The organism is Actinoplanes sandaracinus (assembly GCF_030009775.1).
In the GTDB taxonomy this organism is placed as follows: Bacteria; Actinomycetota; Actinomycetes; order Mycobacteriales; family Micromonosporaceae; genus Actinoplanes; species Actinoplanes sandaracinus.
In genome coordinates, this window is record NZ_JASCTH010000015.1 from 26,405 (window position 1) to 82,774 (window position 56,370).

Here is a 56,370-nt window from a genome sequence, read left to right on the forward strand (position 1 = left end):
GGCTGGTCCACCCCCCGCTGTTTGGTTCGGGGGGCGGCCCCCCCCCCACCCCCCCCCCCCGGCCACATCGCATTGCGCCCGCCAGAGCCCGCAAACAATGATGGTGCGCGGAAACCAAAGTCTCCGCGCACCACGAATTCATTTCAGCAACCGCGTTCGAGCGGCTGGTGACTACTCGGAAATCAGTAGCAGAGCTGCTTGCTGTCCACGTGACCGATGCTCCTGTCGGTCTGAACAACCACACGCAGGCCGTAGCACAGGCCCGGGCCGATCGAAACGGACCTCGCCCACGGACCCTTGTGGCCCGTCCCGACAGAGCAGTTGGTCTTGTTGACCTGCTGGCGGCCACCAGGCTTGTAGAAGAACGCGATCAGTTCACCGCCGGCCGGGATGGAACTCGGCTTCCGCTGAAGGTAGTAGTCAGGGTAGGCGGTGTAGCCGCGACCACTGATGCACTAGTCGATGTTGAAGCCGAGGACGGTGGCGTTGTTACAGCCGCCGGGGCTCTGCGCCATCGCGGGCGACGAAGCGCCGAAAACGGCGGCACCCATGGCGATGATGGAAGCCGCTGCGGTACTGGTGAATTTGCGCAATTGAGTTCTCCCCGCTGAAGATCAATCGGACGGGGAGGCACGTATCACGATCTTCTATATTGATCAATATTGACGGGACGGGCTCTGGTCAGGCCCCCGAGGTCACCCGGTAGGCGTCGAACACCCCATCCACCTTGCGGACCGCGGCGACCAGGTGGCCGAGGTGTTTCGGGTCGGCCATCTCGAAGGTGAACCGGCTGACCGCCACCCGGTCACGGGTGGTGGTGACCGTCGCGGAGAGGATGTTGACCCGCTCCTCCGACAGCACCCGGGTCACGTCGGCCAGCAGTTTGTGCCGGTCGAGCGCCTCCACCTGGATCGCCACCAGGAACGTGGACGCCGACGTCGGCTTCCAGCTGACCTCGACCATCCGCTCGCTCTGGTCGCGCAGGTCCTGCGCGTTGGCGCAGTCGTCCCGGTGCACACTCACACCGCCGGAGCGGGTGACGAACCCGAAGACCGCGTCACCGGGCACCGGAGTGCAACAACGGGCCAGTTTCACCCAGACGTCCGAGACGCCCTTCACCACGACACCCGGGTCCTGCGCCTGGCTGCGGTTGCGCGGCGGCCGGGTCGCGACGGCGGTCTCGGCGATGTCCTCGACCGCGCCCTCCTCGCCGCCGAACCCGGCGACCAGTTTCTGCACGACCGACTGCGCGGAGACGGCGTTCTCCCCGACCGCGGCATAGAGCGAGGCCACGTCGGCCAGGTGCAGGTCGCGGGCGATCGTCATGAGGTTTTCGCTGGTCAGCATGCGCTGCAGAGGCAGACCCTGCTTGCGCATGGCCTTGACGATCGCCTCCTTGCCGTCCTCGATCGCCTCCTCGCGGCGCTCCTTGTTGAAGTACTGCCTGATCTTCGTCCGGGCGCGAGGGCTCTTCACGAAGCCGAGCCAGTCCTGCGTGGGACCGGCCGTCGCCGACTTGGAGGTGAAGATCTCGATCACGTCGCCGTTGGAGAGCGGTGACTCCAGCGGCACCAGCTTGCCGTTGACCCGCGCGCCGATGCACTTGTGCCCGACCTCGGTGTGCACCGCGTAGGCGAAGTCCACCGGCGTCGAGCCGGTCGGCAGCGGGATCACGTCGCCCTTGGGCGTGAAGACGTAGACCTCCTGGCTGGAGAGGTCGAACCGCAACGCGTCGAGGAACTCGGACGGGTCACTCGCCTCACGCTGCCAGTCGAGGAGCTGCCGCAGCCAGGTCATCTCGTCGATGTGCGCCGGCGGGCCGACGATCGTCGCGCCCTTCTGCTCCTTGTACTTCCAGTGCGCGGCGATGCCGAACTCGGCGGTGCGGTGCATCGCGAACGTGCGGATCTGCATCTCGACCGGCTTGCCGGTCGGGCCGATGACCGTCGTGTGCAACGACTGGTACATGTTGAACTTCGGCATCGCGATGTAGTCCTTGAACCGGCCCGGCACCGGCTGCCAGTTCGCGTGGATGACGCCCAGCGCGGCATAGCAGTCGCGGACCGTGTCGACCAGGATGCGGACGCCGACCAGGTCATAGATGTCGTTGAAGTCGCGGCCCCGGACGATCATCTTCTGATAGATCGAGTAGAGGTGCTTGGGGCGGCCGGTCGTCTCAGCCTTGATCTTCGCCGACTTGAGGTCGAGGCTGACCCGGTTGGTCACCTGGCGCAGCAGCGCCTCACGCTGCGGCTGGTGCTCCCCGATCAGGCGGTTGATCTCCTCGAACCGCTTGGGGAAGAGGGTGCCGAAAGCCAGGTCCTCCAGCTCCCACTTGATCGTGTTCATACCGAGGCGGTGGGCCAGCGGGGCCAGGATCTCCAGCGTCTCCTTGGCCTTCTGCTCCTGCTTGGCGCGGGGCAGGAAGGTCAGGGTGCGCATGTTGTGCAGCCGGTCGGCCAGCTTGATGACCAGCACCCGCGGGTCCTTGGCCATGGCCACGACCATCTTGCGGATGGTCTCGGCTTTCGCCGCGTCACCGAGTTTGACCCGATCGAGTTTCGTCACGCCGTCGACCAGCAGCGCCACCTCGGCGCCGAAGTCGTTGCGCATGCTCTCCAGCGAGTAGTCGGTGTCCTCGATCGTGTCGTGCAGCAGGGCGGCCACCAGCGTCGTGGTGTCCATGCCCAGGTTGGCCAGGATCGTCGCCACCGCGAGCGGGTGCGTGATGTAGGGGTCGCCGGACTTGCGGTACTGCCCGGAGTGCCAGCGGGCCGCGACGTCGAACGCCTTCTGCAGCGCCCGCGCGTCGGCCTTGGGATGGCTGGCCCGGTGCGTGGCGATCAGCGGCTCGAGGACCTCGCTGACCTGCGTGCTCTGCCATGGGGCGTTGAAGCGGGCGAGCCGGGCCCGCACCCGGCGCCCGGTGGGCGCGCTGGCGAGGCCGAAGCTGCTGCCCGGCTCATCCGCGGGCGCGAGAGGCTGGGTGGTCTCGGGGTCGCCGGGCATATCATCGCCCGAGTTCTGGGTCGGTTGCACCGTGCCCTCCGCCGGAGGGGCGACGTCGCTGGACACCGAGCTCCTCACACCTTCGCCGGGAACTCCGGCCTGACCAGGCCGGAGTTGTCCATCTAAGTTAGGACCATCTGAGCCAGGGTTGGTCACCTTGGAACGCCCATCCTACCCGCACCGCCTCACCGAATACCCCGGCCGAACCTACGAATAAGCAGGCCCGGCCGGGCGAAGAACATCGAAGACGGATCAAACGGTCAATAGCGCGTGTACCGTGCGCGGGCCGAGCCGTTCCCGGCCCTTCAGGAAGCCCAGCTCCATCAGCACGGTGAAGCCGGACACCACGCCGCCCGCCTGCTCGACCAGATCCATCGTCGCGCCGGCGGTGCCACCGGTCGCCAGCACGTCGTCGACCACCAGGACACGCTGTCCGGGCACGAAAGCACCCTCGTGCACCTCCAGGGTGGCCTCGCCGTACTCCAGCGCGTACGTCGCGGAGAAGGCCGGTCGCGGCAGCTTGCCGGCCTTACGGACCGGGACCACGCCGACGCCGGTCGCGTACGCGATCGCGGCCGCCAGCACGAACCCGCGCGCCTCGACGCCCGCCACCACGTCGAACGAGCCCGGCCCGTAATGGGTGACGATGCCGTCGATCACCCGCTTGAACGCCGGGCCGTCACCGAAGAACGGCATCAGATCCTTGAAGACGATGCCCGGTTTCGGAAAGTCCTGCACATCGACGGTGCCTCCGGCGACCAGGGCTGCCAGTTCCGGCCCGCTGTCGCCGGTCACCGAGGGGTTCTCGCTACTCACGGCGGACAGCCTAGAGGATGCGCCCGGCCGTCCCACCGGCACCGCGACAGCGGTCCCAACGAGCGGCGGCCCGCCACCCCGATGGGGGTGGCGGGCCGCCGGTGCTCGGAGAGGACTCAGCGACGCTTGCCGCCGGGCCGGTTGCCGGCTCCGCCGCCGCGCTTGGCCACCGGGCGGGCGCCCGGCCGCGGCGTGGTGCCACCGGCGAACGCCGGCACGTCGTCCGCGGCGGTGACGTTCGCGGCGCGGTTGCGCTCGCCACGCCCCGGCGCCTCGTCCGGCCGCTGTGCCCGCCGGGCCAGCACCCGGGCGTTGTGCACCTTGATCCGCGGCTCCTGGTCCTTCAGGTAGCTCAGCACCGGCGCGGCGAAGACGATCGACGAGACCACACCGACGCCCATACCCACGAAGAGCACCAGGCCCAGGTCCTTCAGGGTGCCCGCGCCGAGCAGGCCGGCGCCGATGAAGAGCACGCCGCCGACCGGCAGCAGCGCCACCAGACCGGTGTTGAGCGAGCGCATCAGGGTCTGGTTCACCGCGAGGTTGGTCGCCTCCGCGTACGTCCGGGTGCTGCCCGCAGTGATGCCGCGGGTGTTCTCCTGCACCTTGTCGAAGACCACGACCACGTCATAGAGCGAATAGCCGAGGATCGTCAGGAAGCCGATCACCGTGTACGGCGTGAGCTCGAACTTGAGCAGCGAGTAGACGCCCGCCGTGAAGACCAGGTCGAACATGAGGGAGGCGAGTGCCGCCACCGCCATCCGCCACTCGAACCGGACCACCAGGTACGCCGTAACCAGCACCAGGAAGATCACCAGGCCGAGGATCGCCTTGTCGATGACCGCGCCGCCCCAGGCCGAGGAGACCTGCTGGTCGCTGATCTGGGTGACTTCGATGCCGAGGTCACCGGCGAGGGTCGCCTTGGCCTCCTGCATGTCCGGCGCGGACAGCGCCGCCGAGCGGACCTTGAAGTTGGCCTCCGCGCCGGAGCCGACCTGCTGGGCGGCGTTGACCTGCGCCTCCGGCTCGACCGACTGGACCGCGGCGCGCACCGCCTCCTGGACCCGGTCCTGGGTGAAGGTCTTCCCGGCGACCTGCGACGGGACGGAGAACTCACTGCCGCCGGCGAACTCGATGCCGAGGTGGAAACGGTTGATCCCGAAGCTGCCGAGGGCGATCAGCACGAGCACGGCCGCGACGGTGAACCACATCTTGCGGCGGCCGATGATGTTGATGTTCGCCTCGCCCTGGTACAGGCGGTTGACGAAACCGGATCCGGCCATGTCAGGCCTCCTTCACGCGCGAGGAGACGGACTCCTCGGTCTGGCTGCGGCGCAGAGCACGGCCGAGGCCGCTGACCCTGGGCGACAGGAACGCCTTACGGCTGGCGAGCAGCGTCATGATCGGGTGCCGGAAGAGGAACACCACGACCAGGTCGAGCACGGTCGAGAGACCGAGCGCGAAGGCGAGACCCTGCACCTGGCCGATCGACACGATGTAGAGAACCACGGCACACAAGATCGTGATGGCGTTCGCCGAGATGATCGTGCGCCGGGCCCGGTGCCACGCCCGCGGAACCGCGCTGCGCGGGCTCCGGCCCTCGTGGATCTCGTCCTTGAGCCGCTCGAAATAGATGACGAACGAGTCCGCCGCGACACCCAGTGAGACGATGAAACCGACGATGCCGGCCAGGGTCAGGGTGAAGCCGATCGAACGGCCCAGGAAGACCAGGGCGCCGAAGGTGAGCAGGGCGGACAGGCCCAGGCTCAGGAAGATCACCAGACCGAGCATGCGGTAGTAGAAGAACGAGTACACCGCCACCAGCGCGAGGCCGATCGCGGCGGCGAGCAGACCCGCTTCGAGCTGCTGGCCACCGACGGTCGCGGTGATGGTCTGGGCCGGGCCGGCCTGGAAGGTCACCGGGATGGCGCCGAAGTTGAGCTGGTCGGCGAGTTCCTTGGCGCTGGCCGCGTTGAAGTCACCGGTGATCTGCGACTGGCCGGTGAGCACGGCCTGGATCTGCGGGGCGGAGACGATCGTCTTGTCCAGGACCACGGCGACCGCGCAGTGATCGGCGTTCTGGTAGAGCGAGCTGACCGCGATGAAGCAGGGCTCGTTGGGGCCCGCCTCGAACGCCTTGCGGGTCAGCGCGGCCCACTTTGTCTGGCCCTCGCTCTTGAATTCGAGCGAGACGACCCACTGGTTCGTGGTGGTGTCGAGCTGCTGCGCGGCGTTGCTGATGTCGTCGCCGACCACCTCGGCCTTGTCCAGCAGCACCTTGGCGCCCCGCTCACAGGCGACCACCTGGCTGTCGATGGCGTCGATCGCGCCGTTCGGCCGCGCCTCCAGCTGGGCACAGCTGATCGTCGGGACGTTGAACTGCATCTTCGGGTCGAGCGCGTTCACCTCGACACCGCTCAGCGAGGCGAACGCCTTGAACGGCAGGCCGGCCTCGGGGTCCGTGGAGAGGTCCACCGGAGCGGTCAGCTTCTCGGCGGCGGCCCAGGCGGCCCCGACCTTCTTCGCGACCGCCGCGCGCTGCTCCTCGATCTTCGCCGTCACCGGGGCCGGAGCCGCGGCGGAGGCCGACGCGGACGGGGCCGGGGCTGACGCCGACGGAGCGACCGACGCGGAGACGCTGGGGCTCGGCGCGGGGGCGCCGCCACCCTGGCCACCGGTCGGCGCCGACGCGGAGGCGGCCGGAGCGGCGGGAGCGCTCGCGCCCTTCGAACCGACGACGGCCGGAGCCGCCGAACCGGACGGCGCCGCGCCGCTGGCTGAGGGGCTCGGCGCCGGGCTCTGCGGGTTCAGCGCGGCGGCCGCCACGTCGCCGGTGACTCCGACGAGCAGACGGAACCGCATGTTCGCGGCCTGCTCCAGGCCTTTCAGCTGCTCCTCGGCCTTGCCGGCCAGCGAGACGACGATGGTGTTCTGGCCCTGGATGACCACCTCGGCCTCGGAGACGCCGAGAGCGTTGACCCGGCTCTCGATGATCTCGCGGGCCCGCTCCATGGCCTCCGGGGCCGGCGGGCCGCCGAGCTGGGAGGCGATGTAGGTGGCCTGCGTGCCACCGATCAGGTCGAGGCCCAGCTTCGGTTCCAGGCGCTGCTTCCAGCCGCCCTCGGCGCCGGCGCCGAAGAAGACGAGCAGATAAAGGACGACGAAGACCAGACCGAGCACGCCGAGTTGGCGTCCAGGATGCATCTGTCCCTGTGGTGGTCGTGCCACGGCTGTTGGTCTCCCTGTGCTTTCGGCCGCGCGCCCGCGCGGCGCTATCTGTCTGTGACCGGCCGTCGACTGTCGAACGGCGGGCTGACGCACCGACCCGAATAACTCATGCGCGGGCCGGTGCGTTCGGGATTTCGAGGATCAGTCCTGCTTACGAGTCTCGGTGGCGGGGCTCTCCGGCTCCTCCGCGTCCGCGGCGGGCGCGTCCACGTCGGGCTCCGGGATGACCTCGCCGGTCTTCTGAACGACCCGGGCGATCGCGGGACGCGCGAAGCGCACCTCGACGCCGGGCGAGATCTCCAGGAGCACCTGATCGTCGGCCACGCTGACGACGGTGCCGTGGAGGCCGCCGATCGTGACGATCTCGTCGCCCGGTCCGAGTGAGTTCTGCATTTGCATCGCCTCACGACGACGCTTCTGCTGTGGGCGGATCATGAGGAAGTACATGACACCGAAGAGCAGCGCGATGATCAGGAAAAACGAGAGGTCACCGCCGCCACCGGCGGCTTGTGCGTAGCTTGCCTCAAGCACGAAAAAGGGCCTTCCGTCAGCCGCCGGCGCAACGGGTGGGCGGGCGCCGCGGCGATATGCAAATCCGGATGGAACGGCGGCGAGTCTAATGGGTCAACCTGGAGATAACGAATGCGGCACACGTCACGTTCACATCACGAGCAATATTCACGCGTCTCGGGCGAACAGGTCACCTTGGAACACGCCGCCCCGCCCGTCTGTCGGCGGTGTCCGCCCCAGATGCGCCCAGCCGGCCTCGGTCGCCACCCGGCCCCGCGGGGTCCGTGCCAGCAGACCGGCCCGCACCAGGAACGGCTCGCACACCTCCTCGACCGTGTCGGACTGCTCACCCACCGCCACGGCGAGGGTGGACAGGCCGACCGGGCCGCCCTTGAACGAGTCGATCAGGGCCCGCAGCACGGCCCGGTCCAGCCGGTCCAGGCCGAGCTCGTCCACGTCGTACACCTGGAGGGCCGCTTTGGACACCGCCTCGGTGACCACGCCGTCGGCGCGCACCTCGGCGAAGTCACGGACCCGGCGCAGCAGCCGGTTGGCGATACGCGGCGTGCCGCGGGAGCGGCGCGCGATCTCCGCGGACCCCTCCGGCGTGATCTTCACACCCAGGATCCGGGCCGACCGGTGCAGCAGCGTGTCCAGGTCGGCGTGCGAATAGAAGTCGAGGTGCGCGACGAACCCGAAACGGTCACGCATCGGCCCGGACAGCAGACCCGCCCGCGTCGTGGCACCGACCAGCGTGAAGGGTTCCACATCCAGCGGGATCGCGGTCGCGCCCGGCCCCTTGCCGACCACCACGTCGACCCGGAAGTCCTCCATGGCGCTGTAGAGCAGTTCCTCGGCCGGTTTCGCGATGCGGTGGATCTCGTCGATGAACAGCACGTCACCCGGCGCGAGGCCGGTCAGGATCGCGGCCAGATCGCCGGAACGCTCGATCACCGGGCCGCTGGTGGTCCGGATGCCGGTGCCCAGCTCCGCCGCCACGATGTTCGCCAGGGTCGTCTTGCCGAGACCGGGCGGCCCGGACAGCAGGATGTGGTCGGGCGGGGTGCCCCGGCCCATGGAGGCCTTGAGCAGCAGTTCGAGCTGGTCGCGGACCCGGTGCTGGGCGATGAAGTCGGCCAGCCGGCGAGGCCGGACGCTGGCCTCGGCGTCCAGGTCCTCGTCGAAAGCGTCCGGAGAGACGAGTTCCTCGCTCATCGGCTCTTGCCCAGCAGCCGGATCGCCTGGCGCAGCAGCACCGGAACCGGCGGCGCCTCGCCGTCGATCGTCTCGCCGACCGCAGCCACCGCCTGATCGGCCTGCGACGCCGTCCAGCCGAGCGCGAGCACGCCCTGACGGACCTGCTCCTGCCACGCCCCGGCGAGCATCCCGGCGGAGCCGGTGTCACCGAACCCGATCGGGCCGATCTTGTCCTTGAGCTCGACGATCATCTTCTCGGCGCCGCGCTTGCCGATGCCCGGCACCTTCGTCAGCGCCGCGACGTCCGCGCCGGCCAGAGCACGGCGTACCGCATCGGGTTGATGCACCGCGAGCACCGCCTGCGCGATCCGGGGGCCGACGCCGTTGGCCGTCAGCAGCAGGTCGAAGAGCTGCCGTTCGCCGTCGTCGGCGAAGCCGAAGAGGGTGAGCGAGTCCTCGCGGACGATGAGCGTGGTCGCGAGCCGGGCCTCCGCGCCGGTGCGCAGCCCGGCGAGCGTGCCGGGCGTGCAGAAGACCCGCATGCCGACGCCACCGACCTCGACCACGGCACTGTCCGGAAGGATCGCGGTGACCACACCGCGCACGCTGGCGATCATCGGCTGCTCCTGCGGGCGGCGGCGAGCGCCGCGGCTTGGATCCTCGCGCGGGTGCCCCCACGCCAGATGTGGCAGATGGCGATGGCGATCGCGTCGGCCGCGTCGGCCGGTTTCGGCGGCGCGTCGAGTTTCAGCAACTTGGTCACCATGGCGGTGACCTGTGCCTTGTCGGCGGTGCCGGAGCCGGTGACGGCCGCCTTGACCTCGCTCGGGGTGTAGGTCTGCACCGGCAGACCGGCCCGCGCCCCGGCCAGGATCGCGACCGCGCTCGCCTGTGCGGTGCCCATCACGGTCCGCGCGTTGTGCTGCGAGAAGACGCGCTCGACGGCGACGCTCTCCGGTTGGTACGCGGCGACCAGCTCGGCGAGCGAACGGTCCAGGTGCAGCAGGCGCTGCGAGATGTCCTCGTCGGGTTCGCTGCGGACCACGGTGTAGCCGATCAGCTTCCCCGGCCGCCCCGGCATTCCTTCGACGACGCCGACGCCGCATCTCGTCAGCCCCGGATCGATGCCGAGCACGCGCACCAACTGTCTCCCCTCGCGTACGTGTGTTCGACACCCTAGTACGCCCTCCGCTTGCGCCCTCCCCCGACACGCCTCGACGATGGGTCGAGGAGGTTCAGCCATGCACCTCATCCCGCCGATGGACGACGAGCCGCCACCGGACTTCATCGCCTTCGTCACCGCCCACGCCTCCTCGTTGCGCGCCGAGTCGTCACGGCTGGTCGGCGGATCGACGGTGGCCGACGAGATCTATCGCGAGATCCTCGTCGATCTGGCCGGGCACTGGCGGCGCCTGCGCTGGCGGGGTCGGGCCGGGAGTTACATGCGGCAGCGCCTCGCCGCGCGCACCGGGCAATGGCGGGAGGACCAGGTCTACGAGGTGGAGGTCCGCGTGCTGCGGCCTCCGCGACCGGTGGTCCCGCCGGTCACCGTCGGCGGAAGCCTGGCGCTGCGCAAAGCCGCGATCCTTCCGGGTACGGCCAGAGCCGACCTGGACGCGCTGGCCGACGCGGAGATCGCGTGGGTCCACGCGTACTTGCAATGGCAGTGGCGCCGGGTGGCCCGTTACGCGATCGGCAGCACCCTGCTGGTCGGCGGCATCATCCAGTACATGTCCTGGCTGAGTGGCGGCAGCCCACCGACCTAGGACCTGGCCCGGAACTCGATCTCCAGCTCGGAGAGGCGAGCCGAGCGCTCCAGCCGGTAGACGGGACCGTTGCCGGTCAACTCCAGGCGATGCAGGAGCACCCCGCCGTCGTCGTGCGAACGCTCCGGGGTCCGCTCGACGATCCAATATTCCGGGATCCGGCGTTCCGCATACCAGAGCGCCTTGTCGGTGTATTCGCCGTTCTCCGATCCTTCCGACACGATCTCGATGACCGTCTGGAAGGCCGAGCCGCGCAGATTGGAGAAGTCCGCGAGCTCGGGTGGGAGCTCCTTGACGACACCCACGTCAGGGAGGCGGAGATCTCGCGGCCGGTCCCCTCGCACCCCAGTGTCCTGGAATGCCTCAAGACCGGCCGCGCACAGCATCTGCACGAGCCGCCGCGCCATCAACTTATGCCAGAAGGTCGATGGCGTCATGATGACGAGGTTTCCCTCGTGCAGTTCGTAGCGATACTCCTTGGGCAAGAGGGCGAGATCATCGACATCCAGGTCTTCAATCCGCGGCAGGCGGAACTCCGTCATGAACGCAAGCACCCCCTCACCCTACTAGCTCCATGACATCAAGTCATGCGTCAATAGCGGCCATTACCTCGTCGGAGATGTCGGCGTTGGAGAAGATGTTCTGCACGTCGTCGCAGTCCTCGAGAGCGTCGATCAGCTTGAACACCTTGCGGGCCGCCTCCTCGTCGATCGGCACCGTCATCGTCGGCACCAGCGACGACTCCGCCGAGTCGTAGTCGATGCCGGCGCCCTGCAGCGCCGTCCGCACCGCGACCAGGTCGGTCGGCTCGCTGACCACCTCGAACGAGTCGCCCAGGTCGTTGATCTCCTCGGCGCCCGCGTCGAGCACGGCGAGCATCAGATCGTCCTCGCTGAGCCCGGCCTTCGGGACGATGATCACGCCCTTGCGGTTGAAGAGGTACGACACGGAGCCCGCGTCGGCGAACGTGCCGTGGTTGCGGGTGAGCCGGGTGCGCACCTCGGTGGCCGCCCGGTTCCGGTTGTCGGTGAGGCACTCGATCAGGATGGCGACCCCGTTGGGGCCGTAGCCCTCATACATGATCGTCTGCCAGTCGGCGCCGCCGGCTTCGAGACCGGAGCCCCGCTTGACCGCGTTGTTGATGTTGTCGTTCGGGACCGACGACTTCTTCGCCTTCTGGATGGCGTCGTAGAGCGTGGGGTTACCCGAGACGTCACCACCGCCGGTCCGGGCCGCGACCTCGATGTTCTTGATCAGCTTGGCGAACATCTTGCCGCGCTTGGCGTCGATGACGGCCTTCTTGTGCTTGGTCGTCGCCCACTTGGAGTGGCCGGACATGCGTAACCTCCGCTTAGATCAAAGAGCCTGGCGGACCATCTCGACGAAGTACCGATGGACACGAAGGTCGCCGGTGAGCTCCGGGTGGAAAGCCGTGGCGAGCAGGTTCCCCTGCCGAACGGCCACAATCCTACCGGCGGCGGCGCCTTCGGCCACGCGCCCCAGCACCCGCACGTCGCCGCCGACCTCCTCGACCCACGGCGCGCGGATGAAGACGGCGTGGAACGGGCCACCCTCGATGTCGTCGATCGCCACCTCGGCCTCGAACGAGTGGACCTGGCGGCCGAACGCGTTGCGCCGCACGGTCATGTCGATGCCCTGGAAGGACTCCTGGTCGGGCCGCCCGTCCAGGACGTTCGAGGCCAGCATGATCATGCCGGCGCAGGAGCCGTACACCGGCATGCCGTCGGCGATCCGCTTGCGGATCGGGTCGAGCAGCCCGAACGAGACCGCCAGGTTGCTGATCGCGGTCGACTCCCCGCCGGGGATCACCAGGCCGTCGACGTCGGCGAGTTCCTCGGGACGGCGGACCGGGCGGGCCAGCACGTCCGACTCGGCCAGCGCGGAAAGGTGTTCACGCACGTCGCCCTGCAGGGCCAGCACTCCGATGTTCACAACCCCAACTCTAGGGTCGGCGTGTCGCGCCGCGGAAACGGCCCGCACTTGATGACCTTCGCCACCCGGCCCGGGCATTTCTCCTGGCCCGGAGGTAAAGCAGGCCACCGGGGAGCCGATTGGCTATCGGAGCGCGTATCACCGCTTCGTAGGATCCCGTTCACCAGATAACCCGCACGAGGAGCCGAAAACCATGTCTGAGAACCAGCCCGCCGTCGGAACCGCCCGCGTCAAGCGCGGCATGGCGGAGATGCTCAAGGGCGGCGTGATCATGGACGTGGTCAACGCCGAGCAGGCGAAGATCGCCGAGGACGCGGGCGCCGTCGCGGTCATGGCACTGGAGCGCGTCCCGGCCGACATCCGGGCGCAGGGCGGCATCTCCCGGATGTCCGACCCCGACATGATCGAGAACATCATCAACACGGTCTCCATCCCGGTGATGGCCAAGGCCCGGATCGGCCACTTCGTCGAGGCCCAGGTGCTGCAGTCGCTCGGCGTCGACTACGTCGACGAGTCCGAGGTGCTGTCCCCTGCCGACTTCGCCAACCACATCGACAAGTGGCAGTTCACCGTGCCGTTCGTCTGCGGCGCCACCAACCTGGGCGAGGCGCTGCGCCGCATCACCGAGGGCGCGGCCATGATCCGCTCCAAGGGCGAGGCCGGCACCGGCGACGTCTCCAACGCCACCACTCACATGCGCAAGATCCGCGCCGAGCTCCGCCGCCTGCAGACGCTGCCCGAGGACGAGCTCTACGTCGCCGCGAAGGAGCTGCAGGCGCCGTACGAGCTGGTCAAGGAGGTCGCCGAGGCCGGCAAGCTCCCGGTGGTCCTCTTCACCGCCGGCGGCATCGCCACCCCGGCAGACGCCGCGATGATGATGCAGCTCGGCGCCGAGGGCGTCTTCGTCGGCTCCGGCATCTTCAAGTCGGGCAACCCGGCCCAGCGCGCCGCCGCGATCGTCAAGGCCACCACCTTCCACGACGACCCCGACGTGATCGCCAAGGTCTCCCGCGGTCTCGGCGAGGCCATGGTCGGCATCAACGTCGACGACGAGCCGGTCCCGCACCGTCTGTCCGAGCGCGGCTGGTGACCTGCCGGTAACGCTTTCCCGAGAAGGGCTCCGCATCGCGCGGGGCCCTTCTCCGCTTCCCGGTCCCGGTGCGCTCTCCGGGCGGACCACCCCGCGGCGGTACGGCCACACCGCCCCCGACCGCACCGGAGGAGTCCCGGGCCTCCCCCGCGAGGCCCGGCCCGCTCACGGCCGAAGCCGCGACGGCCGGGCTGCCACGCGGTGACCGGCGTGCCGTCAACCGGCCGCGAAGGTCAGACGGCCTGGGCCGGCAGGGCGCCCTCGGCCGGCGAGGCCGGGGTGGGGACCGCCCGGGCCAGGGGGAGAGCCGGCAGCGACGGCTCGACGATGTCGAAGTACTGGGGCCGGGGATAGCGCCGGGCCAGCCGGAACAGCCGGACGAAGACGCGGCGACGGGCGCTCAGGGCGTCGCGGACCAGATCGGTGTGCACCTGCCGGGCCAGGACCACCCGCCGGCTGGTCGCGGCCAGCGTGCGCACCGCCGGATCGGCCGGGTCGAGGGTCACCGCCTGCAGCTGCCGCGTGAGGTCGTTCTCGGCGGTCTCGCGTTCGCCGGGTTCGGCGTCGAGAGCCAGCCTGGCCGCGGAATAGAGCTCCACCGACTCGCGTCGCTCGGCGACGACCGCGGCGGCCGCGGCACGGCGCAGCAGATGCGCGTCCAGGGCGCGCTCGGCCGACCGCGCCCGCGTGTGCAGACGCTCCACCCTCTGGGCGGTCCAGCCGAGGTACGCCGAGAAGATCGCGGCCAGCACGACGACTCCCACCACCCACCACATGCGGGGCATCGTAGTGCCGGAATGTGTCGGAGCGCCGCATGCCCCGGCGTGGTCAGGACCACTCGTCGTCGAAGACGCGCCCGTCGGTGGCCTCGATCGCGGTCGCGTAGACCTCGAGCACCCGGTTGGCCACACTCGGCCAGTCGAACGCGCCGACGGCCGCCCGGGCGCACGATGACAGGTCGGTCCGGCGGGCCGGGTCGTCCAGCAGCTCACCTAGCAGCCGGGTCAGTGCGGCCTGGTCACCGTTGGGGAAGAGGGCTCCGGCGCGGCCGCCGTCGAGCACCCGGCGGAACGCGTCGAGGTCGCTGGCGGCGATCGCGGCGCCGGCGGCCATCGCCTCGGTGAGGATCATGCCGAAGCTCTCGCCGCCGGTGTTCGGGGCCACGTAGACGTCGACGCTGCGCAACATGCGCGCCTTGTCGGCCTCGGAGACCAGGCCCAGGAACTCCACCCGGTCGTGGAGTTCCTTCGGGATGTCGTCGTAGAGCTCGTCACGGTCTCCCGGCCCGGCGACGAGCATGCGCAGCCCGGGGCGTTCGCGAGCGAGGGACACGAACGCCGTACGCAGCAGGGGGAAGCCCTTGCGGGGCTCGGTGAAGCGGCCGAGGAAACCGATCGCGCCGCCGTCGCCGGGCCATCCGGGCAAGGGCACGGCCGAGGCGAACTTGCGGACCGCGACGCCGTTGGGGATCTCGACCGCGCCGCCGCCGAGGTGCTCGACCTGGACCTTCCGGGCGAGTTCGCTGACCGCGATCCGGGCGGTGATCTTCTCCATCGCCGGTTGCAGGAAGTTCTGTGCGGCCGACAGCGCCCGGGAGCGGGTCATCGCGGTGTGGAAGGTGGCGACCACCGGCCCACGCGCGGAGAGCACCGCCAGGAAGGTCAGGCTGGGGGTGAACGGCTCGTGCACGTGCAGCACGTCGAACTCACCCCGCCGCAGCCAACGGCGGACCCGGGCGGTGGAGACCGGGCCGAAGGAGATCCGGGCGACCGAGCCGTTGTAGGGCAACGGCACCGCCCGCCCGGCGGGCACGACGTATTCCGGCAGGCCGGCGTCGTCGTCGGCGGGCGCGAGCACGCTCACCTCGTGGCCGAGTTCGAGCAGCGCCTCCGACAGGTCCATGATGTGGTTCTGCACGCCGCCCGGGACGTCGAACGAGTAGGGCGAGACGATCCCGATCCGCACAGCGCCTCCTAGAGCCAGAGCTTCTGGAGCATGTGCCAGTCCTGCGGGTGCTCGGCGATGCCGGCCGCGTAAGCGTCGGCGAGCTGCTGCGTCGTCTTCTTGACGCGCTCGTCGAGCGGCCCGTCCACCGGCGGGATGATCCTGCGCATCCGCGCCACGGTGCGTTTCTCGTCGAACCACAGGTCGACCGCGAAGAGCGGCGCGCCGCTGCGGATGGCGAGGATCGCCGGCCCGGCGGGCATGCGGGTCTTCCCGTCGAAGAACGTCACCTCCACGCCGGAGCGGGACAGATCGCGGTCGCCGAGCAGCGGCACCACCCACCCCTTGCGCAGGTGTTCGGTGAGCACGTCGAGCGGCGGGCGCTCACCGCCGGTGAGCGGGAGGATCTTCATACCGAGCTTCTCCCGGTACGCCACGAACTGCTCGAACACGGCCTCCGGCTTGAGCCGCTCGGCCACCGTGATCAGCGGCCAGCCGTGCGCGGTCACCCAGGCGCCGGCGACATCCCAGTTCCCCGCGTGCGGCAGCGCGAGGACCACGCCGTCGCCGTCGGCGACCGCCTGCTTCAGCTGCTGGTAGCTCTCCGGAACCATGAAGAAGCCGTCCAGGAACTGCTCGCGGGTCTGCGACGGAAGCCGGAACGCCTCCATCCAGTAGCGGGCGTACGACCGGAGGCCGTCCCGCACCAGCGTGTCCGGCATGTCGTCGCCGGCGACGTGGCGCAGGTTGTCGCGCAGCCGCTGGGTGCCCCGCCCGTTGCTCCGGTACGCCCGGTCGGCCGCCGCCTGGAACAGTGCCCGGGCCACCGGCAGCGGCAGCGCGCGCACCGCCCGCCACCCGGCCGCGTAGCCGATCTCGATCAGCCGGTCCTTCACGCGGCCGGCGCCTTCGGCTCGGTCCGCCCGGCGTGGATCAGGCGCTGGAAGGCGGTGATGACGGAGAGGACGGCGAGCACCCACAGCGCCGCCGGCAGGCCCCAGTCCTGGCCGGCCGCGCCGAGCAGCCCGCCGGCCCCGACGATGAGCAGCCGTTCCAGACGCTCCGCGATGCCGACGTCGGCGTTCAGGCCGAGGCTCTCGGCGCGGGCCTTCACGTAGGACACGACCTGCCCGAAGACGAGGCTGAGCAGGGCGGCGACCACGCCGTTGTACGGGTTGCCCTCGGTCGCCATGTAATAGACGACGGCCCCGAAGACGGCGCCGTCGGCGATCCGGTCCATGGACGAGTCGAGGAGTGCCCCGAACTTGCCGGTGCCTCCGCGCATCCTGGCCATTGTGCCGTCGAGCGCATCGGTGAGCGCGAAGGCGGTTACGATCACGGTGCCCCAGAACAGGTGGCCCCGCGCACCGAAATACGACCCGATCAGCACACCGACGGTGCCGGCGACAGTGACCGCGTTGGGCGAGACGCCGATCCGGAGCAGGAAACGGGCGAGCGGGTCGATGCCGTACGCGACGACAGCACGAGCCGTTGTTTGAACGATCTTTGCCATGGCCGTCCCACCATAACGGCGCACGACCAGCGGTGGTACGGCCCGACCCCCGGCTTGGCCGTATCGTCACCATCCGGCGCCTTTCCGAGGCCGTGCCGGCCCCCGGCGGAGAACCGAAGTAAAACCGGGCCAAAGGTTCTTGCGACCACGACTGGCCCGGGTGTGGGATTCATAGAACAACAGCGGAACAAACGGGAAACGACGGGAGCGCTCGGCATGGCGCAGAAGACTTCGGAGAAGGGGCTTGCCGGCGCTGGTGCGCCGGTGGTGACCGACCCCGGCAGAGTTCGCAACGTGGTGCTGGTCGGCCACGCCGGTTCCGGGAAGACGACGTTGGCCGAGGCGCTGCTCGCGGCCACGGGCACGATCCCGCGCGCGGGCGGTGTGACGGACGGCACCACGGTGACCGACCATGATCCGGCGGCGATCCGGCAGCAGCGCTCGGTGGCCCTCGCCTGTGCCCCACTCATGCACGACGGGGTGAAGATCAACCTGTTGGACACCCCCGGCTACGCCGACTTCGTCGGGGAACTGCGGGCCGGCCTGCGCGCGGCGGACGCCGCCCTCTTCGTGGTCTCGGCGGTCGACGGGGTGGACGACTCCACCGTCGCCCTCTGGGAGGAGTGCGCCGCGGTCGGCATGCCGCGCGCCGTGGCGATCACCCGTCTGGACCATCCGCGCGCCGACTACGAGCAGGCCCTCGGCGACTGCCAGGACGCGTTCGGCGACAACGTGCTGCCGGTCTTCCAGCCGATGCTCGCCGACGACGGCCACGGGGTCGCCGGGCTGCTCGGGCTGGTCACCCTGCGCGTGCTGGACTACTCGGGCGGGTACCCGCCGGTGGCCCGCGAGGCCGAGCGGGAGCATCTCAACCCGATCGCCGACGACCGGAACACGCTCATCGAGGGGATCATCGCGGAGAGCGAGGACGAGACCCTCATGGACCGCTACATCGGCGGTGAGCTGATCAGTACCGACGCGCTCATCCCGGACCTGGAGAAGGCCGTCGCGCGGGGCAACTTCTACCCCGTCGTCCCGGTCTGCTCGCACACCGGCGTCGGCCTGGACGCGCTGCTCGAACTGATGGCCAGCGGCTTCCCGTCACCGCTGGAGCACGACCTGCCGGTGGTCACCGGCGTGGACGGCTCGCCCCGCTCCCCCATCGTCTGCGACCCGGACGGCCCACTCGTGGCCGAGGTGGTCCGCACCACGATCGATCGGCACGTCGGCCGGGTGTCCCTGGTCCGGGTCTTCTCCGGCACCCTTCGGCCGGACCAGACGCTGCACGTCTCCGGACACGGCATGTCCGATCGCGGCCACCCCGACCACGACGCCGACGAGCGGGTCGCGCACGTCTACTCCCCGCTCGGCGCCCAGTTGCGGGAGATCCCGCAGGCGATCGCCGGCGACATCTGCGCGATCACCAAGTCCGGCAGCGCGGAGACCGGCGACACACTGTCCGGTAAGGACAATCCGCTGCTGATGGCGCCGTGGACGATGCCCGAGCCGCTGCTGCCGATCGCGGTGGTGGCCAAGACGCGCTCCGACGAGGACGCCCTCGCCAAGAACCTGGGCCGGCTGGTCGCCGGCGACCCGACCCTGCGCCTGGAGCGCAACCCGGAGACCCACCAGCTGGTGCTCTGGACGATGGGCGAGTCGCACGCCGACGTGGTGCTGGACCGGCTCCGCTCCGGCGGCGTCGAGCTGGACACCGAACCGGTCAAGGTGTCGCTGCGGGAGACGTTCGGCACCGGGGCGAAGGGCCACGGCCGGCACGTCAAGCAGTCCGGCGGCCACGGCCAGTACGCCGTCTGCGACCTGGAGGTGGAGCCGCTGCCCCGCGGTGAGGGCTTCGTGTTCGTGGACAAGGTGGTCGGTGGCGCGGTGCCGCACAACTACATCCCGTCGGTGGAGAAGGGTGTCCGGGCCCAACTGGAGAAGGGTCTCGCGGCCGGGTACCCGGTGGTGGATCTCAAGGTGACCCTCTACGACGGCAAGGCGCACAGCGTCGACTCGTCGGACGCGGCCTTTCAGACCGCCGGGGCGCTGGCGCTGCGCGCCGCCGCGGAGAGCGGCCAGATCACGCTGCTGGAGCCGGTGGACGAGGTCGTGGTGCGGGTGCCGGAGGCCTATGTCGGCGCGGTCATGAGCGACCTCTCCGGCCGCCGCGGCCGCCCGCTGGGCAGCGAGTCCGGCGGTGAGGGCGAGCCCAGCCTGGTGCGCGCCGAGGTTCCCGCCGCCGAACTGGTCCGGTACGTGGTGGAGCTGCGCGCGATCACCTCGGGCACCGGCACGTTCACCCGCCGGTACGCCCGGCACGAGCCGATGCCACCGCACCTGGCCGAGACCGTCCGCAAGGAGCACACGACCGCTCGGTGACGCCCGTTCCGGGCGCCGGCCGGAGCCGGCTCAGACGGTGATCACGTCACCGCCTCGCGCATCGGCGCCCGGACCCCGCCGATCATCCGCTCCGAGGGCGGGCGGCACGCCGGGGTCCGTGCGCTAGGCGGCGGGCCAGGCCTTGACCAGCATGTCCCGGGTGTCGAAGAGCAACTGCGGCAGCACTTTCGTCATGCCGATCACGGGCATGAAGTTCGCGTCGCCACCCCACCGCGGCACGATGTGCTGGTGCAGATGGGCGGCGATGCCCGCGCCGGCCACCGAGCCCTGGTTCATGCCCAGGTTGAACCCGTGCGGGTTGCTGACCGAGCGCATCACCCGCATCGCGGTGCGGGTGAACGCCGCCACCTCGGCCGTCTCCGGCTCGGTGAGATCGGTGTAGTCGGCGACGTGCCGGTAGGGGCAGACCATCAGATGCCCGGGGTTGTAGGGGTAGAGGTTGAGCACCGCGAACACCAGCTCACCCCGCGCCACCATCAGCGACTCCGCCTCCGGCCGGCCGGGCGCCAGGCAGAACGGGCAGCCGGACGGCTTCTCGTAACCGCCCTCGGGCCGGTCCTCCCCGGAGATGTAGGTCATCCGGTGCGGCGTCCAGAGCCGCTCCAGGCCGTCCGGTTCACCCGCACCCACCCGTTCGTCCACGATCTCATCCTATGCGGAAGTGACAGCCGTCTCTTCAGAGCGTGACGGTTCCGTGCAGGTGGTAACGCCCGCCGCCACGGCGCTTGGCCGTGTACATCGCGGCGTCGGCGCAGCGCAGCACGTCATCGGGGCGGTCCCCGGGCTCGGACAGGGCGATCCCGATGCTCGCCGGAGTGTTCAGCGCGTGCCCGTTCACCAGGACCGGCTCGTTCAGGGCCGCGATGATCCGCTCCGCGATCGTCACCGCGTCCGCCGGGTCCCGCAAATCCTCGGTCACCACCACGAACTCGTCACCGCCCAGCCGGGCCACCGTGTCCTCGGTGCGCACGCACGTCTTCAGCCGCTCCGCCACCACCTTCAGCAGCTGGTCGCCGGCGTCGTGGCCGTGCGTGTCGTTGACCGTTTTGAACCCGTTGAGGTCGAGCAGCAGCACACCCACCGGCTTCGCGGTGCGCCGGGACCGCGCCAGCGCCCCGGTCAGCCGGTCCCGCAGCAGAGCCCGGTTGCCCAGCCCGGTCAGCATGTCGTGCATGGCCCGCATGGTCAGCTCGGCGGTCAGCGCCACGCTGTCCAGCGCCAGCGACACCTGGGTCCGCAGCGTGTGCAGCCCCTTCAGCACGTCGGCCGGCAGTTCCTCGTCGGTGCCCACGCTCAGCACCCCGAAGAACCGGTCGCCGTTGAGCAGCGGCAGCAGCATGATCGGCCGGCTCTCGTAGGCGTCCAGGCCGGCGACGCCCAGCCCGGTCCAGCCGGGCGCGGTGACGATCTCGCCCCGGGCCAGCCGGGAGAGCAGCGCGGCCGGCACCACCGACCCGGGCACCTCGGCGCCCAGGAGGGCCTCCGCCCCGGCGCCGGACGCGTGCACCACGGTCCAGGTCTCGCCGTCCGGCGTGGCCGTGACGATCGCCGTACGCGCGCTCGGCAGACCGGCCAGCAGGGTCACCGCGGCGTCGGCGGCGAGCCGGTGCACCTCGGCCGCCACCGTGGTACGCAGCAACGCCGTGCCCAGGTCGCTGAGCACGTGCTCACGGTCCATCGACTCACGCAGCGCCCGCATGCCCGCCTCGACGCGGGCGGCCTCGCGGACACGCGTGGCCCTGCCGCTCAGCTGCAGCACGAACCAGGTAGCGGCCAGACCGTACCCGGCCAACGCCACCGGTGGTGTGCGGAACCGCATGAAGTCCTCCCGATCCCGCCGCCCGCGGCGGCTGCTCCGCGTCCCAGTCGGGTGGCGGGATCGAGAGTTGAGGATCAGGCGGCGGAAGGCCCGGTATTGATTCGGGAGCGAACCACCTCGACGACGTGCGCGACGGCCTCGTCGATCGACACACCGTTGCGCTGCGAGCCGTCCCGGTAGCGGAACGACACGGTTGCGCCGTTGACGTCGTCGTCGCCGGCGATCGCCATGAACGGGATCTTCTGCTGCTGCGCGGTGCGGATCTTCTTCTGCATGCGCTCGGTGGAGTGGTCCACCTCGGCCCGGATGCCCTCCTTGCGAAGGCGCACCACGAACTCCTCCAGGTACGGGGCGTGGTCGTCACGGATCGGGATGCCGACCACCTGCACCGGCGCCAGCCAGGCCGGGAACGCGCCCGCGTAGTGCTCGACCAGCACGCCGAAGAACCGCTCGATCGAGCCGAACTTCGCCGAGTGGATCATCACCGGCTCCTGCCGGCTGCCGTCGGCGGCCTGGTACTCCAGGCCGAACCCGGCCGGCTGGTTGAAGTCGTACTGGATGGTCGACATCTGCCAGGTCCGGCCGATCGCGTCCTTCGCCTGAACGCTGATCTTCGGGCCGTAGAACGCCGCGCCACCCGGGTCGAGCACCAGGTCGAGACCGGACTCCCGGGCCACGTCCTCGAGGACCTTGGTGGCCTTCTCCCACTGCTCGTCCGAGCCGATGAACTTGTCGCTCTTCGGGTCGCGGGTCGACAGCTCCAGGTAGTAGTCGTCCAGGCCGAAGTCGTCCAGCAGCGAGCGAACGAAGTTCAGCAGGTGCTTGATCTCGCCCGGCGCCTGCTCCGCGGTCACGTAGGAGTGCGAGTCGTCCTGGGTCAGGCCGCGCACCCGGGTCAGGCCGTGCACCACACCGGACTTTTCGTAGCGGTAGACGGTGCCGAACTCGAACAGGCGCATCGGCAGGTCACGGTAGGACCGCCCGCGCGACCTGAAGATCAGGTTGTGCATCGGGCAGTTCATCGCCTTGAGGTAGTAGTTCGCCCCCTCCAGCTCCATCGGGGGGAACATCGTGTCCTTGTAGTACGGCAGGTGCCCGGAGGTGTGGAAGAGGCCTTCCTTGGTGATGTGCGGGCTGCTGACGTACTGGAAGCCCTCCTCGATGTGGCGGGCCCGGACGTAGTCCTCCATCTCCCGCTTGATCACGCCACCCTTCGGGTGGAAGACCACGAGACCGGATCCGATCTCGTCCGGGAAGGAGAAGAGGTCCAGCTCGGCGCCGAGCTTGCGGTGGTCCCGGCGCTCGGCCTCGGCAAGCCGGGTGAGGTACGCCTTGAGCTCGTCCCGCGACGGCCACGCCGTCCCGTAGACCCGCTGCAGCTGCGGGTTCTTCTCACTGCCCCGCCAGTAGGCGGCAGCCGATCGCATCAGCTTGAAGGCCGGGATGAGCCGGGTCGACGGCAGGTGCGGACCGCGGCACAGGTCGCCCCAGACCCGGTTGCCGTCCTTGTCGAGGTTGTCGTAGTGGGTCAGCTCGCCGGCGCCGACCGCCGCGGCCTCGGAGTCCACGTCGCCCTTGATGTCGACCAGTTCCAGCTTGAACGGCTCGTTCGCCAGCTCCGCCTTCGCCTCCTCGAGCGAGCCGTACTCGCGGCGGCGGAACGTCTGACCGGCCTTGACGATCTCCTGCATCCGCTTCTCGAGCTTCGTCAGGTCCTCCGGCTGGAACGGCTTCTCGACGTCGAAGTCGTAGTAGAAGCCGTCCCGGATCGGCGGGCCGATGCCGAGCTTCGCCTCGGGGAAGACGTCCTGCACGGCCTGCGCGAGCACGTGCGCGGCCGAGTGGCGCAGCACGTCGAGGCCGTCCGGCGAGTCGATCGCGACCGGGGTGACCTCGGCGTCGGCGGCAGGCGTCCAGTCCAGGTCACGCAGGCGGCCGTCGGCCTCGCGGACCACGACGATCGCCTTCGGCCCATGCGCGGGGAGCCCCGCGGCGGCCACCGCGTCGGCCGCCGTAGTCCCGGCCGGGACGACTAGTGGGTCGGCCACAGCGGGTATACGGGGTGCAGACACGGTGATCTCCATTCATGCGGGTGACGACCCGGGTCGTCCAGGCCGTCAACGATGCTATCCGCCGGGTTTGGGCGGTCTTCCGGCGGCGCGCGGGGTTCACTCGCCGCCCACCACGGCGGGGTTCACTCGCCGTCGCGGGCGGCGACCCAGCCGGGCAGGGGTTCCCGGGCGGCGAGCCAGCCCGGTGGGATGCCGTCGAGGCCGGTGTACGCCGCCACGACTCCCCCGGCGATCGCCGCGGTGGTGTCCACGTCCCCGCCGGCGGCCACGCACGCCGCCACGGCCGCGGGGTAGTCGTCCAGGAACCGATCGGCCACCCAGAGCGCGAACGGCACGGTGTCCTGTGCCGTCGCCTGCCCGCCCGAGCCGAGCCGCTCCGCCGCCTCGGCCACGGTGATCCGGGTCAGCCCGGCCGCCTCGATCAGGCCGTCGTGGACCACCCCGGCCGGCGTGTGCCCGGCCGTCGCCCGCAGCAGCTGCCCACGGTCCGGCCGGTGGCCGTTGAGCCGGGCGGCGGCGGCCACCGCGGCGGCCACGGTCACCGCCACCCCACCGGCGATCCCCTCCGGGTGCGCGTGGGTGACCTCGGCCGCGCGTGCCCCCGCGGAGGCCGCATGGACGAGGGAGTCGGCGTGCCAGGCGCCCAGCGGCGCGGCACGCATGGCCGCGCCGTTGCCGCAGGAGCCCTGGCCGTTGAAGGCGGCGGCCGCGGCAATCGGCCAGGGCAGGCCCTCGCGGATCTGGCGGAGCATGACGACCGCGCCGGGGCCGTAACCGCGGTAGGGCTCGAACCGCTCGGCGAGCAGCTCGGCGAACCGGTCGCGGTCGAACTGCTGGTCGGACAGGTCAGCGCTGCCGGCGAGGATGGCGACCAGGCAGCAGGCCTGCTCGGTGTCGTCGGTCCACTCCCAGGGCGGGTCGGGGACCCGGGCGTCGAGCAGGTCGGAGGGGTGGTTGCCGGGCACGAAGTACTGCGCGCCGAGGGCGTCGCCGACGCTGAGGCCGGCGAGGCTCTCGCGTGCCAGGACGAGCCGCGTACCGGGGAAAAGGGTGAATGACATCGGTACTTCGGATCGTATTCCATCACTGAGCGTCATCAAAGAGTCTCGCTCGATCACCCTTTAGGTTTTGCCTTGCCGGGGACGCTACGGTCTTCGCATGGCCACGGTATTGCTCGTCGAAGACGACCATGTCGTGCGCGGCGCCATGCTCCGTTCGCTCGCCGACCGGGGGCACGCCGTGCACGCCGTCGGCACCGCCCTGGAAGCTCTGCGGCGGGTCGCCGCCGAGACGCCCGACCTTGTCGTGCTCGACCTCGGGCTGCCCGACCTGGACGGTTCGGACGCGCTGCGGATGCTCCGCGGCATCACCGACGTGCCGATCATCATCGCCACCGCGCGTGACGACGAGCAGACCGTCGTGCGGCTGCTGCGGGCCGGCGCCGACGACTACATGGTCAAGCCGTTCACCGGCGCCCACCTCGACGCGCGAATAGCCACCGTGCTGCGCCGCGTCGGCCGGGCCAGCCGGGCCGCGCAGCCGGCCGTCCACGAGGTGGGCGAGCTCCGGGTGGACGTCGGCGAGCGCAGCGCCACCCTCGGCGACCAGCCGCTGGCGCTGACGCGCAAGGAGTTCGACCTGCTGGCCTACCTCGCCGCCCGTCCGGGCCGAGTGGTTTCCCGTCGTGAGCTGTTGGAGGAGGTATGGCGACAGCCATCGGTCGGCGAGGACCAGACCATCGACGTGCATTTGTACTGGCTTCGGCGGAAACTGGGCGAGTCCGCGGCGAAGCCCCGCTTCCTGCGCACCGTGCGGGGGGTCGGATTCCGGTTGGTGGCACCGGACTGAGGTTGCGGCTGGCGTACACCACCGCCGCCACCACCGCCGTCGCCGCGCTCGTCTTCCTCCTTCCACTCGGCTGGGAACTGCGCGCCGACCACCGCGACGCCGCGCTCGACGAGGCCGCTCAGCGCACCTCGACGGTGGCCGGCGCCATCGTGGCCGGCGCCGACGGCAAGGGCATCGCCGCCGCGGTCGCGGCAGCCGGTGGCGTCCCGGTGGTCCACACGCCGGGACTGGCGGCCACGGCCGGCGGCCGCGCGGACGCCGGGCTGATCGACCGTGCCGCGGTCGCGCCCGAGCCCACGATCGAGGACGTCGACGGTGGGGTGGTCCGGCTGCAGCCGGTCACCGCCGGTGACCGGACCCTGGTGATCGAGTCGTTCGTGCCCGACGCGGCACTGGACCGCGACACCGCCCGCGACTGGTGGCTGTTGCTCGGGCTGGCGGTGGTGCTGGTCGGCGGCGCGGTGGTGGTCGTGGACCGGCTGGCTCGCGGCGCCGTCTCGTCGGCCCGGCACCTGGTCGACGCGGCTCTCGCGGTCGGTGGTGGGGACCTGGAGGTCCGCATCACGCCGTCCGGCCCGCGTGAGCTGGCCGAGGCCGGCTACGCCTTCAACCGGATGGCCGACCGCTTGGTAACCTCCCGGACCGACGAGCGTGAGCTGGTCGCCGACCTGTCGCACCGGCTGCGGACACCGCTGACCGCGCTGCGCCTGGACGCCGAGGCGCTCGACCCCGACGACACCCAGATCCTCGACCTCTCCGCGGCCGAGGTGGACCGCCGTCGCGGGATCCGGCGCATCCGGCAGGCGATCGGGACCCTGGAGGACGAGGTCAACCATCTGATCAACACCACCCGGCAGGCCGTCGCGGACCGGGTCGCCGCCACCCCGGAGGACGGCCTCTGCGACGCCAGCGAGGTGGTCCGGGAACGGATGATGTTCTGGTCGGCGCTCGCCGGCGACCAGGACCGGCAGTACCGCGTGGTCGGCGCGCACCTGCGCATCCCCGTGCCGGTGGCCCGCGCCGAGCTGGCCGCCGCACTGGACGCGGTGCTGGGCAACGTGTTCCGGTACACCCCGCAGGGCGCCGCCTTCGAGGTCGGGCTGTCCCGGCGGGACGGGTGGGTGGCGCTGCGGGTGGACGACGCCGGCCCCGGTATCGGAGACCCGGAGCGCGCGCTGCGGCGCGGGCAGAGCCAGCAGGGCTCCACCGGCCTCGGGCTGGACATCGCCCGGCGGGTGGCGCAGGCCACCGGCGGGTCGGTCAGCATCGACCGGGCCGCGATGGGCGGGGCGAGCATCGTGATGCTGCTGGCCGACGCCGACGCGACACCGAAACAACCGAGCAGATTCGGGCTGGTCGGCCGGGGCCGGCCGGCACGCGAACGGGATCAGCCACGACGACCCTGGCAACGAGGACGGGAATGAGCAAGGGCTTCCATCGACAGGTCCCCCGGACGGCGCAGCCCAGGCTTATATCTTCTTTAGGAACATTCCTTTGGCGGGCCCGACCTGGCAGTGTTCCCTCCGATCCCATCCGGCTTCCCGGATCGCAACCCGCAGCGCGTCCCCATCGCCGCGACCCGGAAGGCCACCCCGCGGTGGGAGGCGGTCACCCCATGGACCCCTCCCACCGCCACCCAGCTCGACAAGGAGACGCCGTGTCCGCGCATCGCCGGCCGACGTTCCGCGGGTCGCCACCAGGGCGACGCCGCGCCGCGGGCACCCCAGCACCGCCACGAACACGTTCCGCCACCTTCCGGCTCCTTCCGGTAGCCCTCGGCCTGGCCCTGCTCGGGGTCGGCGGCGTGGTGGGCCCGAGCGTGATCAGCTCCGGCCCCTCCGACGATGACTTCGCCCTGACCGCGCTGCCGACCGACGCCCCCGAGAAGGGGCTGGTCTACAGCGGCCTGAAGCTGGCCGCGTCCGATTCGGTCTGCGCCGGCGCCTACCTCGTCTTCGAGGAGACCTGCACGCACGGCCCCGACCCGGCGCCGGACGGTCTGGCCGTCCGCCGTGCCGTCGCCCCGGTGACCGCGGGCGGTCCCGAGATGACCGTGGTGCGGCGGGAGACCGGAGCGGTCCCCGGCGACGCCGAGATCGCCCGCGACCAGGGTGGCAGCGCGATCACCGCGGACGCCCCCGCGCTGGTGCCGGACGCGGCCCCCGGCCAGGCCGACTTCATCCTCGGCCCGGGCAACGTGGCCTGCGCCGGCGACGGGCGGACCGGCAAGCGGGTGCAGCTTCTCTACCTGCACGAGGGTGCCGCGCCCAGCCGGTACGCCAAGTACCTGAACTCGTTCCGCACCTGGGCCGCCGGGGTGGACGCGATCTTCGACGCGAGCGCCGCCGAGACCGGGGGCTCACGCCACATCCGGTATGTGACGACGCCCGAGTGCCGTGCCGACGTGGTCGAGGTGCAACTGCCCGACGGTTCGCTGCGTTCGTTCGCGGCGACCATCGACGCGCTGCGCGGCCTGGGCTACAACCGCACCGACCGCAAGTACCTGATGTTCGCCGACACGACCCTCTACTGCGGCATCTCCACCTACGTGAACGACACCCGACCCGGCCGCGGCAACCGCAACAACGGCGGCCCGTCCTACGCCCGGGTCGACTCCGGTTGCTGGAGCGCCGCGATGGCCGCCCACCAGTTGACCCACTCGCTCGGCGCGACGCTCACCGATTCGCCGAACGCCACCGGCGCGGGTAGCTGCACCGACGAGTACGACCTGCTCTGCGGCGAGGACCGGACCGGCAAGCCGGTGAAGAACGCCTGCCCGAAGAGGAACGAGATCCGGCTCGACTGCGGGCACGACGACTACTTCAGCACCAACCCGAAACCCCTGAGCTACCTGGACAAACACTGGAACGTGGCGCTCAGCGAGTTCCTGCTACGCAGTGACGGCGGCGACGACGTTCCGGACGTGCCGGGCGCCGTGGTGCCGAGCCAGGACACGCCGGCCGGCCCGCCGCAGGCCAGCCCGTCCACACCCGCCCCGGCGGCCAGTTCGCCGTCTCCCCGTCCCAGCGGCCCGGCGACCGCCAACCCGAGCCCCAGCGTCTCGGCGAGCGCCGGCCCGGCCTCACCGGCCCCGGAGCCCACCGCCCCGGTGGAGCCGCCCGTGGTGGTCGTGACCCCGGTGGCGCACCAGTCCGGGCCGACCGCCACACCGCCGCCCGGCACCGGCGACCAGGCCGACGGCGCCGCCACCCCGCCCGGGGTCACCAACAACGGCGTGCAGGCCGTGCTGGAGATCCGCGAGGCGACCAGCGGCTCGGTCCGGCTGACCTGGAGCGCCGCCGGCCCCGACGTCGACTACGAGGTGTCGGTGGACGGTAAGCCGGTGGCCACCACGCGCGCCACCCGGGCTCGCCTGATCGGCCTGAAGCCGGACGCGAAGTATGTGGTGGAGATCCGCAACCGCAAGCTCCGCTACCACGCCAAGGGCGCCGCGGAGACCGCTCCGGCGGCCCGCCCGGCGCAGAACTCGTGGTTCGTGCTGACGAACTCGCTGACCGGCGGCGCGGCCGACCTGTACGCGGCCCGGTCCGCCGACGGCACCCCGGTCACCCTGGGCAGCGACGACGGCGGCACCCAGCAGCAGTGGCAGTTGGTGCCGGCCGGCAACGGCAGCTACTCGCTGGTCTCCAAGGCGAGCAACCGGTGCGCGGTCCCCCTCGGCGGCAACCCGGTCGCCGGGTCTCCGCTGGTGCAGGGCGACTGCCAGTCGGGGGCGGGAGCCCGGTGGACGCTGCGCGCCTCCGCCTACGGCTTCACCATCCGCGCCACCACCGGTGACCTGGTGATCGGTGTGGGCGCCCAGCGCTTCGGCACGCAGCGCGTGCTGGTACTGCAGGAGGACACCGAGCAGCGGCACCAGAGCTGGACAGCAGTGCCGGACTGACGGGAGGAAAGCTGATGCCTGATGTATTGAGAAGGCCGGAGACCGAGCCGGACGAGAATCCGGCCCGGTTCACCCGGCGCAGGCTGGTTCGCTGGCTGACGATCCTGACCATCGGCACCCTGACGATGGTGGCCTGCTGGCAGGACCCGCTCTACCCCTGAGCCGTCGCGTAGGCGTCGATCTCGGCGAGCAGCGCGGTCCGGCCGTCGGCGGGCAGGAAGCTGTGCCGGACGGCGGCGCGGGCCAGGTCGGCGACTCCGGCCGTGTCCAGGTTCAGCAGCCGGGCCGCCGCCGCGTACTCCTGCTCCAGGCTGGTGCCGAACATCGGCGGGTCGTCGGAGTTGATGCTGACCGGCACGCCGGCCGCGACCAGGGTGGCGAGCGGGTGCTCGTCGAGGCTGGCGACCGCCCGGGTGCGCAGGTTCGAGGTCGGGCAGACCTCGAGGGGGATCGCGTGCTCCGCCAGGTGCGCCATCAGCCGCTCGTCCTGGGCGGCGGCGATGCCGTGGCCGATGCGCTCGGCGCCCAGTTCACGCAGAGCGTCCCAGATCGTCTCCGGTCCGGTGGTCTCCCCCGCGTGCGGAACGCTGTGCAGCCCGGCCGCCCGGGCCTGGTCGAAGTACGGCTTGAACTGCGGCCGCGGCACCCCGATCTCCGGCCCGCCCAGACCGAAACTGACCAGTCCTTCGGGCCGTTCGCCGAGGGCGATCCGCAGCGTCTCCTCGGCCGCGGCCAGTCCGGCCTCGCCGGGGATGTCGAAGCACCAGCGCAGCTGCACCCCGAAATCGCGGGCGGCGCTCTGCCGGGCGTCCTCGATCGCCTCGCAGAACGCCTTGGCCGGGATGCCTCGCCGCACGCTGGAGTACGGCGTGACGGTCAGTTCCGCGTACCGGACGTTCTGCCGCCCGAGTTCCCGCCCGATCTCGTAGGTGAGCAGACGGACGTCCTCGTCGTCACGGATCAGGTCGACCACGCTCAGGTAGATCTCGACGAAGTGGGCGAAGTCCCGGAACTCGAAGTAGTCGGCGAGCAGCGACGGGTCGGCCGGCACCGGCGAGCTGCCCTGGTGCCGGGCGGCCAGCTCGGCGACGATCCGTGGCGACGCCGAGCCGACGTGGTGGACGTGCAGCTCGGCCTTGGGCAGGCCGGCGATGAACGACGTCAGGTCGGTCACAGGTAGTTCCCCCTAGATAGAAGCCACCACGAAGATACGGCGGAAGGGGAAGGCGACGACGCCGTGCCGCTCCGGATACTCGACGGCGATCCGTTCGGCGAGCGCGGCCCGGAAGGTGACCCACTCGGCGTCGCCCATGGCGGCGCGGACCGGGCGCAGGGCGGTGCCCTCCATCCACCGCAGCACCGGGTGCTCCTCCCCGACCGGCAGCAGGTGCAGATAGGTGGTCTCCCAGGCGTCCACGGTCGCGCCGGCCGCGGTCAGCGACTCGGCGTAGGTCGCCGCGTCGTCCACCGGGTCGTCGCGGAGACCGCCGGACGCCATCTCCCACACGGCGCGGTGGCCGGGGCTGTCGAAGTTGCCGGGCACCTGCATCGCGAGCCAGGCCCCGGCCGGCAGCTCACGCACCCACTCGGTCAGCATCCGCTGGTGCCCCGGCACCCATTGGAGCGCGGCGTTGGTGACCACGACGTCGACGTCCGGTGTGGGACGCCAGTCGGCGATGTCGCCGGTCCGGAACTCGACCGGGCCCGGCTCGGCCGTGGCCTTCTCGATCATCTCGGGTGACGAGTCGATCCCGACGACGCGGGCCTCCGGCCAGCGCTCGGCAAGGGTTCGGGTCAGCTCCCCCGGCCCGCAGCCCAGGTCGACCACAGTCCGGGGATCGTCCGCGCCGACCTGGCGGACCAGGTCGAAGAAGGGCCGGGAGCGTTCGGCGCCGAAGCGGCGGTAGACAGCGGGATCCCACATGACTTCCCCCTCAAACCGTACGTACGTTTTGTTTGACAGTACCAGCCTGACGGTAGTGTCACGGAGTGGAAAATCGAAGCTTCCCCAAGCTGGGACGGTCCGTCGGCGTGGTCGGCCTCGGCGCCTGGCAGCTCGGCGCCGACTGGGGCCAGGTCAGCGAGTCCGACGCGCACGCGACGCTGCAGGCGGCCGTCGACTCCGGCGTGACCTTCATCGACACCGCCGACGTCTACGGCGACGGCCGCAGTGAACAGATCATCGGGTCGTTCCTCAAGGACCACCCGGGCCTGACCGTCTTCACCAAGATGGGCCGCCGGCTCCCCCAGGAGCCGGGCAACTATCACCTGGACAACTTCCGCGCCTGGACCGACCGCTCCCGCGCCAACCTCGGCGTGGAGACGCTCGACCTGGTGCAGCTGCACTGCCCGCCGACCCCGGTGTTCAGCTCCGACGCCGTCTTCGACGCCCTCGACACCCTGGTGGAGGAGAAGCGGATCGGGGCGTACGGCGTGAGCGTCGAGACCGCCGAGGAGGCGCTGACGGCGATCGCCCGCCCCGGTGTGGCCAGCGTGCAGATCATCCTGAACGCGTTCCGCCACAAGCCGCTGGAGCGGGTGCTGCCGGCCGCCGCCGAGGCCGGAGTCGGCATCATCGCCCGGGTCCCGCTGGCGAGTGGCCTGCTCTCCGGGCGCTATGACGCGAACACCACGTTCGCCGCCGACGACCACCGCAACTACAACCGCCACGGCGAGTCGTTCGACGTCGGCGAGACGTTCTCCGGAGTGGACTTCCAGGTCGGCCTGGAAGCGGTCGGCCGGCTGCGCCCGCTGGTGCCGGCCGGCGCCACGATGGCGCAGTTCGCCCTCCGCTGGATCATCGACCAGCACGGCCTCACCGTGGTGATCCCGGGTGCGCGCAACCCGGAACAGGCTCGGGCGAACGCGGCCTCGGCAGACCTTGCGCCGCTATCGCCGGAAACCCAGGAAATGATCACCGCGGTCTACGATGAGTTGATTCGCCCACAGGTGCACGGCAAATGGTGAACAATGAAACAGAGCCGCCGCGGTTGAAGGGCTGGCTCACCATGTCCCTCGGTCTTCTGGCGATCGTTCTCGGTGGGGTGTGGACGCTGCAGGGTCTCGACTACCTCGGCGACGGTCTGATGAGCGGGCAGACCGTCTGGGTCGTGGTCGGCGGTGTCCTGATAGCCGTCGGGCTGGTCCTGGTGATCCTCGGCATGCGCCGGCGGTCCAGCGGCCAGCACTGACCGCACCCGTCCGGCAACGGGCACAGGGCTGGGTGATGGGCACGAAAGAGGCCCCGCAACCTCGATGAGGGTGCGGGGCCACGGTCGGGCCGGCCTCCGCCAGGCGGCCGGCGAACCGGTCTCACGACCGGCAGGTTTGAGATCTGCTCACGACTCACATGGAGCGGGACTCCCCGTGCAGGTGAAGGACAAGGTCTCCACCGTCGTGAACGAGTCTCACTAGTCTCAGAGCGGGCGAACCTGCTCCGCCTGCGGGCCCTTCTGGCCCTGGGCGATCTCGAACTCCACCCGCTGGTTCTCCTCCAGAGTGCGGTAACCGCTCGTCTGGATGGCCGAGAAGTGGACGAACACGTCAGCACCCCCGCCGTCGACGGTGATGAAGCCGAAGCCCTTGTCTGCGTTGAACCACTTCACGGTGCCTTGCGCCATGCTGAACTCTCCTTCTGAAAATGCCGGCCCGCCCAACCGCGGCAGCGCGGGGCCGATGACCGTTTTCGAGCAGCGGCGCCGTGAGGCGGCCTTTCAGAGGACACCCCATCCACCGGGCTCACAGGACACCTGCCGCCCTCCCGGGGTGGGGCCGGCGTCACGCGAGTCAAGCGGAAGCAGCTACCACGTACGCAAAAACTGGCCACACTGTACCCGAAAATCGGGCCGTAAAGCTGCCCTTCGCAGGAATCCAATAATGGGTGACCGATATGGAAAAGGTCCCCCACTTCGCCGGTTCGAACACCGGAACGAAGCGGGGGACCGCCAAGACCCTCGTCTATGCGCAGGTTGATCTAGTCGGGCCAGGTGCCCGTCAGTTTCTTGGTGGTGATGGCGCCACCACGATGGACGGCAGCCTTCACGAGCGCGAAGATCGCGCCCTGCAACGCTGCGGCGGCGAGGATCTCGCCCCAGCCCCGGTCCGGGTCGCCGGCGTCGGGGGCGTCGTCGTCCCCCGCGACCAACTTCCACGCCTCCTTGAAGAGGAGACCCGCGACCGCACCGGCGGCGAACCCCAGCGCCACATTCACCGGCTTCAGGGTCAGTTTCGCCAACTTGCCCGCCATCAACGCCTCCCTCGGATGATCAGAATGACGCCGGCCACGGCCACCAGACCCGCGACGACCAGCACGGCCGGCAACGGATTGGCTCGTACCCGGGAACCGGCCTGATATGCCAGCTCACGCGGCGGAGTCTCACGGACCCGCCCGCCAGCGCCCAGCGCCGCCTCACGCACCCGCCCGGTCATCGCCGCGGCCCGCGTCAGCACCCGCTGCTTGGTCTCCTCGACCTGCTCGCGGGCGCGCGCCTTCACGTCGGCCCGGGAGGCCAGCACCTGCACCGTCTCACCCAGATCGGCGCGGGTCTGCCGGATCTCCTCCCGCAGTGTCACCAGGTCCGGTTTCGCGGCGTTCCCGTTCTTGTCACTCATGCCCGGCTACGCTCCTTGACCGCGTGCTTCACTTCATCGACATCGGCCTTGACGCTCGCGATCGCGGCCGAGGGCTCCGGCGGGACGGCCCGGGTCACCTGCTTCTTGCCGAGCAGCGCCAGCACACCGGCGATCGCGAAGAGCACGACGGTGACGATCAGAGCGGCCAGCCAGAGTGGGAGGACCAGATCCAGTGCGATGACCCCTGTCGCGATCGCGGCGCCCACCCCGTACATCGCCAGCACGCCCGCGCCGCCGAACAGGCCCGCGCCGATGCCGGCACGCTTGCCCTTCTCGGCGAGTTCGGCCTTGGCGAGCGTGAGTTCGTCACGCACGAGGCGGCTGAGCTGCTCGCTGGCACGCTGCACCAGTTCGGCTGTCGACTTCTCGGCGAGTGGCCGGGCGGGAACGCCGTTCAAGACATCGGCCATCGTGTCCCCCTTTCCGTGTGACCGGTGTATGCCCTGATCACACCCGGCTCAATCCTCGCCGTCGCCCTCGCTGCCGAACGGAACCGCCCCGCCCGCCGGCGAGCGGCCTCTCACGGCCTGGCGGCGCTGTCCGGGCTGTCGGCCGGGGCCGGAACCGGCCCGCCGAACACCACCCCGCGGGCGTCGCCGTCGGTGCCCCCGCTGAACACACGGGCCGCGTCGGACGACGGGCCGGGGCCGATGTGGCCGTCCGCAAGGACCGGTCCTGACGCCACCGACTCCACCTCGGCCCGCATCCGCGGCACCGCGGCCCGCTGGTGCTGCCAGATCCAGGCGACCAGCCGCTCCCGGACGAGACACCGCAGGTCCCAGAGCGCCGCCGCGTCGTCGGCGCTGACCAGGGCCCGCAGCCGGATCTGGCCGTCGGTCGCCCCGGTCACCTGGAGCACGCAGACCCGCTCGTTCCACAGGTCGGAGCTCTCGCAGACGCGTTGCAGCTCGGCCCGCAACGGCTCGACCGGCGTCGACCAGTCCACGTCGATGTCGGCCGTGCCCAGCACCGCCGAGCCGGTCCGGGTCCAGTTCTGGAACGGCTTGGTGGTGAAGTAGGACGTCGGCAGGATCAGCCGCCGGTCGTCCCAGATCTGCACCACCACATAGGTGAGGGTGATCTCCTCGATCCGGCCCCACTCCTGCTCCACGACGACCACGTCGTCGACCCGGATCGCGTCGCTGAAGGCGAGCTGGAGGCCGGCGAACACGTTGCCCAGGGTGCTCTGCGCGGCCAGGGCCGCGACCACGCTGATCACGCCGGCCGAGGCGAGCACGCTGGCGCCGAGGGCGCGGATGTCCGGGAAGGTCATCAGCATGACGCCGATGGTGAGCACCACGATGGCGGCGACCGTGACCCGGCGAAGCATCACCACCTGGGTCTTGATGCGCCGGGTCTTCAGGTTGTCCGGCATGTCGGTGCGCCACTTGGCCAGTGCCATGTCCTCCAGCACCAGCAGCGTCGCGCCGACCAGCCAGGCGGCCGCCGCGATGCAGAGCAGGACCAGCACGTGCACCACGCCGGGGCGGCCGGGGAAGTCACCGGCCCAGATCCGGACCGCCTGCTGCACGGCGAGGAGGATGACGGTGGCCTGGAACGGCCGGTGCATGGTCCTCGCCAGATCGGCGGCGAGCGTCGATCTTCGCCCGAGCCGTTTGACGAGCCAGTGCACGATCTCGACGAACACGATCGCCACGCCCGCCGCGCCGGCTACGGCGAGGAGGGCGGTCACAACGCTGGACACTTGGATTCCTTCCCACGAGCGGTGTCACGGCCGGCGTCCAGCTTTGCCCGCGCGAAGGGGAGGAACACCGGCAGCGGCGGATGTCGGAGATAGCTCACATCCGCCGCCGGGGGCCGGTCCAGTGTCAGATCTTGCGGTACTTGGCCTGGGCGAAGCAGTAGACGCCGAACGCGGCGATGCCGGCGGCGATCAGCGCCAGCAGCCACACGCCCCAGGAGGAGGCGGCCAGGGTCTTCAGCGCGGAGTCGAGGCCACGGGCCTTGCTCGCGTCGTAGTTGACGGCGGCGACCACGACCAGGGCGCCGGCGATCGCGTAGGCGACACCCTTGGCGGTGTAACCGGCCCGGCCGAGCCGGATGATCGTCTGGCTGGTGCCGGCCGGCATCTGCTGGGTGTTGAGGTGCCGCACGAACTTCTTCTGGTAACCGTAGTAGGCCATGCCGACGCCGATGCCGAGCACCACGAGGCCGATCAGGCCGACCAGCGAACGGCCGCCGCTAGAGGCCAGCAGGCCGGAGGCGCCGCTGGCGTTGCTGTCGCCCATCGAGGCGCCGGCGTCCTTGACCACCTTGATCGCGTTCCACGCGAGGTAGCCGTACAGCAGGGTGCGGGCGACGGAGAGGGCCCGCTCGGCCATGGCCCGGCGGTCCCGCGGCCCGCTCTCGCCGATCGCCGCCTCGAACGCCTGCCAGATCGCCATGGCGATGAGGCCGACCGCGATGATGATCAGCAGCGTCTTGCCGAACGGCTGCTTGGCGATGGTCTGGAGGGCGCCGGACTGGTCGCTGTCCTGCCCGGACCCGCTGAAGGCGACCTGCAGCGCGATCCAGGCGAAGAGCAGGTGGATGATGCCGTACCCGATGAAGCCGCCCCGGGCCAGAAGCTCCAGGGGCTTGCTCTCGGCGGCCCGTGACGCGGTGTTCTTGACGTTCGAGGCTGCTGTCATGCCCTCAATGTGACCGGGGGCCTCGATCGCCAAACGTGCCTGGTTATCGGGACACTTCGACCTGCACGGCCTCCGGCGTCACGCTGGTCAGGGTGACCATCAGACCACCGACGTCGACTGCCTGCTGGCCCTTGGTCAGCGCGATCTTCTCGCCGGCGATGTCGAGGGTGACGGTGTTCTCGTCGGCGGAGACGAACTTCGCCTCCACACCGAGCACCTCCACGCTCGCGTTGGTCTCACGCTGGATGGTCACGGTGCACTGGTCGAGCCCGCAGCTCACGTCGTCACCACACCCGGTGAGCAGCGCGAGGCCGAGGACGGCCGAGGCGAGAACGGCGGCGATGCGGCGGCGCGGCATAGAGATCAACACCCTTTCACGGTACGGGGTACGAGCAACCCCCGGCGCCCCGCCCTCATCGGATCTCGTGGTGCGCGGGCCGCGGGCGGATCAGGCGGCGACCGGCTGCGGCGCCGGCTCGGAGACCTTCACGCCGGCGATGAGCTCGGCGGCGGCCCGGCCCAGCGCGCGGGTGGCCCCGTGGGTGGCGATGTGCACGCCGCCGACCACGGTGACCGGGATGCCCATCTCGACCACGATCGCGTCCGGGCGCACGTCCAGCACGCGGTGCAGGGTCCGCTCGATCCACGGGTGGCGGTGCACGTCGCGGACCACCAGCACGAGCGGCCGGTCCCCGGCTCCGGCCAGCACCGGCGCGGCCGGGTCGGCCAGCGGCTCCAGGTCGCCGGCGGTGAACCGGACCGCGGTGGTGCCGGGCAGCAGCCCGGCGAGCGGCTCGCCGACACCCCACGGGGTCTCGCTGCCGATCGCGATGTTGCGCGGCGGCGCGAACTCGACCACGTGCGGCGCCCCGGTCACCGGGAGGACCGGGCCACTGCCGGTGACGGTCACCTTCACCGCCCGGCGGGCGGCCGCGAACCCGACCGTCGAGCCGAGGACCGCGAGCTCGTTGCCGGCCGCGGCGTCGGCGACGGCCCGGGCGCCGGTGGCGATCTGCGCCCGGGTGGTCCACGAGGCCAGTCGCCGGACCCGCTGGACGGCGTCGCGCAGCCGCTGTTCGGGCAGCTCGCCGGAGCGGACGGCGGCGACGATCGCGTCCCGCAGGCGGATCGCCGTCCGCTCGTCGGCGTGGTCGCCGCCCACGCAGATCGCGTCCACCCCGGCGGCGAGCGCCCGGACGGTCGCGCCCTCCAGGCCGTACCGGCGGCGGACACCCTGCATCTCGATGCCGTCGGTGACGATCAGGCCGTCGAAGCCCAGCTCCTCGCGGAGCAGGCCGGTCAGGATGCGCGGGCTGAGGGTGGCCGGAAGCTCCGGGTCGTACGCCGGGACGAGCAGGTGACCGGTCATCACCGACTTGGCGCCGGCCGCGATGGCCGCCCGGAACGGGACCAGCTCTGTCTCCGCCAGCTCCGCCCGGGTCCGGTCGATCACCGGCACGTCGTGGTGCGAGTCGACGTTGGTGTCGCCGTGACCCGGGAAGTGCTTGGCGCAGGCGGCCACCCCGGACTCCTGGAGCCCGCGGATGAAGGCTGAGGTGTGCCGGGCGACCAGCCGGGGCTCGGCGCCGAAGGCCCGTACCCCGATGACCGGGTTTGCGGCGTTGCTGTTGACGTCCGCGTCCGGGGCGTAGTCCAGGGTGATGCCGGCGTCGGCCAGCTCCCGGCCCAGATCGCGGGCGACCGTCTCGGTGAGTTCCGGGTCGTCGATCGCTCCCAGGGCCAGGTTGCCCGGCCGGGAGCTGCCGTGCCGCGACTCGAACCGGGTGACGTCACCGGCCTCCTCGTCGATGGCCACGATCACATCGGGGTTCTCGGCGCGCAGCTGTGCGGTGAGTGCGGCCACCTGCGAGGGCGACTCCACATTGCGGGCGAAGAGCGCGACGCCCCCCAGGCCGGAACCGAGCCACCGGCGGACCCAGTCCGGTGCGGTGGTGCCGACGAAGCCCGGTTGCAGCACCGCAGCAGCCAGTTCCGGCAATTCGCCGTGAATGGACATGAGCCCCCGTACCTCCGATGCGTTCGTCTCCCCGTACGGGGACCTATGTTCACACCACTCGCAGAGTTTAGTCAACAAACCTTTCTATTAGCAGTGGTCGTCACGCCGATAGGATGTGCACGTGCTCACTCCACTCGCCGCGACCGGGGTCGACTGGTCCGAGGTGCACGCCGTCCGCCTGCTCGGCATAGCCCTCGCCGTTCTGTTCCTGCTCTGGGCGATCCGCCGCATGTTCGGAGGCAAATAGGGGTACCGGGCGGGCCATGCGAATCGGATACTTCCTGTCGAGCGAGGAGTACTCGCCTGCCGAGCTCATCGAGCAGGCGAAAGGCGCGGAGCGAGCCGGTTTCCGCGGCCTCTGGATCTCCGACCACTACCACCCGTGGGTCGACGCCCAGGGCCAGAGCGCTTTCGTCTGGTCCATGATCGGCGCGCTCAGCCAGGCCACCGGCCTGGACATCACGACGGCGGTGACCTGCCCGACCGTGCGCATCCATCCGGCCGTGATCGCCCAGGCCGCCGCTACCAGCGCGGTGCTCACCGGCGGCCGCTTCCGGCTCGGCGTCGGCACCGGCGAGGCCCTCAACGAGCACATCTTCGGCGACGCCTGGCCCGAGGAGGAGGTGCGCCTGGAGATGCTCGAGGAGGCCGTCGCGATCATGCGCGGCCTCTGGACCGGCGACAACTACTCGCACCACGGCAAGCACTACACCGTCGAGAACGCCCGCATCTACACCCTGCCGGAGAAACCGGTCGAGATCCTGATCTCCGGGTTCGGCCCCAAGTCGACGGCCCTGGCCGGCCGCATCGGCGACGGCTACGTCAACGTGGCCCCGGACGCCGACATGGTCCGCACGTTCCGGGAGTCCGGCGGCGCCGGCAAGGTGACACAGGCCGGGTTCAAGGCGGCCTTCGCCGACACCGCCCAGGAGGGCGCGCGGATCGCGTACCAGAAATGGCCCAACGCCGGCGTGCCCGGCGAGCTCTCCCAGGTGCTGCCCTCACCCAAGCATTTCGAGCAGGCGTCGCAGCTCGTCACCGAGGAGATGGTCGCCGAGGCCTTCGTCTGCGGCAACGACCCGGAGAAGCACCTGGAGATGATCCGCAAGTACGCCGACGCCGGCTTCGAGGAGATCTACGTGGCCAACACCGGCCCGCACTACCAGGGTCTCTTCGACCTGTACGCCCGCGAGATCCTCCCGAAGATCGCATGAAACTGAACATCCCCGTCTACGGGCCGCGCCTTCGCAAGATCGCGCGGAAGCACTTCGGCTGGTCGTCGCTGCGCCCCGGCCAGTTCAAGCCGATGCGTGCCGTGCTGCGCCGCCGCGACACCCTCGTGGTGCTGCCGACCGGCGCCGGGAAATCGGCGATCTACCAGATCCCGGCCGTGCTGCTGCCCGGCCCGACCGTGGTGATCTCGCCGTTGCTCGCCCTCCAGCAGGACCAGATCGCGGCCCTCAACGAGCACGGCGACCCGAAACTGCGGGCGGTCCGGGTCAGCTCCGCCGAGACCCCGGCCCAGCAGCGCGATGCCATCGAGGCGATCCGCAAGGGCGAGGCCGAGTTCCTCTTCATCACGCCCGAGCAGCTCAGCGACCCGGAGCGGCTGGCCGAGGTGCGCGCCCTCAAGCCCGGGCTGGTCGCCGTCGACGAGGCGCACTGCATCTCCGCCTGGGGTCACGACTTCCGCCCGGACTACCTGGCCCTCGGCGACATGATCAAGCAGATCGGCCGCCCGCCGATCCTGGCGCTCACCGCCACCGCGTCACCGCCGGTCCGCGAGGACATCATCGCCCGGCTGCGCCTGAACAAACCCGAGATCCACGTGTCCGGGCTGGACCGGCGCAACCTGTTCCTCGAGGTCGCGTACTGCCCCGACGACAACTACCGGTGGCGCAAGCTGACCACGATGCTCGACGAGGAGCGGCGGCCCGGCATCATCTACGTCGCCACCCGGCGGGCCGCCGAGGAGCTCGCCGAACGGCTCAGGGAGTCCGGCTACCCGGCCGAGTACTACCACGGTGGGATGGCCGCCGGGCTGCGCGAGCAACGGCACGTCGACTTCCAGAACGACAAGGTCGACATCATGGTGGCGACCTCGGCGTTCGGCATGGGCATCGACAAACCGAACATCCGCTGGGTGGCGCACGTCGCCCTGCCCGACTCCCCGGACAGCTACTTCCAGGAGATCGGCCGGGCCGGGCGCGACGGCGAGCCGGCTCGCGCGCTGCTGCTCTGGCGATCCGAGGACGAGGCCATCCAGCGTTTCTTCCAGGGCGGCTCGCCGTCGGCCGAGGAACTGCGGGAACTGGCCGGTGAACTGCACAAGGGCCCGGCCACGAAGACGGCGCTGCAGAAGGCCACCGGACTCGGCCCCCGCAAGATCGGCCAGTACCTCAACCTGCTGGAACAGGTGGGCGCGGTGCGGGCCGGCGCCGGCCACAAGCTGACGGTCCCGGCCCGCGCGCCGCTCCCGGCCGTCGCGGCCGAGGCCGCCGTCGAGGAGTACGAACGGCAGCAGGCGGTCATCCGGTCCCGTACCGACATGATGCGTGGCTTCGCCCAGTCCCGGCAGTGCCGCACCGAGACACTGCTCGCCTACTTCGGCGAGGACATCAAGAAGGGCTGCCGGCACTGCGACAACTGCTCCGACGGCAGCGCCGCGGAGGTCGCCGCCGCCGAGTCGGACGGCCCCTTCGCGGTGCACAGCCAGGTCCGCCACGGCGAGTGGGGCACCGGCATGGTGATGAACTACGAGGAGGAGCGGATGACCGTCCTGTTCGACACCGTCGGCTACAAGACCTTGTCCGTTCCGGTAGTGGTGGAGCAGAAGCTGCTGGTCAGCGAGTGACCGACGCGCCGTCCAGTCCGACGGTGCGCGTCAGACGGACCAGGCCTGAACGATGTCGTCGGGCCCCCAGATCAGATCCGCGGCCCCGTCCGGGAGGTCGGCTCCCGAGCGGCTGACCACCACCAGGCCACTGGCCCCGGGCTGAAAACCCGGGATCATCGGGGCATCGCGGCGCAGTTCGTCGAGATGGTGCCGGGTGAACGGGCCGTCCTGCCACTTGATGGAACCGGCGAACGCGATCCGGGAGGCGATCGGGGCTCGGTCGGCGCCGACCAGATCGATCTCGGGGTTGGACTGGCGGTTCCACCAGCCGCCGACTTCCCATGTGTCGGTCCAGGGCAACTGACCGGCGCCGGCGGCGAGGGCGAGCGCGTCGCGGATGATCGGCTCGACCGCGTTGCCTCGCCAGGTGGACCATCGCGCCTCGAGGACCGCGTGGGCGGCGGCTGTCCGGTCGCGCAGGACCAGCTGATGCACGTCGCGCAGGATGGCCAGGTATAGGCGCAGGTTGCTGTCGGCGATCCGGTACTGGGCCAGTTTGCTGGGCTTGGTGGACAGTGGCTTGTCGACGGCGAGGATCTGTTTCTCCTCGACGAGCCGGTGCAGCAGCGGGGACAGGGTGCCGGAGCTGACCGGGCCGCCGCGGTCGCCGGCTGCCGCGGCGATGTTGCTGAAGGTACGGCTGCCCGCGCCGCCGACTGCTTCCAGGATGCGCCGGGCGGTGTCCGGGGCGGGGAACTCCGATGCCAGGGACTGCTCGGGAACGGTGAACAACGCTGACGTCTTGTGGGCGATCTCCTGACGCAGGAAATCAGTCGATGGAGTGCCCGGCGACCACTCTAGGGCGATGCCGGGCAACCCACCGGTGATCAGGTGCGCGTCGATCGCGTCTGCGCCGCTCAGACCGGTCACGACGGCGGTCTCGGCGAGATTGAACGGTCCGAGGAGCAGGTTCGTGGCCCGGCCGTAGAAGGGCCGGTCGTACTCCGTGAACCGCCGCATCATGTGCATATCGCTGCCGAGCAGCAACAGCAGCACCGGCTTGCGGGAGAGGAGCCGGTCCCAGGCAACCTGCAGATGCCCGTCGAAAGTCGCATCCTGCTCGGAGATCCAGGGCAGTTCATCGAGAACGACGATGCTTGGCGTATCGGGCAGCACCCCGGCCAGGACACGCAGCATGTCTCCCCAGCCACCGGCCGGTGACTGGGACGGCAGAAGATCACGACCGCCGGAGTCGAGCAGCGATGAGTCGCGCAAGGCACCGAGAAAGTAGCCGACCGCCTCGATGCTCGATGCGCCCTTGACGGCGGTGTAGAAGCAGTACGGCAGATCGACCCGGTCGCACAGTTCCTGCACCAGCCGCGACTTGCCGACCTGCCGCCGTCCGCGGATGGCGATAGAGCGGCCCTCACCGGTGCGCCGGATGCGAGCGAGGTGATTGACGAGCAGGTCGAGTTCAGTACGCCGTCCTACGAACATCGACCCTCCAAAGCTTGATGCGATCTAACTTCGCTTCACTCTACCCAGGCCTGCTGGTCGCCAACGGCACCGTCGCCCCTGAACGTGGCCCGGGCCGCGCCGGCAACGTGAGCCCGCGCACGTCCGAGCCATGGTCGGCTCGCGCTTCCCATGGTTGTCGGGCAACAATTGCTGGAAGCCGTGTGAGCGACCCGGTACCCTGCTGCGGACACTGCGACCGATCGACCGGTCCCGTTGCGTTGCGCGGCTGTGCCATCATCCGCTCGTTGCCGCTATCGGGGGATGGGACCAGGGTGACCACCAAGTCTGCGAAACGCCGAGCCCCGTTGTGGGCACGGCTCTGCGTCGCCTTCGGCGCCGTTCTCCTGCTGCTCGGCGGCGGCAGCCTCGTGACCGGGCGGGCGCTGATGGCCAAGTACGCCGACTCGGTCACCGACGAGAGTCTGCTCGACCCCATCGAGCCGAAGCCAGCGGAGGCCGCCGAGGCCGCACCGGTGAAGTCCGACATCAACGGGCCGGTGAACATCCTGCTGGTCGGGATCGATCCGCGGGACGACCAGACGGCACCCCTCGCCGACTCGATCGTGGTGGCGCACATCCCGCGGGACCGGCACAGCGCCTATCTCTTCTCCATGCCGCGGGATCTGCGGGTGAACATCCCGGCGTTCGACAAGTCGGGCACCGGCGCGGGACGCGACAAGATCAACGCTGCGATGTCGTGGGGCAGCCGGCTCGGTGACAACAAGTACAGCCCGGCTCAGGGTTTCCAGCTGCTGGCCAAGACTGTCGGCAATGTCACGGGCATCAAGAAGTTCGACGCCGGCGCGATCGTCAACTTCGGCGGTTTCAAGAAGATCGTCGAGGCGATGGGCGGCGTCGAGATGGTCATCGACATGGACGTGAAGTCCGAACACCTCAAGGCCGACGGCAGCCCCCGTGACCGGATACCCGCGTGCCAGGGGCATCACCGCTGCGCCCGGCCGTACACCGGGCCGCAGAAGATCTACAAGAAGAGCGACGCGCCGGTGCAGCTGAAGGCGTGGGAGGCCCTCGACTACGTCCGGCAGCGCTACGGCGACGACATGACCGACTACGACCGGCAACGGCACCAGCAGCAGTTCATCAAAGCGATGGCGAAGCAGGCGCTGAGCCGGGACGTGGTCACCGACCCGTCGAAACTGCTGCCCATCATGGCCGCGGCCGGCGACTCGCTGACCTTCGCCGGCGGTGGCCACTCCATCGTGGACTGGGCCGTCGAGATGAGAGAGCTGAACGTCGACGACATGATCACGGTCAAGTTGCCGGGCGAGGGCGTCTACGAGGGCGAGTACAAAGGCGAACGGTTCCTGCCCGGCGTCGACGAGTTCTTCAAGGCGGTCACCGAGGACCGGGTGGCGGCGTTCCTCATCGACCACCCCACCTATATCAACCAGCAGAACTGATCAAAACCGGCCACCCAGTCACTCGACGCCCTCTCCGGCGAGGCGGGCCCCGGACGGGACGAGGCCGGTGGAGTCGCGGACGATGAGCCGGTGGCCGGTGGGACGGCGGCGCGGGCGGCTGCCGGCTGATTTCAGGGCGAGTTCCAGGGCCGTCCGGCCCATGTCGGTCATCGGCAGGCGGACGGTGGTGAGGCTGGGGGCGAGGTCGGCCGCCACCGAGACGTCGTCGAAGCCGGCGACCGACATCCGGGACGGCACGCCGATGCCGCGTTCGCGCAGTGTGGCGAGCACACCCATGGCCATCGCGTCGTTCAGCGCGATGATCGCGGTGGTGTCCGGGTGGTCGCGGAGGATCCGGTCGGCGGCGAGACGTCCGCCCTCGCGGACGAAGTCGGCGTGCACGACCGGCACGTCGTCCGGGGACAGGCCGTGCCTGCGGAGAGCGGCGGCCACCCCGGCCAGCCGGTCGGCCACCGTGTTGAGCACGGCGGCCCCGGCGGCCACGGCGATCCGGCGGTGGCCGAGTTCGGCCAGGTGGGAGCCGAGGGCGTGACCGCCGGCCACGTTGTCGGGCAGGACCGCGTCGGCGTCGAGAGCGTGCCGGCCGATCACCGCGACCCGGCCACCGCCGCGCTGGTAGCCGGCGAGGACCGTCCGGGTCTCGGCTTCGACGCCCGGGTCGCCGAACCCGGAGCCGGCGATGATGATGACGCCGGCGCGCTGGGCGATCAGGTGGCGGATCTGGCGCAACTCGTGGCCGGGGTCGCGGCCGGAGTGGCAGATCTGCACGAGCAGTCTCCGCTCGTCGGCGAGCTGGATCACGCCGCCGGCGATCTCGGAGAAGTACGGGTCGTCGATCTGGTGCACGATCAGCCCGACGGTGGGGCTGGCGCCGCCGGCGAGGGTGCGGGCGAACGGGTTGGCGACATAGCCGAGGTCGTCGGCCACCTGGCGGACCCGGTTCGCGACCTCCTGGCTGACCCCTTCGCGGCCGGCGAGGGCGCGGGACGCGGTGGCCAGTGAGACGCCGGCATGGCGTGCGACGTCGAGGAGGCGTAGCCCGGGCCCGGGTTTCGGCACGAATGACTCCCACGCTCGCACTGCCATCGCAGGTAATCAATGTCACAGCATAGGTCACGCGCCCGCTTCCGGAAGCGCCTCCACGCCGGGCCGGCGCAGCGCTTTGCGACGCGCCACGCGGTCAGCCCGCCACGGCCTTGCGGAACGCCTCCACCGCCAACCCGGAGACGGCCCGGCCATGACCGAACACCGCATGATCGAACTCCAGCTCGGCGAGACGGGCCAGACTCTGTCCGGCCCGCACCGGATCGGCGGTGACCGGGCGGGGCGGGCCGGTCACCTTCCCCCCACGGCTGGCGGCGGCGTCACCGGCGAAGAGGATGCCGCCGGAACGGTCCAGCAGGTAGGAGACGTGACCACGGGTGTGCCCCGGAGTGTGCAGGGCGGTGAAACCGGGCAGCGGCTCCGAACCGTCCGCGGTGATCAACTGGTCGATCTTCGTCGGCTCGACCTTGCCGATCACCCGGCCGGCCAGCCTGGCGAGCAGGCCCACCGGCTCCGCGGGCGGCACGTGCCCGGTGATCCACGGAGCGTCGGCGGCGTGCGCGATCACCCGGGCGCCGGTGCGCGCACGCAGGTCGGCGAGGTTGCCGACATGGTCGGGATGGTGGTGGGTGACCAGGATCGTGGTCACCTCGCCCAGTGACCGGCGAATGCCCTTCAGAGCCCGCTCGATCAGCGGCGACCGGCCGGGCAGGCCGGTGTCGACCAGCACCAGCCCGTCGTCGGTGACGACCAGATGCACGTTGACATATCCCAGGCGGAGCTCGAAGACCCCGTCGACCACCTCTCGCACCCCACGATTCTGTCAGCCGCGATCGCGAGCCGGCAGCAGCCCCAGTTCCCGGGCCCACGCGACCGCCCCCCGCCGGGAACGGGCCGCCAGCTTGGTCAGCACGGCGGCCACATGCGTCTCGCCGGGAACGGGCCGCCAGCTTGGTCAGCACGGCGGCCACATGCGTCTCGCCGGGAACGGGCCGCCAGCTTGGTCAGCACGGCGGCCACATGCGTGTCGACCGTGCGGACCGACAGGACCAGGCGCGCGGCGATCTCCGGGTTGCTCAGGCCCTCGGCGAGCAGGCGCAGCACCTCGGCCTGATGGCCGGTCAACCCGGCCGGGTTGTCGCGGGTCGCCGGTTTCGGGCCACGCGGGATCCGCGACACACTCAGCTCACGAAGCCGGGGCCGGACCCGGCGGGCGAGCGGGGCGGCGTCCAGGGCGTCGAGGATGCGGACCGCTTCGAGCAGATTCTCCGGCACGGTCCTGTGACGGAGGGCGGGAGCCAGCTCGTAGCGGCTTCCGGCCTTCGCCCACCGTACGACCGCGTCCCAGGGTTGACCGGCCGTGAGGGCGGCGAATGGCGCGAAGACCGGGACGTCCGCGCCCAGCCGGTGCAGCCAGTAGCCGAAGGCGCCCAGCCGGCGCCCGCCCTCGGCGGCCAGCGGCCGCCGGAAGGCCGGCGTGAGCGGGGCGGCGGCCGACGGGTCGCCGCGCAGCCAGGCTGCCTCCGCCATCGCCGCGCCCGCCGGGCCGACCCGCTGCGCCTCGCCGATGCCCCGGGCGATCTCCCACGCCTCCTCGATCAGCTCGTCGCCGCCGGGCAGGCCGCGGCGGACCCGCACCAGACCCAGGACGACGAGCGCGGGGGTACGCATCATCGCCGGCGCGCCGTCCTCCGCCGGCGCGCCGTCCTCCCAGCGGGCGTGCCGCTCGACCTCCACCCACTCGCGGAGCTGCAGGTGCACCATCGAGCGGGTGATGTACAGGTAACGCAGGAACCCCAGCACCTCGCTACGCTCGGCGAACGCCATCCCCGCGTCCAGCAGCTCACCGGCCTCACGCAGCCGCCACTCGTTGAACAGGTGCCAGGCCAGGTTGGTGTAGGCACGGCAGGCGTGATCGTCCTCGCCGGCGGCCAGGGCGACGGCCGGACTCTCCTCCAGCAACTCCCGGCCGCGTGGATCGTCACGATCCCAGAGGGCGTAATCGACGTTGTTGAGCGACCGCCCACTCCCAGACCGCCCGCCCGCGACCGCCCGCTGGGACCACCCGCCCGGGAACCACCCAACCGGGACCATCCGCCCGGGACCGCCCGCCGGGACCACCCACCCGGGACCATCCGCCCGGGACCGCCCGCCGGGACCACCCACCCGGGACCATCCGCCCGGGACCGCCCGCCGGGACCACCCGCCCGGGACCGCCCACTCCGGGGCCCGCACGCCCGGGACCGCCCACTCCGGGCCCGCACGTCCGCCGGCCGAGCGGCCGGCACCCGAACCTGGGCACTCACCGCGTTCCCGCGGGAGGTTGCCCCTCCAGGCTGCCGAGCTGACCCGCCGCCGCTCCCCAACATAGGTGCCAGCCAGCCACCGCTCCCCCAACATAGGTGCCAGCCAGCCACCGCTCCCGCACTTGGGTGCCGGCCGACGCTCCGGAGACTAGGTGGGCGCGAAAACATGACACCCGCTGCGGGTGTGGGCTACATACGCAGCGGGTGTCGGGTTTTCACAGGTGACATGCCGCAGGCGGGCTGAGGTCAACGCTGGGGTCGGCCGGAGCCATGACTGAGCGAGTGTCGGAACACGCCAACATATGGGCTCGCGCCGAGCGGGTGGGTGCCCGAAGAGGTCAGCACGCCCCCGAACGGATCAGTTCCGGAACAGGCCACCTCGCGAACAGGCCACCTCGCGAACAGGCCACCTCCCGAACAGGCCACCTCCCGAACAGGCCACCTCCCGAACAGGCCACCTCCCGAACAGGCCACCTCCCGAACAGGCCACCTCCCGAACAGGCCACCTCCCGAACAGGCCACCTCCCGAACAGGTCAGCTCGGGAACAGGTCACCTCCCGAACAGGTCAGCTCGGGAACAGGTCAGCTCGGGAACGGGTCAGCTCGGGAACGGGTCGGCTCGGGAACGGGTCGGCTCGGGAACGGGTCGGCTCGGGAGCGGGTCGGGTCCCAATGAACGGGCGGGATTGCGAATGGGTCGGCCTGGGCGCGCGGGCGGGATCGTCAGGGCAGCAGGAGGCGGGCGACGGCCTGCGCGGCGGCTGTGAGCGCGACGGCGAACCCCGCGACCACCGCGATGGTCTTGCCAGGGACGGGGTCGGGGCGCAGGCGGCGGCCGTGCCAGAAGGCATAGGGGATCACCAGCAGGAGCGCGGTGACCAGGCCGGGAACGTAGTCGCGTAGGAGGACGGCCTGGGCCACATGGACCAGGCCGTGCCAGCCGAAGACCAGGACGGCCGCTCGGAAGAATGCCGCGTGGCCGTCGCTGCGTACCCCGGAGAGGGCCGCGCTCAGGACCGCGACACCGACCAGGGCCGCCGCCAGCGCGAAGCGCGGCGTCGTCGAACCGACGACCTCGACCAGGCCGGGTGGCCAGCCGTCCGCCAGCAGCCGCGGCGTGGTACGCGCCGACCACCAGCTCGCGGTCGCCACCTCCTCCACGTCATGAACGGCCCAGGCCACGAACAGTCCGAAACAGAACAGCCGGCGTGACATGGATGTGATCGTCACAGGGTGCAACAACGGCCGAAAGGGGTAAGTAAGAATGCTGTCGGTCATCGACGGGCCTCCGCCCCTCGACAGGCCGCCGGCTCTCGATTGAAAGGGACAACCGCGTGACGGATCAACCGCTCTACGCCGACCTGGGATTCACCGACGCCGAGTGGGGGCTGCTGACCGGCCTGCCGCAGTCGGTACTCACCGCGGCGAGCGCCGCCAGCCCCGACAGCGCCCGCAAGACGCGCGCCGAGAGCGCGGCCGGGCTGGACCGCATCTCCGACGCCCGCTCGTCGGCGAGCCCGCTGGTCGCGGCCGTCGCCACGGCTGCGGTCGCCGAGGCCGGCGACCCGGAGATCGGCGAGGAACCGCCGGTGATCCAGCCGGGCGACCCCGCCGGGTATGCCGCGGACGTGGTGGCCCGGGCCGCCGAGGTGGCCGCGCTGCTGGCCGCGAAGGCTTCCCCCGCCGACGCCGAGACGTACAAGCACTGGCTCGTGGAGATCGCCGACGAGGTGGTGGGCGCGGCCTCGACCGGCGGCGTCCTCGGCATCGGCGGCGAGGCGGTCACCGAGAGCGAGCGCACCTTCCGCGACGACCTCGCCAAGGCCCTGGCCCGCTGATCACAGCGAGCGTGTGGGGTTCGGGTGCACACGTCACCTCGACTCCACACGCTCACTGCCAACCGAAAGCGCGTGAGATCCGGGCGTCGGCACGCCTCAGCTCGCACACCCCAACCCCCAACCTGCGGAATCCAGGGCTCAGCCTGCCTTAAGACGCTCGCGGTCCACACGGTGCAGGACTTCAGACGCTCGCGGTCCACACGGTGCAGGACTTCAGACGCTCGAAGTCCACACAGTGCGAAGCTTCAGACGCGCGCGATCCACACGGTGCGAAGCTTCAGACGCTCGGGATTCAGACAGTGCGGGACTTCAGACGCTCGCGGTTCACACGGTGGGTGGGCGCCACCCGAGGACCGGGTCCATCTGGCGCATGACCATGTCGGGGCCGAGCTTGCCGACCACGGACATGGCCGCGTTGCGGAGGCGCTCGGCGAGCGGGTTGTTCAGGCCCGAGACGCGGCCCACTCTGCGTGAGGCGCGGGCGACCTCGGTGGTACGCGGTAGGCGCTCGGCCGTGTAACGCGGCAGGTCATCGGCGTGAAGTGCCAGAACCAGCGCGTCCTCCAAGGCCTGGCAGGCGCCCTGGCCCAGGTTCGGGGTCATGGCGTGCGCCGCGTCGCCGAGCAGCGCCACCTTCCCGGAGTGGTACCGGGGAAGCGGCTCGTCCAGACAGCGGATGTCAGTGCGGACCACCTCGTCAGCGGACATGATCAGCGACGGGATCGGCTCGTGCCAGCCGCCGAACAGGCGCAGCATCTCCGCCTTCTCGTCGCCGGCCCGGGCGCCGGCCGCGGCGGGCGCCGTGGCGTAGCAGTAGACCCGGCCGTCGCCGAGCACCGCGACCCCGAACACCTTTCCGGAACCCCAGGTCTCGGCCGGAAACACTGTCCCGCCGGGGTGCGCCACGACGATGCGCCAGCTCGTCACTCCGGTGTAGACCGGGCCGGGGTGTCGCGGGAACAGTGTGGACCGTACCGGGGAATGAAGCCCGTCGGCGGCGACCACCAGATCGGCGGTGAGCGTCCCGTCAGCGGTGACCACCCGCCCGGCGTCGGCATCGACGTCCTCGGCCGGCAGGCCGAGCCGGAGCGTGCCCGGCTCCAGCGCCTCGACGAGGGCCTCCACCAGCGTCGCGCGATGCACGATGATCACCGGCTCGCCGTATCGTCGCGCCGCCTGCGACGCGTCGGTGCGCGAGATCCAGCCGCCGTCCGGGCGCTGAATGCCGGCGGCGCCCTGCAAGGCTGCCAGTTTGCGCAGCCGCTCGCCGACGCCGAGCGCATCCAGCACCCGCAGCGCGTTCGGGGCGACGGCCAAGCCGGCACCGACCGGTTCCAGGGCGGGGGCCCGCTCGAGGACCGTCACGTCCCAGCCCCGGCGTCGCAGTGCGACCCCGGCCGCCAGTCCACCGATTCCAGCCCCGATCACCACAGCGCGCGCCATGCCACGATCCTCGCACCGCACCTGGCCGGCCGGAATCCGGGGCGTTCCCGGCGCGGCGTGCCTCTCAATCCTGCCGTGATCGCACCGCGCGTTCCTGAGCCCGGCCCGCGCTCCTCGCTGCCCCGCGCTGCCCCTGCATGACGCTGCGCAGACCCACCCACCCGCGCGCCACCCGGGATCGCCTCACGGAACGCACCGCCGCCCCAGGTTCATCCGCAACGCCGGGGTTGCCGGGCGACTCGGGGCACCCCGGCTGCGGGAGCGGCTGGGGGCGCGCGGGCGCTCGCCGGGGTGCAGACTCGAATCATGGACGAGTACGCGCAGGCCCGGCCAGGAGCGGCGCTGCGCCCTTACGTGGCGCTCTACTCGGGATATCGGCTGCGGGGGCTTGCCTCGGCCGTACACCGAGGGCTGCCGTCGCCCTATCTCACGCTGATCTTCACACTCGACGACCCGCTGGTGATCGCCGCCCATCCCGACCCGCGGCAGCCGCCCGGCTCCTACTCGTCGCTGCTTGGCGGGCTGCATCTGGCGCCCGCACTGATCGCCCACGACGGCAGACAATCCGGGGTGCAGGTGTCGGTGCATCCGCTCGGCTGCCGGGCTCTACTCGGGTTGCCGGCCGCCGAACTCGCCAACCTGGACGTGGACGCCACCGCGATCTTCGGTGAACAGTTCGTCGGCGAGGTCCGGGAGCGTCTGTCCGCCGCCTCGGACTGGCCGGGCCGGTTCGCCGCCCTCGATGGGGCGCTGACCCGCCGGGTGCGGGATGCCGCCGGGCCCGAGCAGGTCACGCGGGCCTTCCGGCTCCTCACCCAGGGTGTCTCGATCAAGCAGGTCGCCGGGGAGGTCGGGTGGAGCGGCCGTTACCTGACCGACCGGTTCCGCGCCGAGATCGGGATCCGGCCCAAGGAGGCTGCCCGGATCGCCCGCTTCGACCGGGCCCGGCGTTCGATCCGGCCCGGCGTACGGCTCGCCGACGTGGCCGCCGTCCACGGCTATGCCGATCAGTCACACCTGGTCCGCGACTTCCAGTCGTTCGCCGGGTGTGCCCCGTCGAGCTGGCTGGCCGACGAGTTCGACCTGATCGACACACTGCCGGCCCTAGACGAACCGCCCGGGGCACCGGCTCCCGATCCGGCCCCGCATCGATAGCCGGCCTCGATTCCACAGGCAACGCTGGGCCGGCCCGGAGCCCGGCAGACAGTCCGCTCGTCCCCAGCACGACACCGCGACCGCGCTGCGCGACCCCGCGACCAGGCAGAACGTCCGCTCGTGCCCCACACAGCCCCACGACGGCGCCGCTCGACCACCTGGCGCCGGACAGACAATTCAGTTGTCTCTGGCATAGCGCCGAGACCACGCTCGACCTCCCGCAGAGCGGTGACGAGTTCGGTTTCGTCCAAGCCCAGACCTCGGGATGGTCGCGACGATGGGGGTATGACTGACCTTCACGCACCGGCACCGCAGGTGTGGCCGACGTTGCGGGCCAACGACGCCCGCGCCCTGATCCGCTTCCTCGTCGACGCGTTCGGGTTCGAGGAGACCATCGTCCACGGCAAGGGTGACGTGGTCGAGCACGCCCAGCTCAGCTGGCCGCTCGGCGGCGGGATCATGCTCGGCTCGGAACGCGACGACCCGGACAATCCATGGAAACTGACCCCGGGAACGTTCGGCGCCTACGTGGTGGCCGACGACATCGACGGCCTGTATGCCCGCGCGGTCGCCGCCGGAGCCGAGATCGTCCGGGCGCCGTTCACCACCGACTACGGCTCCCACGACTTCACTGTCCGTGACCCTGAAGGAAACCTCTGGCAGTTCGGCACCTACCGCGGCGAGCCCCGAAAAGCGACCGCGGGCTGACCTCGCAGCGAGCCGTAGCCCAGCCACGTAACGAGCAACCCCAAAGGCCCCACGGCTACGGCTCGCCCGGCAGGCCACCACCCAGCCGTCGCCCAGCCACCCAACCAACAATCCCAAAGACACCACACCTACGGCTTGGCCGGCCGGTCGCTACCCAGCCGTCGGCCGGCCACGCCACGGGCGAGCCCAAAGACCGCGCAGCTACGGCTCGGCTGGGAGCTGCCGCCGCAACGTGGGCGGCTGAGAGCGGGATGGGGTGGGGTGGAGGCCATCGGGGGTGGGGCGGGCAGCGGGTGTGCCCGGGTGGCGCGCCGTGGTCCGGAGTGGCCGCCGTGGCGCGGGGTGGGGCGGGACGGTCGTCGTTGCGGTTGTTGGGCGGGCTGGCCGTACGAGATGAGGGTTGGTTCGATGCCGGGATGACGGTGAGTGATCAGTCGCGGCGGATGAGGCCTCGCTCGATGGCGGTGGCGACGGCCGCGGCGCGGTCGCGGACCCCGAGTTTGGCGTAGGCGTGCAGCAGGTGCGTCTTGACCGTCGCTTCGCTGATGAAGAGGCGCCGCGCGGTCTCGCGGTTGCCGCAGCCGCGGGCGGTGAGGGTGAGGACTTCGAGTTCACGCTGGCTGAGCGGTTCCTTGGCGGGTGAGCGGAGCTGGCCGATGAGGCGGCCGGCGACGGCCGGGGAGAGGACGGATTCGCCGCGGTGGGCGGCGAGGACGGCGCGGAAGAGTTCCTCGCGCGGGGTGTCCTTGAGGAGGTAGCCGGTGGCGCCGGCCTTGATCGCGGGGAGTACGTCACTGTCGGTGTCGTAGGTGGTGAGGACGAGCACGCGGGCCGCGGCGCCGCGCGCCTTGAGCTCGCGGATGGTGGTGACGCCGTCCATGACCGGCATGCGCAGGTCCATCAGGACCACGTCGGGGCTGACCGCGTCGGTGACGGCGAGGGCTTCGCGGCCGTCGCCGGCTTCGCCGAGGACGGTGAACCGGTCGTCGCCGGCGAACATGCCGCGCAGGCCGTCCCGGACCACCGGATGATCATCGACGATGACCAGTTTGATCACCTGCTGTCCGCTCATGCCGCTCCCCCGATCGCGATGGCGGGCACGCACGCGGAGATCGCGGTGCCGGCGCCCGGTTCCGACTCGACCTCCAGGGTTCCGGCGATGCGGTTGAGGCGTTCCCGCATCGCTCGCAGGCCGAAGCCGCCCTCGTCGGTGAGCTCGCGCGGGGCGTCCGGATCGAAGCCGGCGCCGTCGTCGCGGACGTCGAGGGTGACCACGTCATCCATGTAGGACAGAGTCAGCCCGACCCTACCGGCGGCGGCGTGCTTGGCCACGTTGGCGAGGGCCTCCTGGGCGGTCCGCAGCAGCGTGGTCTCGATCTCGGGGAGCATCGGCCGTGCCATGCCGGTGACGGTGAGGTCGGCCCGGACGCCGTGCATGTCGGTCCAGCCGCGGACGACCTCGTCGAGTGCGTCGGAGAGGCGGCCCGCCTCCAGGGTCTGCGGGCGCAGCGCCTGCACCGAGCGCCGGGCCTCGCTGAGGCTCTCCCGGGCGAGGCGTTTCGCGGTGGCGAGGTGCCGGTCCCGTTCGGCGGAGTGGCCCTCGGCCGCTTCCAGCTGGGTGACGATGCCGGTGAGGCCCTGCGCGAGGACGTCGTGGATCTCGCCGGCCATCCGCTGCCGCTCGTGCAGGACGCCGGCCTCGTGGGCCTGGACCAGCAGTTGGGCGTGCAGCCCGGCGTTCTCCTGGAGGGCGGCGGCGAGTTTCGCGTTGGCCTCGGCGAGCCGGTCCATCCGGCGGGAGCGGAGGTTCGAGTCCGCCTCGGTCCGGAGGGCCACGAAGGTCATGATCCCCGCGATCAGCAGGTTGCAGAACAGGACGGCCAGGTAGATCACGGGCCCGTCCTCGTCGTTGACGAAGGTGTTCCGCCCGCCGACCTGCGAGAGGGCGTTGATGGCGGCGACCGGGAGCACCGCGACCATCGGCCACCTGCCGCGCACCGCGTAGCCGGCGAAGATGTAGCCGGTCCAGGTGAAGATGCCGAAGAGCGGGCTGCACAGGACGAGCAGGAGATTGAGGGCGAGCAGCCCGGCCAGGAAGATCAGCATCAGGCCGCGGCGCTCCTGCCAGGACGGGTGCATGTCGACCCACCAGGCGATCCAGAGGGCGGTCACGCAGGTGACCGCCAGGATCGTGGGGAGGTCCTCCCGGGGCAGGTCGTCGACGTCACGGGCGATCACGACGACGAGCAGCGCGCTGGCCAGCGTCCCGTAGGAGAGCCAGGTGAGCCAGGGCTCCCGGGCCGTGGCCGGACCCTCCGTCGCCGCAGGCACACCCATCTCACTCACTCCCAGCGGAAGAGCTTCACCGCGGCGGCGCCGCAGATGACCAGATATCCCACCAGCACGGTAATCGAGAGCAGACCCGGCGACTGTCCCAGAAGGCTGTCGGTGATCAGATCCTGGCCCGCGGCCAGTGGGGTGAAGTCGCCGATCCGCCGCAGCACCTCGGGCATCAGTTCGCGCGGCGCCCACAGCCCGGCGAAGAACATCAGCGGGAAGAAGAGGAAGGTGCCGATCGCGTTGGCGGTCTTCCCGTTCGACGCCACGGCGGACAGCAGCAGACCGAGGGAGAACGCCCCGGCGCAGTTGAGCAGGACGGCGAGCAGGAAGGTCAGCGGGGACTTCGGGAACGGCACGCCGAATCCCACGATGGCCACTGTGTACACCAGAATCGTGCAGAGCAGCACGATGACCAGGTTCATCGTCAGTTGCGCGCCGAGCAGAGTCCCGGGGTGCACCGGGGTGGTGGCGAGCCGTCGCAGGATCCCGCGCTCGCGGTAGGTCGCGAGCACCGACGGCAGGCCCTGCAATCCGATGATGCCGATGGCGAGACCGAGCGAGAGCCCGGCGTACAGGTCGATGACCCGGAGACCGCCGAGTTCCGGCGGCGCCTCCTGCATCGTCGGCACGTTGCCGAGGATCACCAGCAGCAGGACCGGGAAGAGGAGCGTGAAGAAGGCGTAGAGCGGGTCACGCAGGGAGATCCGCATCTCGGACAGGGTCAGCTTGGTGAAGACGGACATCTGGTTCACTCCCCGCGGGTCAGGTGGACGAAGGCGTCGTCGAGGGTGGCCTGCTCCATGGTCAGCTCCGCGGCGATGATGCCGTTGCGGGCCAGCACGGAGACGACCGCGTGCAGCAGGTTGCCGTTGCCGACGATCTCGATCCGCTGACCCTGGCGGCGCAGCTCGCGCACCTCGGGCAGGACGGTGAGCAGCTCGTCGTCGATCGGGGTGGACGGCCGGAAGCTGATCCGCTGTTCGTCGCCGGCCCGCTGGACCAGGCCGGCCGGGGTGTCCAGGGCGACGACCTCGCCCTTGTCGATCACCGCGACCCGGTCGCAGAGGCGCTCGGCCTCCTCCATGAAGTGGGTGACCAGCAGCAGGGTGACCCCGCGGTCGCGGATGCCGGAGATCAGGTCCCAGGTGTCCCGGCGGGCCTGCGGGTCGAGGCCGGTGGTCAGCTCGTCCAGGATGGCGATCTCCGGGTTGCCGAGCAGGGCGAGCGCGATCGAGAGGCGCTGCTTCTGGCCGCCGGAGAGCTTGCCGTACCGGGCCTTGAGTTTGGGGGTCAGACCCAGGTCGTCGGCGAGTCTCCGCCAGTCGGCCGGGTCCGGGTAGAAGGCGCTGTACAGCTCCAGCGCCTCACGGA

At 70.8% G+C, this 56,370-nt stretch carries 55 protein-coding genes (1 of these 55 running past the window's edge); 16 read left to right on the forward strand and 39 right to left on the reverse strand.

What is annotated here, in order from left to right; genetic code table 11:
• Positions 1-681: 681 nt before the first annotated feature.
• The 8 genes from QLQ12_RS22675 to ruvC form a co-directional block, all read right to left on the reverse strand.
• Entirely contained in the window at positions 682-3,075 is a 2,394-nt protein-coding gene (locus QLQ12_RS22675; RefSeq protein ID WP_282762316.1) for a RelA/SpoT family protein, read from the reverse strand.
• A 186-nt stretch (positions 3,076-3,261) separates the two neighbouring features.
• Complete coding sequence (locus QLQ12_RS22680) at positions 3,262-3,825, reverse strand: adenine phosphoribosyltransferase (RefSeq protein ID WP_407651536.1); 564 nt, start codon at positions 3,823-3,825, stop codon at positions 3,262-3,264.
• A gap of 116 nt (positions 3,826-3,941) precedes the next feature.
• Complete coding sequence (gene secF, locus QLQ12_RS22685) at positions 3,942-5,108, reverse strand: protein translocase subunit SecF (RefSeq protein WP_282762317.1); 1,167 nt, start codon at positions 5,106-5,108, stop codon at positions 3,942-3,944.
• Between the two features lies 1 nt (position 5,109).
• Positions 5,110-7,029, reverse strand: coding sequence for a protein translocase subunit SecD (gene secD, locus QLQ12_RS22690; protein ID WP_282762318.1), 1,920 nt, complete (start codon positions 7,027-7,029; stop codon positions 5,110-5,112).
• A gap of 165 nt (positions 7,030-7,194) precedes the next feature.
• Entirely contained in the window at positions 7,195-7,584 is a 390-nt protein-coding gene (yajC, locus tag QLQ12_RS22695) for a preprotein translocase subunit YajC (RefSeq protein WP_282762319.1), read from the reverse strand.
• Between the two features lie 147 nt (positions 7,585-7,731).
• Complete coding sequence (gene ruvB, locus QLQ12_RS22700) at positions 7,732-8,778, reverse strand: Holliday junction branch migration DNA helicase RuvB (protein WP_282762320.1); 1,047 nt, start codon at positions 8,776-8,778, stop codon at positions 7,732-7,734.
• Positions 8,775-9,377: a Holliday junction branch migration protein RuvA gene (ruvA, locus tag QLQ12_RS22705; protein WP_282762321.1), complete on the reverse strand. Its 603-nt coding sequence runs from the start codon at positions 9,375-9,377 to the stop codon at positions 8,775-8,777. The genes ruvB and ruvA overlap by 4 nt, the downstream gene beginning before the upstream one ends.
• Positions 9,374-9,901, reverse strand: a complete 528-nt coding sequence (gene ruvC, locus QLQ12_RS22710) for a crossover junction endodeoxyribonuclease RuvC (RefSeq protein ID WP_282762322.1) — start codon at positions 9,899-9,901, stop codon at positions 9,374-9,376. Before ruvC ends, ruvA begins: the two co-directional genes overlap by 4 nt.
• 100 nt (positions 9,902-10,001) lie before the next feature.
• On the opposite strand from ruvC, the gene QLQ12_RS22715 reads away from it, so the two are divergent.
• A complete protein-coding gene (locus tag QLQ12_RS22715) occupies positions 10,002-10,526 on the forward strand; it encodes a hypothetical protein (protein WP_282762323.1) in 525 nt (174 codons plus the stop codon).
• Here QLQ12_RS22715 and QLQ12_RS22720 read toward each other — a convergent pair.
• From QLQ12_RS22720 to pdxT, 3 genes are read right to left on the reverse strand one after another with little or no spacing between them, the layout of a single operon-like run.
• A complete protein-coding gene (locus QLQ12_RS22720; protein ID WP_282762324.1) occupies positions 10,523-11,080 on the reverse strand; it encodes a Uma2 family endonuclease in 558 nt (185 codons plus the stop codon). The genes QLQ12_RS22715 and QLQ12_RS22720 overlap by 4 nt on opposite strands.
• A 31-nt stretch (positions 11,081-11,111) precedes the next feature.
• Positions 11,112-11,864, reverse strand: coding sequence for a YebC/PmpR family DNA-binding transcriptional regulator (locus QLQ12_RS22725; protein ID WP_282762325.1), 753 nt, complete (start codon positions 11,862-11,864; stop codon positions 11,112-11,114).
• Between the two features lie 18 nt (positions 11,865-11,882).
• A complete protein-coding gene (pdxT, locus tag QLQ12_RS22730) occupies positions 11,883-12,479 on the reverse strand; it encodes a pyridoxal 5'-phosphate synthase glutaminase subunit PdxT (RefSeq protein WP_282762326.1) in 597 nt (198 codons plus the stop codon).
• Between the two features lie 193 nt (positions 12,480-12,672).
• Here pdxT and pdxS point away from each other — a divergent pair, with 193 nt between their 5' ends.
• Positions 12,673-13,569, forward strand: a complete 897-nt coding sequence (gene pdxS / locus QLQ12_RS22735) for a pyridoxal 5'-phosphate synthase lyase subunit PdxS (protein WP_282762327.1) — start codon at positions 12,673-12,675, stop codon at positions 13,567-13,569.
• 233 nt (positions 13,570-13,802) lie between these two features.
• Here the strand turns inward: pdxS and QLQ12_RS22740 are convergent, their stop codons facing one another.
• Genes QLQ12_RS22740 through pgsA form a run of 4 tightly spaced genes read right to left on the reverse strand, consistent with a single transcriptional unit; the run spans position 13,803 to position 17,026 of the window.
• Positions 13,803-14,354 (reverse strand): hypothetical protein, encoded by a 552-nt coding sequence (locus QLQ12_RS22740; RefSeq protein WP_282762328.1) that lies wholly within the window; start codon positions 14,352-14,354, stop codon positions 13,803-13,805.
• A gap of 43 nt (positions 14,355-14,397) precedes the next feature.
• Positions 14,398-15,534, reverse strand: a complete 1,137-nt coding sequence (locus tag QLQ12_RS22745; protein WP_282762329.1) for a glycosyltransferase family 4 protein — start codon at positions 15,532-15,534, stop codon at positions 14,398-14,400.
• Positions 15,535-15,542: 8 nt separating this feature from the next.
• Positions 15,543-16,409 (reverse strand): phosphatidylinositol mannoside acyltransferase, encoded by an 867-nt coding sequence (locus tag QLQ12_RS22750; RefSeq protein WP_282762331.1) that lies wholly within the window; start codon positions 16,407-16,409, stop codon positions 15,543-15,545.
• Positions 16,406-17,026 carry a phosphatidylinositol phosphate synthase gene (gene pgsA, locus QLQ12_RS22755; protein ID WP_282762333.1) on the reverse strand — a complete coding sequence of 207 codons (621 nt, stop codon included), beginning with the start codon at positions 17,024-17,026 and terminating at the stop codon, positions 16,406-16,408. Before pgsA ends, QLQ12_RS22750 begins: the two co-directional genes overlap by 4 nt.
• Positions 17,027-17,242: 216 nt before the next feature.
• Between pgsA and QLQ12_RS22760 the strand changes: the two genes are divergently transcribed.
• Complete coding sequence (locus tag QLQ12_RS22760; protein WP_282762335.1) at positions 17,243-19,405, forward strand: elongation factor G-like protein EF-G2; 2,163 nt, start codon at positions 17,243-17,245, stop codon at positions 19,403-19,405.
• 123 nt (positions 19,406-19,528) lie between these two features.
• On the opposite strand, the gene QLQ12_RS22765 is transcribed toward QLQ12_RS22760, so the two are convergent.
• The 4 genes from QLQ12_RS22765 to QLQ12_RS22780 all read right to left on the reverse strand — a co-directional run bounded on the left by QLQ12_RS22765 (position 19,529) and on the right by QLQ12_RS22780 (position 24,378).
• Positions 19,529-20,005, reverse strand: a complete 477-nt coding sequence (locus QLQ12_RS22765; RefSeq protein WP_282762595.1) for an HIT family protein — start codon at positions 20,003-20,005, stop codon at positions 19,529-19,531.
• 97 nt (positions 20,006-20,102) lie between these two features.
• Positions 20,103-21,245, reverse strand: coding sequence for a sensor domain-containing diguanylate cyclase (locus QLQ12_RS22770; RefSeq protein WP_282762336.1), 1,143 nt, complete (start codon positions 21,243-21,245; stop codon positions 20,103-20,105).
• Positions 21,246-21,319: 74 nt separating this feature from the next.
• Positions 21,320-23,317 carry a threonine--tRNA ligase gene (gene thrS / locus QLQ12_RS22775; protein ID WP_282762337.1) on the reverse strand — a complete coding sequence of 666 codons (1,998 nt, stop codon included), beginning with the start codon at positions 23,315-23,317 and terminating at the stop codon, positions 21,320-21,322.
• 122 nt (positions 23,318-23,439) lie between these two features.
• Complete coding sequence (locus QLQ12_RS22780; protein WP_282762338.1) at positions 23,440-24,378, reverse strand: ADP-ribosylglycohydrolase family protein; 939 nt, start codon at positions 24,376-24,378, stop codon at positions 23,440-23,442.
• Between the two features lie 97 nt (positions 24,379-24,475).
• On the opposite strand from QLQ12_RS22780, the gene QLQ12_RS22785 reads away from it, so the two are divergent.
• The 4 genes from QLQ12_RS22785 (at position 24,476) to QLQ12_RS22800 (ending at position 29,230) form a co-directional block, all read left to right on the forward strand.
• Complete coding sequence (locus QLQ12_RS22785) at positions 24,476-25,165, forward strand: response regulator transcription factor (protein WP_092555028.1); 690 nt, start codon at positions 24,476-24,478, stop codon at positions 25,163-25,165.
• Between the two features lie 2 nt (positions 25,166-25,167).
• Positions 25,168-26,589: a HAMP domain-containing sensor histidine kinase gene (locus QLQ12_RS22790; protein ID WP_282762339.1), complete on the forward strand. Its 1,422-nt coding sequence runs from the start codon at positions 25,168-25,170 to the stop codon at positions 26,587-26,589.
• Positions 26,590-26,822: 233 nt separating this feature from the next.
• A complete protein-coding gene (locus QLQ12_RS22795) occupies positions 26,823-29,069 on the forward strand; it encodes an RICIN domain-containing protein (RefSeq protein ID WP_282762340.1) in 2,247 nt (748 codons plus the stop codon).
• A gap of 14 nt (positions 29,070-29,083) precedes the next feature.
• The gene (locus QLQ12_RS22800) at positions 29,084-29,230 is read left to right on the forward strand and encodes a hypothetical protein (protein ID WP_282762341.1); all 147 of its coding nucleotides are present in this window, start codon (positions 29,084-29,086) and stop codon (positions 29,228-29,230) included.
• Here the strand turns inward: QLQ12_RS22800 and QLQ12_RS22805 are convergent.
• Positions 29,221-30,243, reverse strand: coding sequence for an adenosine deaminase (locus QLQ12_RS22805; protein WP_282762342.1), 1,023 nt, complete (start codon positions 30,241-30,243; stop codon positions 29,221-29,223). The genes QLQ12_RS22800 and QLQ12_RS22805 overlap by 10 nt on opposite strands.
• Before the next feature lie 12 nt (positions 30,244-30,255).
• Complete coding sequence (locus QLQ12_RS22810; RefSeq protein WP_282762343.1) at positions 30,256-30,993, reverse strand: methyltransferase domain-containing protein; 738 nt, start codon at positions 30,991-30,993, stop codon at positions 30,256-30,258.
• 65 nt (positions 30,994-31,058) lie between these two features.
• Between QLQ12_RS22810 and QLQ12_RS22815 the strand changes: the two genes are divergently transcribed.
• Positions 31,059-32,036, forward strand: coding sequence for an aldo/keto reductase (locus QLQ12_RS22815; protein ID WP_282762344.1), 978 nt, complete (start codon positions 31,059-31,061; stop codon positions 32,034-32,036).
• Positions 32,030-32,260: a hypothetical protein gene (locus QLQ12_RS22820; protein WP_282762345.1), complete on the forward strand. Its 231-nt coding sequence runs from the start codon at positions 32,030-32,032 to the stop codon at positions 32,258-32,260. The genes QLQ12_RS22815 and QLQ12_RS22820 overlap by 7 nt, the downstream gene beginning before the upstream one ends.
• 225 nt (positions 32,261-32,485) lie before the next feature.
• Here the strand turns inward: QLQ12_RS22820 and QLQ12_RS22825 are convergent, their stop codons facing one another.
• From QLQ12_RS22825 to QLQ12_RS22860, 8 genes are all read right to left on the reverse strand, one after another.
• Complete coding sequence (locus tag QLQ12_RS22825) at positions 32,486-32,689, reverse strand: cold-shock protein (RefSeq protein ID WP_011905669.1); 204 nt, start codon at positions 32,687-32,689, stop codon at positions 32,486-32,488.
• 353 nt (positions 32,690-33,042) lie between these two features.
• Entirely contained in the window at positions 33,043-33,315 is a 273-nt protein-coding gene (locus QLQ12_RS22830; protein WP_282762346.1) for a DUF4235 domain-containing protein, read from the reverse strand.
• Positions 33,315-33,680: a DUF3618 domain-containing protein gene (locus tag QLQ12_RS22835; protein ID WP_282762347.1), complete on the reverse strand. Its 366-nt coding sequence runs from the start codon at positions 33,678-33,680 to the stop codon at positions 33,315-33,317. Before QLQ12_RS22835 ends, QLQ12_RS22830 begins: the two co-directional genes overlap by 1 nt.
• Positions 33,677-34,111, reverse strand: a complete 435-nt coding sequence (locus QLQ12_RS22840) for a phage holin family protein (protein WP_282762348.1) — start codon at positions 34,109-34,111, stop codon at positions 33,677-33,679. Before QLQ12_RS22840 ends, QLQ12_RS22835 begins: the two co-directional genes overlap by 4 nt.
• Positions 34,112-34,221: 110 nt before the next feature.
• Complete coding sequence (locus QLQ12_RS22845; RefSeq protein WP_282762349.1) at positions 34,222-35,406, reverse strand: mechanosensitive ion channel family protein; 1,185 nt, start codon at positions 35,404-35,406, stop codon at positions 34,222-34,224.
• A 124-nt stretch (positions 35,407-35,530) separates the two neighbouring features.
• Complete coding sequence (locus QLQ12_RS22850; protein WP_282762350.1) at positions 35,531-36,352, reverse strand: DUF1206 domain-containing protein; 822 nt, start codon at positions 36,350-36,352, stop codon at positions 35,531-35,533.
• Between the two features lie 43 nt (positions 36,353-36,395).
• Positions 36,396-36,722 (reverse strand): hypothetical protein, encoded by a 327-nt coding sequence (locus QLQ12_RS22855; RefSeq protein WP_407651537.1) that lies wholly within the window; start codon positions 36,720-36,722, stop codon positions 36,396-36,398.
• 78 nt (positions 36,723-36,800) lie between these two features.
• Positions 36,801-38,369, reverse strand: coding sequence for a glycoside hydrolase family 3 protein (locus QLQ12_RS22860; protein ID WP_282762351.1), 1,569 nt, complete (start codon positions 38,367-38,369; stop codon positions 36,801-36,803).
• Positions 38,370-38,490: 121 nt separating this feature from the next.
• Between QLQ12_RS22860 and QLQ12_RS22865 the strand changes: the two genes are divergently transcribed.
• The 3 genes from QLQ12_RS22865 to QLQ12_RS22875 are packed head-to-tail and all read left to right on the forward strand — an operon-like array spanning position 38,491 to position 41,223.
• Positions 38,491-38,616 carry a hypothetical protein gene (locus tag QLQ12_RS22865; RefSeq protein ID WP_275413259.1) on the forward strand — a complete coding sequence of 42 codons (126 nt, stop codon included), beginning with the start codon at positions 38,491-38,493 and terminating at the stop codon, positions 38,614-38,616.
• 16 nt (positions 38,617-38,632) lie between these two features.
• Positions 38,633-39,583, forward strand: a complete 951-nt coding sequence (locus QLQ12_RS22870; RefSeq protein WP_282762352.1) for a TIGR03557 family F420-dependent LLM class oxidoreductase — start codon at positions 38,633-38,635, stop codon at positions 39,581-39,583.
• Positions 39,580-41,223 carry a RecQ family ATP-dependent DNA helicase gene (locus tag QLQ12_RS22875; protein ID WP_282762353.1) on the forward strand — a complete coding sequence of 548 codons (1,644 nt, stop codon included), beginning with the start codon at positions 39,580-39,582 and terminating at the stop codon, positions 41,221-41,223. The genes QLQ12_RS22870 and QLQ12_RS22875 overlap by 4 nt, the downstream gene beginning before the upstream one ends.
• Before the next feature lie 30 nt (positions 41,224-41,253).
• On the opposite strand, the gene QLQ12_RS22880 is transcribed toward QLQ12_RS22875, so the two are convergent.
• A complete protein-coding gene (locus QLQ12_RS22880; RefSeq protein ID WP_282762354.1) occupies positions 41,254-42,702 on the reverse strand; it encodes an ATP-binding protein in 1,449 nt (482 codons plus the stop codon).
• Positions 42,703-42,995: 293 nt separating this feature from the next.
• On the opposite strand from QLQ12_RS22880, the gene QLQ12_RS22885 reads away from it, so the two are divergent.
• Positions 42,996-44,144: an LCP family protein gene (locus QLQ12_RS22885; RefSeq protein ID WP_282762355.1), complete on the forward strand. Its 1,149-nt coding sequence runs from the start codon at positions 42,996-42,998 to the stop codon at positions 44,142-44,144.
• A gap of 18 nt (positions 44,145-44,162) precedes the next feature.
• Here QLQ12_RS22885 and QLQ12_RS22890 read toward each other — a convergent pair whose 3' ends face one another.
• From QLQ12_RS22890 to QLQ12_RS22905, 4 genes are all read right to left on the reverse strand, one after another.
• Complete coding sequence (locus QLQ12_RS22890) at positions 44,163-45,224, reverse strand: LacI family DNA-binding transcriptional regulator (RefSeq protein WP_282762356.1); 1,062 nt, start codon at positions 45,222-45,224, stop codon at positions 44,163-44,165.
• Between the two features lie 121 nt (positions 45,225-45,345).
• Positions 45,346-46,020 carry an MBL fold metallo-hydrolase gene (locus tag QLQ12_RS22895; RefSeq protein ID WP_282762357.1) on the reverse strand — a complete coding sequence of 225 codons (675 nt, stop codon included), beginning with the start codon at positions 46,018-46,020 and terminating at the stop codon, positions 45,346-45,348.
• Between the two features lie 95 nt (positions 46,021-46,115).
• The gene (locus QLQ12_RS22900; protein ID WP_282762358.1) at positions 46,116-47,303 is read right to left on the reverse strand and encodes a LuxR C-terminal-related transcriptional regulator; all 1,188 of its coding nucleotides are present in this window, start codon (positions 47,301-47,303) and stop codon (positions 46,116-46,118) included.
• Between the two features lie 935 nt (positions 47,304-48,238).
• Positions 48,239-48,730, reverse strand: a complete 492-nt coding sequence (locus QLQ12_RS22905) for an HXXEE domain-containing protein (RefSeq protein WP_282762359.1) — start codon at positions 48,728-48,730, stop codon at positions 48,239-48,241.
• Positions 48,731-48,849: 119 nt separating this feature from the next.
• Here QLQ12_RS22905 and QLQ12_RS22910 point away from each other — a divergent pair, with 119 nt between their 5' ends.
• A complete protein-coding gene (locus tag QLQ12_RS22910) occupies positions 48,850-49,353 on the forward strand; it encodes a hypothetical protein (RefSeq protein ID WP_282762360.1) in 504 nt (167 codons plus the stop codon).
• Between the two features lie 324 nt (positions 49,354-49,677).
• Here QLQ12_RS22910 and QLQ12_RS22915 read toward each other — a convergent pair whose 3' ends face one another.
• Positions 49,678-50,796, reverse strand: coding sequence for an FAD-dependent monooxygenase (locus QLQ12_RS22915; protein WP_282762361.1), 1,119 nt, complete (start codon positions 50,794-50,796; stop codon positions 49,678-49,680).
• A 306-nt stretch (positions 50,797-51,102) separates the two neighbouring features.
• Here QLQ12_RS22915 and QLQ12_RS22920 point away from each other — a divergent pair, with 306 nt between their 5' ends.
• On the forward strand, positions 51,103-51,951 hold the full coding sequence (locus QLQ12_RS22920; RefSeq protein ID WP_282762362.1) for a helix-turn-helix transcriptional regulator: 849 nt from the start codon (positions 51,103-51,105) through the stop codon (positions 51,949-51,951).
• A gap of 285 nt (positions 51,952-52,236) precedes the next feature.
• Positions 52,237-52,659 (forward strand): VOC family protein, encoded by a 423-nt coding sequence (locus QLQ12_RS22925; RefSeq protein WP_282762363.1) that lies wholly within the window; start codon positions 52,237-52,239, stop codon positions 52,657-52,659.
• A gap of 430 nt (positions 52,660-53,089) precedes the next feature.
• Here QLQ12_RS22925 and QLQ12_RS22930 read toward each other — a convergent pair whose 3' ends face one another.
• The 4 genes in view from QLQ12_RS22930 to QLQ12_RS22945 are tightly spaced (at most 5 nt apart) and all read right to left on the reverse strand, a layout consistent with a single transcriptional unit that may run on beyond the window.
• A complete protein-coding gene (locus tag QLQ12_RS22930) occupies positions 53,090-53,731 on the reverse strand; it encodes a response regulator (protein ID WP_282762364.1) in 642 nt (213 codons plus the stop codon).
• Entirely contained in the window at positions 53,728-54,996 is a 1,269-nt protein-coding gene (locus QLQ12_RS22935; protein ID WP_282762365.1) for a sensor histidine kinase, read from the reverse strand. Before QLQ12_RS22935 ends, QLQ12_RS22930 begins: the two co-directional genes overlap by 4 nt.
• Before the next feature lie 5 nt (positions 54,997-55,001).
• Positions 55,002-55,742 (reverse strand): ABC transporter permease, encoded by a 741-nt coding sequence (locus tag QLQ12_RS22940; protein ID WP_282762366.1) that lies wholly within the window; start codon positions 55,740-55,742, stop codon positions 55,002-55,004.
• A gap of 5 nt (positions 55,743-55,747) precedes the next feature.
• Positions 55,748-56,370, reverse strand: partial view of an ABC transporter ATP-binding protein gene (locus QLQ12_RS22945; protein ID WP_282762367.1) — the 3' portion only. Its footprint extends 271 nt past the window's final position; only the last 623 of its 894 coding nucleotides appear in the window; its start codon lies beyond the right edge, outside the window; the stop codon is at positions 55,748-55,750.

Bases quoted from the DNA above. Each gene is read 5' to 3' on its own strand.
- secF (WP_282762317.1), bottom strand. From the start codon at position 5,108: ATGGCCGGATCCGGTTTCGTCAACCGCCTGTACCAGGGCGAGGCGAAC.
- secD (WP_282762318.1), bottom strand. From the start codon at position 7,029: ATGCATCCTGGACGCCAACTCGGCGTGCTCGGTCTGGTCTTCGTCGTC.
- ruvB (WP_282762320.1), bottom strand. From the start codon at position 8,778: ATGAGCGAGGAACTCGTCTCTCCGGACGCTTTCGACGAGGACCTGGAC.
- ruvA (WP_282762321.1), bottom strand. From the start codon at position 9,377: ATGATCGCCAGCGTGCGCGGTGTGGTCACCGCGATCCTTCCGGACAGT.
- QLQ12_RS22715 (WP_282762323.1), top strand. From the start codon at position 10,002: ATGCACCTCATCCCGCCGATGGACGACGAGCCGCCACCGGACTTCATC.
- QLQ12_RS22725 (WP_282762325.1), bottom strand. From the start codon at position 11,864: ATGTCCGGCCACTCCAAGTGGGCGACGACCAAGCACAAGAAGGCCGTC.
- pdxS (WP_282762327.1), top strand. From the start codon at position 12,673: ATGTCTGAGAACCAGCCCGCCGTCGGAACCGCCCGCGTCAAGCGCGGC.
- QLQ12_RS22740 (WP_282762328.1), bottom strand. From the start codon at position 14,354: ATGCCCCGCATGTGGTGGGTGGTGGGAGTCGTCGTGCTGGCCGCGATC.
- pgsA (WP_282762333.1), bottom strand. From the start codon at position 17,026: ATGGCAAAGATCGTTCAAACAACGGCTCGTGCTGTCGTCGCGTACGGC.
- QLQ12_RS22760 (WP_282762335.1), top strand. From the start codon at position 17,243: ATGGCGCAGAAGACTTCGGAGAAGGGGCTTGCCGGCGCTGGTGCGCCG.
- QLQ12_RS22765 (WP_282762595.1), bottom strand. From the start codon at position 20,005: ATGACCTACATCTCCGGGGAGGACCGGCCCGAGGGCGGTTACGAGAAG.
- QLQ12_RS22770 (WP_282762336.1), bottom strand. From the start codon at position 21,245: ATGCGGTTCCGCACACCACCGGTGGCGTTGGCCGGGTACGGTCTGGCC.
- QLQ12_RS22780 (WP_282762338.1), bottom strand. From the start codon at position 24,378: ATGTCATTCACCCTTTTCCCCGGTACGCGGCTCGTCCTGGCACGCGAG.
- QLQ12_RS22785 (WP_092555028.1), top strand. From the start codon at position 24,476: ATGGCCACGGTATTGCTCGTCGAAGACGACCATGTCGTGCGCGGCGCC.
- QLQ12_RS22800 (WP_282762341.1), top strand. From the start codon at position 29,084: ATGCCTGATGTATTGAGAAGGCCGGAGACCGAGCCGGACGAGAATCCG.
- QLQ12_RS22810 (WP_282762343.1), bottom strand. From the start codon at position 30,993: ATGTGGGATCCCGCTGTCTACCGCCGCTTCGGCGCCGAACGCTCCCGG.
- QLQ12_RS22820 (WP_282762345.1), top strand. From the start codon at position 32,030: ATGGTGAACAATGAAACAGAGCCGCCGCGGTTGAAGGGCTGGCTCACC.
- QLQ12_RS22825 (WP_011905669.1), bottom strand. From the start codon at position 32,689: ATGGCGCAAGGCACCGTGAAGTGGTTCAACGCAGACAAGGGCTTCGGC.
- QLQ12_RS22830 (WP_282762346.1), bottom strand. From the start codon at position 33,315: ATGGCGGGCAAGTTGGCGAAACTGACCCTGAAGCCGGTGAATGTGGCG.
- QLQ12_RS22835 (WP_282762347.1), bottom strand. From the start codon at position 33,680: ATGAGTGACAAGAACGGGAACGCCGCGAAACCGGACCTGGTGACACTG.
- QLQ12_RS22840 (WP_282762348.1), bottom strand. From the start codon at position 34,111: ATGGCCGATGTCTTGAACGGCGTTCCCGCCCGGCCACTCGCCGAGAAG.
- QLQ12_RS22850 (WP_282762350.1), bottom strand. From the start codon at position 36,352: ATGACAGCAGCCTCGAACGTCAAGAACACCGCGTCACGGGCCGCCGAG.
- QLQ12_RS22860 (WP_282762351.1), bottom strand. From the start codon at position 38,369: ATGTCCATTCACGGCGAATTGCCGGAACTGGCTGCTGCGGTGCTGCAA.
- QLQ12_RS22870 (WP_282762352.1), top strand. From the start codon at position 38,633: ATGCGAATCGGATACTTCCTGTCGAGCGAGGAGTACTCGCCTGCCGAG.
- QLQ12_RS22875 (WP_282762353.1), top strand. From the start codon at position 39,580: ATGAAACTGAACATCCCCGTCTACGGGCCGCGCCTTCGCAAGATCGCG.
- QLQ12_RS22880 (WP_282762354.1), bottom strand. From the start codon at position 42,702: ATGTTCGTAGGACGGCGTACTGAACTCGACCTGCTCGTCAATCACCTC.
- QLQ12_RS22900 (WP_282762358.1), bottom strand. From the start codon at position 47,303: ATGGTCCCGGTTGGGTGGTTCCCGGGCGGGTGGTCCCAGCGGGCGGTC.
- QLQ12_RS22905 (WP_282762359.1), bottom strand. From the start codon at position 48,730: ATGTCACGCCGGCTGTTCTGTTTCGGACTGTTCGTGGCCTGGGCCGTT.
- QLQ12_RS22915 (WP_282762361.1), bottom strand. From the start codon at position 50,796: ATGGCGCGCGCTGTGGTGATCGGGGCTGGAATCGGTGGACTGGCGGCC.
- QLQ12_RS22920 (WP_282762362.1), top strand. From the start codon at position 51,103: ATGGACGAGTACGCGCAGGCCCGGCCAGGAGCGGCGCTGCGCCCTTAC.
- QLQ12_RS22925 (WP_282762363.1), top strand. From the start codon at position 52,237: ATGACTGACCTTCACGCACCGGCACCGCAGGTGTGGCCGACGTTGCGG.
- QLQ12_RS22930 (WP_282762364.1), bottom strand. From the start codon at position 53,731: ATGAGCGGACAGCAGGTGATCAAACTGGTCATCGTCGATGATCATCCG.
- QLQ12_RS22935 (WP_282762365.1), bottom strand. From the start codon at position 54,996: ATGGGTGTGCCTGCGGCGACGGAGGGTCCGGCCACGGCCCGGGAGCCC.
- QLQ12_RS22940 (WP_282762366.1), bottom strand. From the start codon at position 55,742: ATGTCCGTCTTCACCAAGCTGACCCTGTCCGAGATGCGGATCTCCCTG.